The organism is Paracoccus halophilus, from assembly GCF_000763905.1.
Taxonomy (GTDB): Bacteria; Pseudomonadota; Alphaproteobacteria; order Rhodobacterales; family Rhodobacteraceae; genus Paracoccus; species Paracoccus halophilus.
This window is the reverse complement of record NZ_JRKN01000015.1, coordinates 1-56867: the sequence shown is the minus strand read 5'-3', so window position 1 is coordinate 56867 and position 56867 is coordinate 1. Positions and strand designations below refer to the sequence as shown.

Annotated in this window: 52 protein-coding genes and 1 pseudogene (1 of these 53 running past the window's edge); 23 read left to right on the top strand and 30 right to left on the bottom strand. The window is 66.0% G+C overall.

What is annotated here, in order from left to right; genetic code table 11:
* Positions 1-591, bottom strand: the 5' portion of a protein-coding gene (locus IT41_RS11680; protein ID WP_036741484.1) for a LysR family transcriptional regulator. The gene continues 306 nt to the left of window position 1, outside the view; only the first 591 of its 897 coding nucleotides appear in the window; it begins with the start codon at positions 589-591; its stop codon lies off the left edge, out of view.
* Between the two features lie 116 nt (positions 592-707).
* On the opposite strand from IT41_RS11680, the gene xdhA reads away from it, so the two are divergent.
* The 4 genes from xdhA to guaD are packed head-to-tail and all read left to right on the top strand — an operon-like array spanning position 708 to position 6467.
* Entirely contained in the window at positions 708-2153 is a 1446-nt protein-coding gene (xdhA, locus tag IT41_RS11675) for a xanthine dehydrogenase small subunit (RefSeq protein ID WP_036741482.1), read from the top strand.
* Entirely contained in the window at positions 2150-4459 is a 2310-nt protein-coding gene (gene xdhB, locus IT41_RS11670; RefSeq protein WP_036741480.1) for a xanthine dehydrogenase molybdopterin binding subunit, read from the top strand. The genes xdhA and xdhB overlap by 4 nt, the downstream gene beginning before the upstream one ends.
* The gene (gene xdhC, locus IT41_RS11665) at positions 4459-5202 is read left to right on the top strand and encodes a xanthine dehydrogenase accessory protein XdhC (RefSeq protein WP_036741478.1); all 744 of its coding nucleotides are present in this window, start codon (positions 4459-4461) and stop codon (positions 5200-5202) included. The genes xdhB and xdhC overlap by 1 nt, the downstream gene beginning before the upstream one ends.
* Positions 5190-6467 (top strand): guanine deaminase, encoded by a 1278-nt coding sequence (gene guaD / locus IT41_RS11660; RefSeq protein ID WP_036741476.1) that lies wholly within the window; start codon positions 5190-5192, stop codon positions 6465-6467. Before xdhC ends, guaD begins: the two co-directional genes overlap by 13 nt.
* A gap of 92 nt (positions 6468-6559) precedes the next feature.
* Here the strand turns inward: guaD and putA are convergent, their stop codons facing one another.
* Positions 6560-9961 carry a bifunctional proline dehydrogenase/L-glutamate gamma-semialdehyde dehydrogenase PutA gene (gene putA / locus IT41_RS11655; RefSeq protein ID WP_036741474.1) on the bottom strand — a complete coding sequence of 1134 codons (3402 nt, stop codon included), beginning with the start codon at positions 9959-9961 and terminating at the stop codon, positions 6560-6562.
* 111 nt (positions 9962-10072) lie between these two features.
* On the opposite strand from putA, the gene IT41_RS11650 reads away from it, so the two are divergent.
* The 4 genes from IT41_RS11650 to aspA all read left to right on the top strand — a co-directional run bounded on the left by IT41_RS11650 (position 10073) and on the right by aspA (position 15079).
* A complete protein-coding gene (locus IT41_RS11650) occupies positions 10073-10537 on the top strand; it encodes an Lrp/AsnC family transcriptional regulator (RefSeq protein WP_036741472.1) in 465 nt (154 codons plus the stop codon).
* A 180-nt stretch (positions 10538-10717) separates the two neighbouring features.
* Entirely contained in the window at positions 10718-12553 is a 1836-nt protein-coding gene (locus tag IT41_RS19470; protein WP_139221614.1) for an FG-GAP-like repeat-containing protein, read from the top strand.
* A gap of 61 nt (positions 12554-12614) precedes the next feature.
* Positions 12615-13511 (top strand): LysR family transcriptional regulator, encoded by an 897-nt coding sequence (locus tag IT41_RS11640; RefSeq protein WP_036741471.1) that lies wholly within the window; start codon positions 12615-12617, stop codon positions 13509-13511.
* A gap of 161 nt (positions 13512-13672) precedes the next feature.
* Positions 13673-15079, top strand: a complete 1407-nt coding sequence (gene aspA / locus IT41_RS11635; protein WP_139221615.1) for an aspartate ammonia-lyase — start codon at positions 13673-13675, stop codon at positions 15077-15079.
* 138 nt (positions 15080-15217) lie between these two features.
* Here the strand turns inward: aspA and IT41_RS11630 are convergent, their stop codons facing one another.
* On the bottom strand, positions 15218-16420 hold the full coding sequence (locus tag IT41_RS11630; RefSeq protein ID WP_036741467.1) for a pyridoxal phosphate-dependent aminotransferase: 1203 nt from the start codon (positions 16418-16420) through the stop codon (positions 15218-15220).
* Between the two features lie 108 nt (positions 16421-16528).
* On the opposite strand from IT41_RS11630, the gene IT41_RS11625 reads away from it, so the two are divergent.
* Together IT41_RS11625 and IT41_RS11620 are read left to right on the top strand one after the other, a co-directional pair.
* Positions 16529-16771, top strand: coding sequence for a succinate dehydrogenase assembly factor 2 (locus IT41_RS11625; protein WP_052081460.1), 243 nt, complete (start codon positions 16529-16531; stop codon positions 16769-16771).
* 91 nt (positions 16772-16862) lie between these two features.
* Positions 16863-17378, top strand: coding sequence for a MarR family winged helix-turn-helix transcriptional regulator (locus tag IT41_RS11620; protein ID WP_036741465.1), 516 nt, complete (start codon positions 16863-16865; stop codon positions 17376-17378).
* 165 nt (positions 17379-17543) lie between these two features.
* On the opposite strand, the gene IT41_RS11615 is transcribed toward IT41_RS11620, so the two are convergent.
* The 3 genes from IT41_RS11615 to IT41_RS11605 all read right to left on the bottom strand — a co-directional run bounded on the left by IT41_RS11615 (position 17544) and on the right by IT41_RS11605 (position 19181).
* Positions 17544-17972 (bottom strand): VOC family protein, encoded by a 429-nt coding sequence (locus IT41_RS11615; RefSeq protein ID WP_036741464.1) that lies wholly within the window; start codon positions 17970-17972, stop codon positions 17544-17546.
* Between the two features lie 311 nt (positions 17973-18283).
* Positions 18284-18730 carry an Hsp20 family protein gene (locus IT41_RS11610; RefSeq protein WP_036741550.1) on the bottom strand — a complete coding sequence of 149 codons (447 nt, stop codon included), beginning with the start codon at positions 18728-18730 and terminating at the stop codon, positions 18284-18286.
* A 214-nt stretch (positions 18731-18944) separates the two neighbouring features.
* The gene (locus IT41_RS11605) at positions 18945-19181 is read right to left on the bottom strand and encodes a YdcH family protein (protein ID WP_036741462.1); all 237 of its coding nucleotides are present in this window, start codon (positions 19179-19181) and stop codon (positions 18945-18947) included.
* A 96-nt stretch (positions 19182-19277) separates the two neighbouring features.
* Between IT41_RS11605 and IT41_RS11600 the strand changes: the two genes are divergently transcribed.
* A complete protein-coding gene (locus tag IT41_RS11600) occupies positions 19278-20030 on the top strand; it encodes a DUF599 domain-containing protein (RefSeq protein ID WP_036741460.1) in 753 nt (250 codons plus the stop codon).
* Here the strand turns inward: IT41_RS11600 and IT41_RS11595 are convergent.
* The 7 genes from IT41_RS11595 to IT41_RS11565 all read right to left on the bottom strand — a co-directional run bounded on the left by IT41_RS11595 (position 19941) and on the right by IT41_RS11565 (position 27654).
* The gene (locus IT41_RS11595; RefSeq protein ID WP_036741458.1) at positions 19941-21137 is read right to left on the bottom strand and encodes an MFS transporter; all 1197 of its coding nucleotides are present in this window, start codon (positions 21135-21137) and stop codon (positions 19941-19943) included. The genes IT41_RS11600 and IT41_RS11595 overlap by 90 nt on opposite strands.
* 122 nt (positions 21138-21259) lie before the next feature.
* Positions 21260-22042, bottom strand: coding sequence for a crotonase/enoyl-CoA hydratase family protein (locus tag IT41_RS11590; RefSeq protein ID WP_036741455.1), 783 nt, complete (start codon positions 22040-22042; stop codon positions 21260-21262).
* Positions 22039-22896 (bottom strand): hydroxymethylglutaryl-CoA lyase, encoded by an 858-nt coding sequence (locus tag IT41_RS11585; RefSeq protein WP_036741548.1) that lies wholly within the window; start codon positions 22894-22896, stop codon positions 22039-22041. Before IT41_RS11585 ends, IT41_RS11590 begins: the two co-directional genes overlap by 4 nt.
* Before the next feature lie 10 nt (positions 22897-22906).
* Positions 22907-24832, bottom strand: coding sequence for an ATP-binding protein (locus tag IT41_RS11580; protein ID WP_036741452.1), 1926 nt, complete (start codon positions 24830-24832; stop codon positions 22907-22909).
* A 79-nt stretch (positions 24833-24911) separates the two neighbouring features.
* Positions 24912-25397: an O-acetyl-ADP-ribose deacetylase gene (locus IT41_RS11575; RefSeq protein ID WP_036741450.1), complete on the bottom strand. Its 486-nt coding sequence runs from the start codon at positions 25395-25397 to the stop codon at positions 24912-24914.
* A complete protein-coding gene (locus IT41_RS11570) occupies positions 25394-26038 on the bottom strand; it encodes an ankyrin repeat domain-containing protein (RefSeq protein ID WP_036741546.1) in 645 nt (214 codons plus the stop codon). The genes IT41_RS11575 and IT41_RS11570 overlap by 4 nt, the downstream gene beginning before the upstream one ends.
* Positions 26039-26049: 11 nt before the next feature.
* Positions 26050-27654 carry a carboxyl transferase domain-containing protein gene (locus tag IT41_RS11565; protein WP_036741447.1) on the bottom strand — a complete coding sequence of 535 codons (1605 nt, stop codon included), beginning with the start codon at positions 27652-27654 and terminating at the stop codon, positions 26050-26052.
* Between the two features lie 170 nt (positions 27655-27824).
* On the opposite strand from IT41_RS11565, the gene IT41_RS11560 reads away from it, so the two are divergent.
* On the top strand, positions 27825-28448 hold the full coding sequence (locus IT41_RS11560) for an OmpW/AlkL family protein (protein ID WP_036741445.1): 624 nt from the start codon (positions 27825-27827) through the stop codon (positions 28446-28448).
* 155 nt (positions 28449-28603) lie between these two features.
* Here the strand turns inward: IT41_RS11560 and IT41_RS11555 are convergent, their stop codons facing one another.
* Positions 28604-29764, bottom strand: coding sequence for an isovaleryl-CoA dehydrogenase (locus IT41_RS11555; RefSeq protein WP_036741544.1), 1161 nt, complete (start codon positions 29762-29764; stop codon positions 28604-28606).
* A gap of 192 nt (positions 29765-29956) precedes the next feature.
* On the opposite strand from IT41_RS11555, the gene IT41_RS11550 reads away from it, so the two are divergent.
* The gene (locus tag IT41_RS11550; RefSeq protein WP_036741444.1) at positions 29957-30499 is read left to right on the top strand and encodes a histidine phosphatase family protein; all 543 of its coding nucleotides are present in this window, start codon (positions 29957-29959) and stop codon (positions 30497-30499) included.
* Entirely contained in the window at positions 30496-31431 is a 936-nt protein-coding gene (gene cbiB / locus IT41_RS11545) for an adenosylcobinamide-phosphate synthase CbiB (RefSeq protein ID WP_036741442.1), read from the top strand. The genes IT41_RS11550 and cbiB overlap by 4 nt, the downstream gene beginning before the upstream one ends.
* Here cbiB and IT41_RS21300 read toward each other — a convergent pair.
* The 3 genes from IT41_RS21300 to IT41_RS11535 are packed head-to-tail and all read right to left on the bottom strand — an operon-like array spanning position 31357 to position 32955.
* Entirely contained in the window at positions 31357-32037 is a 681-nt protein-coding gene (locus IT41_RS21300; protein WP_175496382.1) for a hypothetical protein, read from the bottom strand. The genes cbiB and IT41_RS21300 overlap by 75 nt on opposite strands.
* Positions 32030-32503 (bottom strand): Lrp/AsnC family transcriptional regulator, encoded by a 474-nt coding sequence (locus IT41_RS11540; RefSeq protein WP_036741440.1) that lies wholly within the window; start codon positions 32501-32503, stop codon positions 32030-32032. Before IT41_RS11540 ends, IT41_RS21300 begins: the two co-directional genes overlap by 8 nt.
* Complete coding sequence (locus IT41_RS11535) at positions 32500-32955, bottom strand: Lrp/AsnC family transcriptional regulator (protein ID WP_036741437.1); 456 nt, start codon at positions 32953-32955, stop codon at positions 32500-32502. Before IT41_RS11535 ends, IT41_RS11540 begins: the two co-directional genes overlap by 4 nt.
* A gap of 126 nt (positions 32956-33081) precedes the next feature.
* On the opposite strand from IT41_RS11535, the gene ilvC reads away from it, so the two are divergent.
* A complete protein-coding gene (gene ilvC, locus IT41_RS11530) occupies positions 33082-34104 on the top strand; it encodes a ketol-acid reductoisomerase (protein ID WP_036741435.1) in 1023 nt (340 codons plus the stop codon).
* 224 nt (positions 34105-34328) lie between these two features.
* The gene (locus IT41_RS11525) at positions 34329-35051 is read left to right on the top strand and encodes a sulfotransferase family 2 domain-containing protein (RefSeq protein WP_175496383.1); all 723 of its coding nucleotides are present in this window, start codon (positions 34329-34331) and stop codon (positions 35049-35051) included.
* A 42-nt stretch (positions 35052-35093) separates the two neighbouring features.
* Here IT41_RS11525 and IT41_RS11520 read toward each other — a convergent pair whose 3' ends face one another.
* The 8 genes from IT41_RS11520 to rsmI all read right to left on the bottom strand — a co-directional run bounded on the left by IT41_RS11520 (position 35094) and on the right by rsmI (position 44889).
* Positions 35094-36260 carry a hypothetical protein gene (locus IT41_RS11520; RefSeq protein ID WP_036741433.1) on the bottom strand — a complete coding sequence of 389 codons (1167 nt, stop codon included), beginning with the start codon at positions 36258-36260 and terminating at the stop codon, positions 35094-35096.
* 73 nt (positions 36261-36333) lie between these two features.
* Positions 36334-39807 (bottom strand): DNA polymerase III subunit alpha, encoded by a 3474-nt coding sequence (gene dnaE, locus IT41_RS11515; protein ID WP_036741430.1) that lies wholly within the window; start codon positions 39805-39807, stop codon positions 36334-36336.
* 144 nt (positions 39808-39951) lie between these two features.
* Entirely contained in the window at positions 39952-40185 is a 234-nt protein-coding gene (locus IT41_RS11510) for an acyl carrier protein (protein ID WP_036741427.1), read from the bottom strand.
* Between the two features lie 136 nt (positions 40186-40321).
* Positions 40322-41059, bottom strand: coding sequence for a 3-oxoacyl-ACP reductase FabG (gene fabG / locus IT41_RS11505; protein ID WP_036741425.1), 738 nt, complete (start codon positions 41057-41059; stop codon positions 40322-40324).
* A gap of 68 nt (positions 41060-41127) precedes the next feature.
* The gene (fabD, locus tag IT41_RS11500) at positions 41128-42054 is read right to left on the bottom strand and encodes an ACP S-malonyltransferase (RefSeq protein ID WP_036741423.1); all 927 of its coding nucleotides are present in this window, start codon (positions 42052-42054) and stop codon (positions 41128-41130) included.
* 498 nt (positions 42055-42552) lie between these two features.
* Positions 42553-43503: a glutathione synthase gene (gene gshB, locus IT41_RS11495; RefSeq protein ID WP_036741421.1), complete on the bottom strand. Its 951-nt coding sequence runs from the start codon at positions 43501-43503 to the stop codon at positions 42553-42555.
* A 67-nt stretch (positions 43504-43570) separates the two neighbouring features.
* Positions 43571-43984 carry a YraN family protein gene (locus IT41_RS11490; RefSeq protein ID WP_081967539.1) on the bottom strand — a complete coding sequence of 138 codons (414 nt, stop codon included), beginning with the start codon at positions 43982-43984 and terminating at the stop codon, positions 43571-43573.
* A complete protein-coding gene (gene rsmI, locus IT41_RS11485) occupies positions 43981-44889 on the bottom strand; it encodes a 16S rRNA (cytidine(1402)-2'-O)-methyltransferase (protein WP_036741417.1) in 909 nt (302 codons plus the stop codon). The genes IT41_RS11490 and rsmI overlap by 4 nt, the downstream gene beginning before the upstream one ends.
* A 113-nt stretch (positions 44890-45002) precedes the next feature.
* On the opposite strand from rsmI, the gene IT41_RS11480 reads away from it, so the two are divergent.
* From IT41_RS11480 to murJ, 3 genes are all read left to right on the top strand, one after another.
* Entirely contained in the window at positions 45003-46205 is a 1203-nt protein-coding gene (locus tag IT41_RS11480; protein WP_036741414.1) for a penicillin-binding protein activator, read from the top strand.
* Positions 46206-46267: 62 nt separating this feature from the next.
* The gene (locus IT41_RS11475; protein WP_139221620.1) at positions 46268-49000 is read left to right on the top strand and encodes a [protein-PII] uridylyltransferase; all 2733 of its coding nucleotides are present in this window, start codon (positions 46268-46270) and stop codon (positions 48998-49000) included.
* Positions 49001-49034: 34 nt separating this feature from the next.
* The gene (gene murJ / locus IT41_RS11470; RefSeq protein ID WP_036741410.1) at positions 49035-50579 is read left to right on the top strand and encodes a murein biosynthesis integral membrane protein MurJ; all 1545 of its coding nucleotides are present in this window, start codon (positions 49035-49037) and stop codon (positions 50577-50579) included.
* Here the strand turns inward: murJ and IT41_RS11465 are convergent.
* On the bottom strand, positions 50570-51283 hold the full coding sequence (locus IT41_RS11465) for a rhomboid family intramembrane serine protease (RefSeq protein WP_036741408.1): 714 nt from the start codon (positions 51281-51283) through the stop codon (positions 50570-50572). The genes murJ and IT41_RS11465 overlap by 10 nt on opposite strands.
* An 85-nt stretch (positions 51284-51368) precedes the next feature.
* Between IT41_RS11465 and trpS the strand changes: the two genes are divergently transcribed.
* Both trpS and bmt read left to right on the top strand, forming a co-directional pair.
* Positions 51369-52388, top strand: a complete 1020-nt coding sequence (gene trpS, locus IT41_RS11460; RefSeq protein ID WP_036741406.1) for a tryptophan--tRNA ligase — start codon at positions 51369-51371, stop codon at positions 52386-52388.
* Between the two features lie 71 nt (positions 52389-52459).
* Entirely contained in the window at positions 52460-53431 is a 972-nt protein-coding gene (gene bmt, locus IT41_RS11455; protein WP_036741539.1) for a betaine--homocysteine S-methyltransferase, read from the top strand.
* A 16-nt stretch (positions 53432-53447) separates the two neighbouring features.
* Here the strand turns inward: bmt and IT41_RS11450 are convergent, their stop codons facing one another.
* Entirely contained in the window at positions 53448-54530 is a 1083-nt protein-coding gene (locus tag IT41_RS11450; RefSeq protein ID WP_036741404.1) for a PA0069 family radical SAM protein, read from the bottom strand.
* A gap of 164 nt (positions 54531-54694) precedes the next feature.
* Between IT41_RS11450 and IT41_RS21295 the strand changes: the two genes are divergently transcribed.
* On the top strand, positions 54695-54862 hold the full coding sequence (locus tag IT41_RS21295; RefSeq protein WP_175496384.1) for a hypothetical protein: 168 nt from the start codon (positions 54695-54697) through the stop codon (positions 54860-54862).
* 23 nt (positions 54863-54885) lie between these two features.
* On the opposite strand, the gene IT41_RS11445 is transcribed toward IT41_RS21295, so the two are convergent.
* Entirely contained in the window at positions 54886-55479 is a 594-nt protein-coding gene (locus IT41_RS11445) for an HNH endonuclease (protein WP_036741401.1), read from the bottom strand.
* Between the two features lie 140 nt (positions 55480-55619).
* A complete protein-coding gene (locus tag IT41_RS11440; RefSeq protein WP_036741398.1) occupies positions 55620-55940 on the bottom strand; it encodes a DMT family transporter in 321 nt (106 codons plus the stop codon).
* A gap of 100 nt (positions 55941-56040) precedes the next feature.
* Here IT41_RS11440 and IT41_RS11435 point away from each other — a divergent pair, with 100 nt between their 5' ends.
* Complete coding sequence (locus IT41_RS11435) at positions 56041-56460, top strand: VOC family protein (protein WP_036741536.1); 420 nt, start codon at positions 56041-56043, stop codon at positions 56458-56460.
* A gap of 183 nt (positions 56461-56643) precedes the next feature.
* Here IT41_RS11435 and IT41_RS22040 read toward each other — a convergent pair.
* Positions 56644-56867: pseudogene (locus IT41_RS22040) on the bottom strand (hypothetical protein); the annotation flags it as partial.

Genomic DNA, 56867 nt, shown 5'->3' with positions numbered 1-56867 from the left:
GCTGCGCGGATAGCGCAGCAGCAGGCAGTTATGCTCGGACAGATCCTCCAGACGCTTGGGATGGCCGTGTTCGGCCAGATAGCCGGGCGTCGCGACGAGCGCGCGGCGGCATTCCGCGATCCGCCGCCATTTCAACGCCGAGTCCTGCGGCTCGCCCAGAAACAGTGCCAGGTCGATCCCGTCGGCGATGATGTCGACATTGCGATCCGACAGCCGCAGCCGCAGTTCGACCCCCGGATATTCGTCGCAGAATTTCGGCACCAGCGGCGCGATCAGCCGCCGCCCCAGACCCAGCGGTGCGGTAATCCGCAAGGCACCGTGCGGGCTGCCGGAAAAACCCGAAACGACGGCCTCGGCCTCGTTCAGCGTCTCGATCACGCGGCGCGCATTCTCGTAAAAGGCCCGCCCCACCTCGGTCGGGACCAGCTTGCGGGTGGTCCGGTTCAGCAGCCGCACGCCAAAGCGCGTCTCAAGCTCCTTGATCCGGTTCGAGGCGACGGCCGGAGACATGCGCAGGTCGCGCCCGCCCGAGGTGATCGAGCCCAGTTCGACCACGCGCACGAAGACCCGCAGACTTTCAAGATATGGCACAAAGCCCCCCGGTATTTTTCAACGTATCCTGAAAAGTCTTATGCCCATTCGATGATTTCGCAAAATAATTTTCGGGTTTAGGTTATTCTGTACCCAGCCATGCGAGCGAGGAGCGAATGGCCCAAGAACTAAGCTTTCTGCTGAATGAGACCGAGATTCACCTGACCGAGGTGGGTTCGCGCGACACTCTTCTGGATTTCCTGCGACTGAACCGCCGCCTGACCGGCACCAAGGAAGGTTGCGCCGAAGGCGATTGCGGCGCCTGCACGGTGCTGATCGGCCGGCTGCTTGACGGTCGCCTGCATTATGAACCGATCAACGCCTGCATCCGCTTCCTGGCCTCGTGCCATGGCTGCCATGTGGTCACGGTCGAGCACCTGCGTGGCGCCGATGGCGGCCTGCATCCGGTGCAGGCCGCAATGGTCGAACATCACGGCAGCCAGTGCGGTTTCTGCACGCCCGGCTTCGTCATGGCGCTGTACGGGTTGTGGATGCAGAACCCGCGCCCCGATATCGGCGCGATCGAAACCGCGCTGCAGGGCAATCTGTGCCGCTGCACCGGTTATGAGCCGATCGTTAAGGCCGCCTTTGCCGCCAGCGAGGCGGGCGGACAGAACATGGATGCGCTGAATGTCGAGCGCGAGCGGGTGACCGCCTGGCTGGCCGCCATCCCCAAGACCCGGGTCGATGTCGCGCGCGGCGACGACCGTGCCATCCTGCCCGCCGATGCCGCCGATCTGGCGCAGGTGCTGGCCGAACACCCAAAGGCGACCATCGTCGCCGGCGCCACCGATGTCGGGCTGTGGGTGACGAAATTCCTGCGCAACATATCGCCGGCCGTATTCATCGGCCATCTGGGCGACCTCAAGAAGATCGAGCTCGACCGGGACCAGATCACCATCGGCGCCGGCGTCACCTATAGCGAGTTCGAGCCCTTCGTGCTGCAGCATTTCCCCGAGGCGCTGGATTACTGGCAGCGCATCGGCGGCTGGCAGGTCCGCAACGCGGGCACCATCGGCGGCAATGTCGCCAATGGCTCGCCAATCGGCGAGACGCCGCCCCTGCTGATCGCGCTTGGCGCCACGATGACCCTGCGCAGCACCGGCGGCACCCGCGAACTGCCGGTCGAGGATTACTTTATCGCCTATGGCAAGCAGGACCGCCGCCCCGATGAATTCGTCGAAAGCATCACCGTGCCGCTGAAGGGCCAGGCGCGGATCGCCGCCTACAAGGTCAGCAAGCGCCACCACGCCGATATCACCGCCTCGGCCGCCGCCTTCCGGGTGGAAACCGACGGCACCACGATCATCGACGCGCGCGTGGCCTTTGGCGGCATGGCCGCGACCCCGAAACGCGCCGCCAATGCCGAGGCGGCGCTGAATGGCCAGCCCTTCGCCGCCGAAACCTTCGAGGCCGCAGCCCGCGCCGTGGCGAACGACTTTCAGCCGCTCAGCGACTGGCGCGCTTCGGCCGAATATCGTCAGCAACTCGCCGCGAATTTCTTCCGCCGCTTCTGGCTCGAGCAATCCGGCGGCGACCACCGCCTGAGGAGGGTAGAATGAAACAGGACGTCACCATCAAGGGCGCCGCGCATACGCCGATCATTCACGATTCCGCAATCAAGCATGTCACCGGCCAGGCCGATTACACCGATGATATCGTCGAACCGACCGGAACCCTGCATGCCTATCTGGGCCTGTCCACGGTCGCCCATGGTCGAATCAGATCCATCGATCTGGAGGCCGTGCGCAAGGCCCCCGGCGTGCATCTGGTGCTGACCGCCGAGGATATTCCGGGCGTCAACGACATCTGCCCCAACGGCCTGAACGACGAGCCGCTGCTGGCAAGCTCCGAGGTCCAGTTCCACGGCCAGCCGATCTTTGCCGTCATCGCCGAGACCCGCGATCTGGCCCGCCGCGCCTGCCAATTGGCCCGGATCGAATACGAGGAACTGCCCCACGTCCTCGACGCCATTTCGGCCCGCGATGCCGGCATGCCCTATGTCGTCACGCCGCTGAAGCTCGCCCGTGGCGACATGTCCGAGCTCGAGCGCGCCCCGCGCCGCATCGAGGGGCGGCTGACCGTCGGCGGACAGGAGCATTTCTACCTGGAAAGCCAGGTCGCCTTTGCCATTCCCGGCGAGGATGACGAGGTCACGATCAATGTCTCGACCCAGCACCCTTCCGAGGTCCAGCACATGGTGGCCCATGTGCTTGGCGTGCCCTCGAACGCGGTGGTGGTGAACGTGCGGCGCATGGGCGGCGGTTTCGGCGGCAAGGAATCGCAGATGAACCCGTTTGCCTGCGTCGCGGCGGTTGCCGCCAAGCGCCTGCGCCGCGCGGTCAAGCTGCGTCCCGATCGCGACGACGATTTCGCCATTACCGGCAAGCGCCACGACTTCGTCATCGACTATCGGTTCGGCTATGACGATGACGGCCGGATCCTTGCGGTCGATGCCGATTTCTACGCCCGCTGCGGCTTTTCCTCGGACCTGTCGGGGCCGGTGACGGACCGGGCGCTGTTCCATGCCGACAATGCCTATTACTACCCGGCGGTCGAATTGCGCAGCCATCCGCTGAAGACCAACACCTGCTCGAACACCGCGTTTCGCGGCTTTGGCGGCCCGCAGGGTGTGGTGATGGCCGAACGCGTGGTCGAGGATATCGCCTATGCGCTTGGCCGCGATCCGCTGGAGATCCGCAAGCTGAACCTGTACCGGAACGGCCAGCTGACCCCCTATCACCAGGAGGTCGAGGACCAGATCCTGCCGCGCATCTTCGAGGAACTGGAAGCCAGCAGCGACTACCACGCCCGCCGTCAGGCCGTGCTGGATCACAATGCCCGCGCCCGGGAACGGGGCGACGCGATCCGCAAGGGCATCGCGCTGACGCCGGTCAAGTTCGGCATCAGCTTCACCAAGACCTCGTATAACCAGGCCGGTTCGCTGATCCATATCTATGCCGATGGCTCGATTCACCTGAACCATGGCGGCACCGAGATGGGCCAGGGGCTGAACACCAAGGTGGCGCAGGTCGCGGCCGAGGCGCTTGGCGTCCATATCGACCGCATCAAGATCACCAAGACGACCACGGAAAAGGTCCCGAACACCTCGGCCACGGCGGCCTCGTCGGGATCGGACCTGAACGGCATGGCGGCGCTGGACGGCTGCCGGCAACTGGTGAAACGCCTGACCGCCTATGCCGCCCAGGCCCATGGCGTGCCGCCCGAAACCGTCAGCATCGGTGAAACGGTGCGCATCGGCACCAAGGCCATGCCCTTCGAGGAATTCATCCAGGCCGCCTATCTGGCGCGGGTGCAGCTGTCCGCCGCCGGCTTCTACAAGACGCCCAAGATCCACTGGAACCGGGATACCGGACAGGGCCGGCCGTTCTATTACTTTGCCTATGGCGCGGCCTGTTCCGAGGTCTCGGTGGATACGCTGACCGGCGAATATGTGATCGAGCGCTCCGATGTGCTGCACGATGTCGGCCGGTCGCTGAACCCGGCGATCGACAAGGGCCAGGTTGAGGGCGCCTTTGTCCAGGGCACCGGCTGGCTGACCTCCGAGGAACTCTGGTGGGACGACAAGGGCCGGCTGCGCACCCACGCGCCGTCGACCTACAAGATCCCGCTGGCCTCGGACCGGCCCAGGATCTTCAACGTCAAGCTGGCCGACTGGTCGGTGAACCGCGAGAACACGATCAAGCGGTCCAAGGCCGTGGGCGAGCCGCCCTTCATGCTGGGCATCTCGGTGTATCAGGCGCTGAACATGGCCGTGGCCTCGTTCAACGACTATCGCGAGAATCCGCGAATCGACGCGCCTGCAACCCCGGAACGCGTGCTCATGGCCATTGAAAAGCTGCGGTGATGATCCGTGTCACCATCACCCGAACGCGCGGCTCGTCGCCGCGCGAGACCGGCGCCACGATGTTCGTCACGGCCGATGAACTCAGCGGCACGATCGGCGGCGGGCAGCTGGAATACATGGCCATCGACCGCGCCCGCCAGATGCTGCGACTGGGCGAGGACGCGGCCGATATGGACATCCCGCTGGGGCCCGAGATCGGCCAGTGCTGCGGCGGCCGGGTCGAGCTTGCCTTGACCCGGGTCGAGCAGACCCCGGTGCCGCCCGAGCATCCGCAGGTGCTGATCTTCGGGGCCGGCCATGTCGGGCGGGCGCTGGCCCGCGCGCTGGCCCTGTTGCCGCTGCGCCCGGTGCTGATCGACCAGCGCAGCGACGAGTTGGCCCGCGCCAGCGGCGAGACCCGCCTGACGCCCCTGCCCGAGGCGGAGATTCGCAACGCCCCCTATGGCAGTTCCTATGTCGTGCTGACCCATGACCATGCGCTGGATTTCCTGCTGGTGGCCGAGGCGCTTCGCCGGCTGGACGCCCCCTATATCGGCATGATCGGCAGCCATACGAAACTGGTCCAGTTCCGCCGCTTCGCCCGCGCGCAGGGACTGGACACGGATCGCCTGACCTGCCCGATCGGCGCCGCCTATTCGCGTGACAAGCGCCCCGAGGTCATCGCCGCCTTCACCGCCGCCGAACTGATCGGCCGGCTTACCCAGACCACATCCTGCAAGAAACGGCACCCATGCGACAGTTGATCCGGGGGCGCACGCTCTCATTCCACGCCGATCCCAACGACACTGACGACGCCTACAGCTATCACGAGGACGGCGCGATCATCCTCGACGGCGGCAAGATCGCGGCCATCGGCGACTATGCCGCGCTGCGCGCGCCGGATTTGCCGGAAACCGACCACCGCCCGCATCTGATCATGCCCGGCTTCATCGACACGCATCTGCATTTCCCGCAGGTGCAGGTGATCGCCAGCTGGGGCGCGCAGCTTCTGGACTGGCTCAACACCTATACCTTCCCCGAAGAAGCCAGATTCGCCGATCAGGGTCATGCCCCCGCCATGGCGGAAAAATTCCTCGACCTGCTGCTGGCGCATGGCACGACCACCGCGGTCGCCTTCTGCTCGGTGCATCCGCAATCGGCCGAGGCGCTGTTTTCCGCCGCCCATGCCCGCAACATGGCGATGGTCGCCGGCAAGGTGATGATGGACCGCAACGCGCCCGAAGCGGTGCTCGACACACCGCAGCGGGGCTATGACGACAGCAAGCGGCTGATCGAGACATGGCACGGCAAGGGCCGTCAGAATTACGCGATCACGCCGCGCTTCGCGATCACCTCGACGCCCGAGCAGATGGAGATGACCGGCCAGCTAGTCCGGGAATATCCCGATTGCCATATCCAGACCCATCTGAGCGAAAATCGCGACGAGATCGCCTTTACCCTAAGCCTCTATCCGCAGGCGCGCGACTATCTGGACATCTACGAGAGCTATGGCCTTCTGTCCGATAAGCTGCTGCTGGGCCATTCCATCCACCTCGAAGAGCGCGAGATCGCCCGCATGGCCGAAACCGGCAGCCGGGCGGTGTTCTGCCCCACCTCGAACCTGTTCCTGGGATCGGGCCTGTTCGACGAGGCCGGGCTGCGCGCCGCCGGCGTCACCTGCGGCATCGCCACCGATATCGGCGGCGGCACCAGCTATTCCATGCTGCAGACCCTGAACGAGGGCTACAAGATCCTGCAGCTTCGCGGCCAGAAACTGCACCCCTACGCGGCCTTTCACTGGGTCACGCGCGGCAATGCCATTGCCCTGGGGATGCAGGACCGGATCGGCACGCTCGATGTCGGCACCGATGCCGATCTGGTGGTGCTCGACAGCCGCGCCACGCCCGCCATGGCGCTGCGGATGGCGCGCGCCGAGACGCTTGCCGAGGAACTGTTCATCCTGCAGATCATGGGCGACGACCGCGCCATTGCCCAGACCTATGTCGCCGGTCAGGCGATGCTCGACTGACCCGGACCTCCCTCCGTGGCAGCGCACCCGCCTGTACGCGCAGGCGGGTGTTCGCGTCCGGGCATATGCCGGCTTTCGCGGCAGGGCGGCGATCAGCCGGCCAGCAGCGCGGCATTGCCACCGGCGGCGGTGGTATCGACGCAAAGATGGCGCTCATGCGCGACATGCGCCTGATCGGGTGCGGCACAGATCAGCGGCAGGATCGGCCCCTGACGTGCGGCCAACGCCCTTGCATAGGCGCGGCCGAGATCCGCTCCGCCCCACCAGATCACGCCCGAGATGCCGGTGATTTCGGTCAGGGCATCCGGGGCCAGACGGCCGTCCGCGACAAGCGCCCGACCGCCAAGCGCCCGCACCGCTTCGGCCTGCGCCGCGGCGGCCTTGGGACCCGGGCCAAGACATAGCAGCGGCGGGCGGCTGATCACGACCAGCCGGTTCAGCTCGCCCGTCGGTCCGGGCATCATCCGTTCGGCGATCGGTGCCCGTGCCTCTGCCGGGCGTCGGGCCAGCGCGCCCATATCCGCGTCGCGTTCCCATTCCGTGCCGGCCGGCACCGGCGCGGGTGCGAAAAAGCGCGGCAGGTAGAAGGGCCCGCCGGCCTTGGGTCCGGTTCCCGAAAGCCCCTCGCCGCCAAAGGGCTGGCTGCCGACCACCGCGCCGATCTGGTTGCGGTTGACGTAAAGATTGCCGGCATGGATCGCCTCGGTCACCTCCTGCACGCGGGAATCGATCCGCGTATGCAGGCCGAAGGTCAGCCCGTAGCCGCGGGCATTGATATCGGCGATCACCTGCTCCAGCCGGTCGGCGCGGAAGGTCGCGACATGCAGGACCGGGCCGAATATCTCGCGCTCCATCTCCTCGATGCCGTTGACCTTCATCAGCACGGGGGCGATGAAATGGCCCTTGCGGGGCGCCCAGACACGATGCAGGACGCGGGCGGCGTTTGCCTCGGTATAGCTGTCGATGCCGTCACGGGCCTCGGCGTCGATCACCGGGCCGACATCGGTCGAAAGATGCCAGGGGTCGCCCACGCGAAGCTCATCCATCGCGCCCTTGATCATCGCGATCAGATGCGGCGCGATATCCTCCTGAACGTAAAGGCAGCGCAGCGCCGAACAGCGCTGCCCGGCCGAGCGGAAGCTGGAGGCGACGATGTCGCGCACCGCCTGTTCCGGCAGCGCGGTGGAATCGACGATCATCGCGTTCAGCCCGCCGGTTTCTGCGATCAGCGGCGTGCCCGGCGCCATATGCGCGGCCATGGCGCCGGCGATGATCTGCGCGGTCTCGGTCGAGCCGGTAAAGACCACGCCATTGATACGCGCATCCGAGGTCAGCGCCGCGCCGACCGTGCCCCCCTGCCCCGGCAGCAGTTGCAGCGCATGGGCCGGCACCCCGGCCTGATGCAAGAGACGCACGGCAATGGCGGCGACCAGCGGCGTCTGCTCGGCCGGTTTGGCCAGCACCGCATTGCCGGCCATCAGCGCCGCCGCGATCTGGCCGGTAAAGATCGCCAGAGGAAAGTTCCACGGGCTGATCGCGGTAATGATCCCGCGCGGCGCGGCCGTGGCCTCTTCGCCCTCGGCGGCGTAATAGCGCAGGAAATCCACGGCTTCGCGCACTTCGCCCACGCAATCGGGCAGGATCTTCCCGGCCTCGCGCGCCAGCGTGGCAAAGATCGGGCCGTAATTCTCCTCGTAGAGATCGGCGGCGCGGCGCAGCACCTCGGCACGCTCGGCGGCCGGAGCGTCCCAGATACGTGCGTCCTCGATGGCGCGGGAAACGGTTTCGCTGTCGGCTTCGAGCACATGGGCGACCTCGTCGCCGCTTGCCGGGTTCAGCACCGGAACGCGGGTGCCGGTGGCCGGACGGACGGTCAGCGGCTCCGCGTCGGGAATATCGCAGGCGCGGGCGGCCTCGATCCGGGCCAGCGTGGCCTCGTCGGAGAGGTCATGGCCCTGCGAATTGCGCCGCCCTTCGCCAAAGATCGCATCGGGCGCGACCAGACCGGCGGGGGCCTGCGCATCGGCCAGCGCCTCGAACGGGTCGCGGGCGACCTCTTCGGGGCTGACCGATTCATCGACGATCTGATGCACAAAGGACGAGTTCGCGCCATTTTCCAGCAAGCGCCGCACCAGATAGGCCAGCAGGTCGCGATGCGCGCCGACCGGGGCATAGATCCGGCAGCGGCCGTTATGATCCTTGATGACGATATCGTGCAGCCGCTCGCCCATGCCATGCAGGCGCTGGAACTCAAAGGAGATATCCCCGGTCATTTCCAGAATCGCGGCCACCGTCTGGGCGTTGTGCGTGGCGAATTGCGGATAGATGCGGTCTGCGTAACCGATCAGCTTGCGGGCATTGGCGATATAGCTGACATCGGTCGCGACCTTGCTGGTGAACAGCGCAAAGCCCGGCAGCCCCTCGACCTGGGCGCGCTTGATCTCGGTGTCCCAATAGGCGCCCTTGACCAGCCGCACCATGATCCTGCGGTCCAGCCGCGTGGCCAGATCGTAAAGCCAGTCGAGCGTCTGGCCCGCGCGCTTGCCGTAAGCCTGCACGACCACGCCGAACCCGTCCCAGCCGGCCAGCGAGGGATCGGACAGCACCGCCTCGATCACCTTGAGCGAGATGACCAGCCGGTCCTGTTCCTCGGCGTCGATATTCATGCCCATGCCGGCCGCCTTGGCCTGCCGCGCCAGCGCCAGCACCACCGGCACCAGCTCGGCCATGACGCGCTTTTCCTGCGCCACCTCATAGCGGGGATGCAGCGCCGACAGCTTGATCGAGATGCCCGGATTCATCTCGACCGAGCCCTTGTCGCAGGCTTTCGCGATGGCGGCGATGGCGTCGGAATAATCGCGGGCATAGCGCGCGGCGTCCGCGCCGGTCATCGCCGCCTCGCCCAGCATGTCATAGCTGTAGGTAAAGCCCCGAGCCTCTTCCGTTTTCGCGCGGTCGAGCGCCTTCTGAATGGTCTCGCCCAGCACGAACTGACGGCCCATTTCCTTCATGACGCGGCCGACGGCGGTGCGGATCACCGGCTCGCCCAGCCGCCGGATCGCGCCGCGTAGCGTGCCGGCGATGCCGCCCTGATCGTCGTCCAGCACCTTGCCGGTCAGCATCAATGCCCAGGTCGAGGCATTGACCAGCGACGAGGACGCCTCGCCCAGGTGCCTGCCCCAGTCCGAGGGCGCGATCTTGTCCTCGATCAGCGCGTCGATGGTGCCCCGGTCGGGCACGCGCAGCATCGCCTCGGCCAGGCACATCAGGGCGACGCCCTCGCGTGTGGACAGCCCGTATTCGGACAGGAAATGCTCCATCAGCGTGGGCTTCGCCTCGCTGCGGATGCGGCGCACCAGATCGGCGGCGCGGGCAGTGATGGCGGCACGCGCCCCGGCGTCCAGCGCGGCCTCGGCCACCAGACGGTCGAGCAGCGCGGCCTCGGACTGGAATTTCGCATCGGGGCCGAGGGCGGCAAGGGTGCTGTCGGGCATGGGAATCTCCTCCGGTCTGGCATCCGTCATAGCCGGAACGCCGTGGACCATGTGACCATAATATGCCAAAATCCTAGACCAACATAACAAAAATTGCGGGAATACCGAACCATGGAAGATATCCTGGACAGCACCAACCGGAAAATCCTGCATGAGCTTGCCACCAATGCCCGGATTCCGATCACCGAACTGGCGCGCAAGGTCGGCCTGTCCAAGACGCCCGTCGCCCTGCGCATCAAGCAGATGGAGCAGATCGGCCTGATCACCGGCTATCGCGCCATCCTGTCGCCGCTGAAGCTGGGCCTGACCCATGTCACCTATATCGAGGTGCGGCTTTCCGACACGCGGCAGAAGGCGCTGGAGGAATTCAACGCCGCCGTCCGCGCCATCCCCGATATCGAGGAATGCTACATGATCGCCGGCGGCTTCGACTATCTGCTCAAGGTGCGCTCTCGCGACATGACGGATTTCCGCCGTATCATGGCCGAAAGCATCTCGGCGCTGCCCTATATCCATGCGACCAGCAGCTATGTCTCGATGGAGGCGGTGGTCGAACAGCACTGGACCGCGTCCTGAGCGATCGGCCAGCGAAATATCGCCGAACATAACGGTTCAGAGAAAACCCGCCTTCCCGGCAGGCGCGGGCAGTCGTGACCTGTACTTTCAGCAGTATGGGCAACGCGTTATTGCTTTTCCGTCGGGTAATATTACAGTTTTATAGAGGTTAATTTTATTCAACTTTAACGAGTCGTTATCGTGCCAGAACCGTCCCGGCCCGAGGGCGTGACCGCCGCAAACATGATCTTCGTCTCGCATGAGGACGATGACATCCTGTTCATGAACCAGCAGATCGGGGCCGCCCTGTCGCGGGGCGAGCCGCTGACCACGGTCTTTGTCACCGCCGGCGATGCCGGGCGCGACGCGGCCTACTGGCTGGGCCGCGAGGATGGCGCGCGCGCCGCCTATTCGGTCTATACCGGCCGCTCGGACTGGGTGACCGAAACGGTCGAAATCGATATCGGCGACAGCAATTTCAGCATCGCCAGCAGCTATCTGGCCAGCCAGCCGGACGTGCGGCTGTATTTCCTGCGCGCGCCGGACGGGTTTCGCTTCGGGGCCGGGTCCGAGCGCTATGGCAATGACAGCCTGGAGCGGCTCTGGACCGGCGCCATCGACGAGATGCAGACCGTCGACGGCGCCAACAGCTATTCCCGCGCCGAACTGGTCGCGGTGATGCAGCAGCTGATGCAGATCCACCAGCCCAGCGATATTCTGGTCCAGGATCATGTGAGCCTGCTGTCGGGCATCGAGCACAGCGATCATCGCCATGCCTCGCTGTTCGCCAGCCTTGCCGGGCAGGGCTATGACGGCGAGCACAGCCTTGCGGCCTATGTCGGCTATGGCACGCGGCTGCTGGCGGCCAACCTGCCCGATGACGGGCTGATGGATCTGTATTTCCGCGCCTTCGAGGCTTACGGCGTGCATGACCCCGCAGTCTGGACCGGCACGGCCGCGGATGGCAGCCCGATCTTCGGGCCCAGCTATTACGACTGGATGCAGCGTGAATATCGGGTCTCGGATATCGCGGAACTGTGGAGCCTCGACTTCGACAGTTCCAGCGGCTGGCGCGCCAGCCGGCATGTGCGCGACCTGGCCGATACCGATGGCGACGGTCGCGCGGATGTGGTTGGTTTCGGCGCGCGCAGCGTTCTGGTGGCCACGGCGGGCACAGCCTATTTCGGCAATGCCGCGATATGGGCCGAGGATTACAACTGGAGCACCGGCTGGCGCGTCGCGCATCACGATCGCGAAATGGGTGATGTCAATGGCGACGGGCGCGCCGATATCGTTGCTTTCGGCGACCCGGGCGCCCTTGTCGCGCTGTCCGACGGCAGCGGCTTTCAGGATGGCGGGCTGTGGATCGGAAATTTCGGCTACCGTGCCGGCGGATGGCGGGTCAACCGCCATGAACGCGAACTGGCCGATGTCAATGGCGACGGCATGGACGATGTGGTCGGCTTTGGCCAGAACGGCATCTGGGTCAGCCTGTCCAGCGGCACCGCTCTGGGCCGGCTGGCGGAATGGTCGGATGATTTCGGGTTTCGGGACGGCTGGCGCGTCGCGCGCCATGTCCGCCTCGCGGGTGATGTCGATGGCGACGGACGCGCCGATATCTTGGCCTTCGGCGACAACGCGGTCTTCGTTGCGCTGTCCGAGGGCGACGGCTTTGCCACGGGCGCGCGCTGGAGCGGCGATTTCGGCGCATTGTCCGGCGGCTGGCGCAATGACCGCCATATCCGCACGCTGGCCGATGTCAATGGCGACGGGCGCGACGATCTGGTCGGCTTTGGCGAGGGGGGCGTCCATGTCGCGCTGTCCGATGGCACGGGCTTCCTACCCTCCGAACAGTGGTCGGGGGATTTCGGATATCTCGACGGCTGGCTGGTCGGCAGCCACGAACGCCGGCTCGCCGATGTCAATGGCGACGGGCTGGCCGATATCGTGGCCTTCGGGGACGATGCGACCGTCGTCGCGCTGTCGACCGGCAGCGGCTTCGTGGCCCCCGCCTATCCCGACGAATTCCTGTTCTGACGCGCATCTTTCCATGGCGTCGCCCATGCCGCCCGGATAAAGCGGCAACAGGAGGACGCGGATGGATTTCAAATGGCTCGAGGATTTCCTGACCCTGGCCGAGACGCACAGCTTCTCGCGATCGGCCGAGCTGCGCGGCGTCACGCAAAGCGCCTTCAGCCGCCGCATCCGCGCGCTTGAGGAATGGCTGGGCACCGATCTTCTGTCCCGCGAAAGCTATCCCGTCACCCTGACCCCCGAGGGCGTGCTGTTTCGCGAAACCGCCGAGGAAACCGTGCGCATGATCCATGCCCGGCGGGCCGAGTTTCGTGACCATGCGCGCAACCATGGCGGCGAGATTTCCTTTCTGTCGCTGCACAGCCTGACGGTGACCTTCCTGCCCGGCTGGCTGATGCGGCTGAAATCGGTCGCCGGCCAGATGACCAGCCGCGTGAAACCGGAAAATTTCGACCGCTGCATCGCCTCGCTGACCGAAGGCGGCTATGACTTCTTTCTGACCTATGCCCATCCGCAGGTGAATATCCCGCTGGACCCGGCGGGCTATCCGCATCTGACCGTCGGCCAGGACAGCCTCGTCGCTGTCGCCCGCCCCGGCTGGCCCGAGGAATGGAAGACCGAGGGCATGCCGATGCTGAAATATTCCCGCGGCTCGTTCCTGAACGCCATGGCCCGGATCGCGCTGGCCCGGCCCGGCGCGCCGAAAACCTATGTCGCCCATACCGACGAATCCTCGATGGCCGAGGCGATGAAAAGCATGGCGGTGGCCGGGCATGGCGTGGTCTGGCTGCCGCGACGCCTGGTCGAGGCGGAACTGGCCGCCCGCCAGCTGGAGGTCGTCGCCCCGGAACTGCCGATGGAGATCCGGCTTTACCGCAACGCCGCGCGCGGACGCGGCATCACCGGACGGGTCTGGCAGGCAGCGGCCGAACTGGGCAAAGGTTATGCGAAATCCGAATAACCCAGCATGACTTGGCATTGGCGCCGTCACAAAAACGCGCCTAGATTGTCATGACAGGGATCAGACATCCCGCGACATCGAAACAGCTTCAGGATAATCCCGCATGCCACCCGGGCCCCGCCAAAGGCGGGCTCTGCGGTCATGCGGTCAGGACAATGATAATGAAAAAAACCCGCCTCGAACATGACTTGCTTGGTGACCGCGAAGTGCCCGAAGATGCCTATTGGGGCGTCCATTCGCTGCGCGCGGTCGAGAATTTCCCGATCTCGGGCCAGCCGATCGGCGATGTCCCCGAACTGGTCCGCGCCCTTGCCGCGATCAAGCAGGCCGCCGCCATGGCCAATGCCGATCTGGGCCTGCTGTCGCGCGAACGCGCCGATGCGATCATCGCTGCCTGCCAGGAGATCCGCGCCAATCACCTGCACGACCAGTTCGTCGTCGACCAGATCCAGGGCGGCGCCGGCACCTCGACCAATATGAACGCCAACGAGGTCATCGCCAACCGCGCGCTGGAAATCATGGGCCATGCCAAGGGGGAATATAAACTCCTGCACCCCAACGAGCATGTGAACATGAGCCAGTCGACCAATGACGTCTATCCGACGGCGCTGCGCATCGCGACCTGGCGCGGCCTGCAGAACCTGATCGCGGCGCTGGCCTCGTTGCGGGGGGCATTCGCCGAAAAGGCCGAGGAATTCGCCGATATCCTGAAAATGGGCCGCACCCAGCTGCAGGAGGCGGTGCCGATGACGCTGGGCCAGGAATTCAACGCCTATGCCATCACCATCGCCGAGGACGAGCAGCGCCTGGCCGAAGCCGCGCAGCTGATGTGCGAGATCAATCTGGGCGCCACCGCCATCGGCACCGGCATCACCGCCCATCCCGAATATGCCGAAAGGGTGCGCGCGCGGCTGGACGAGATCACGCTGATCCCGGTCATTACCGCAGCCGATCTGGTCGAGGCGACGCAGGATACCGGCGCCTTCGTGCAGGTCTCGGGCGTGCTCAAGCGCGTCGCGGTCAAGCTGTCCAAGATCTGCAACGATCTGCGGCTGCTGTCCTCGGGGCCGCGGGCGGGCCTGAACGAGATCAACCTGCCCGCCAAACAGGCCGGCTCCTCGATCATGCCGGGCAAGGTGAACCCGGTGATCCCCGAAGTGGTCAATCAGGTCGCCTTCGAGGTGATCGGCAATGACATGACCATCGCCATGGCGGCCGAGGGCGGGCAGCTGCAGCTGAACGCCTTTGAGCCGGTGATCGCCTATAGCGCCTTTCGCTCGCTGAGCCATCTGATCGCCGCCTGCGAAACGCTGGAGGTGAACTGCGTGCGCGGCATCACCGCCAATCGCGAGGTGCTGCGCGAGACGGTGCGCAACTCGATCGGCATCGTCACCGCGCTGAACCCCTATATCGGCTATGCCGCCGCCACCGAGGTCGCAACCGAGGCGCATCTGACCGGGCGCGGCGTCTATGATCTGGTGCTGGAAAAGAACCTGCTGCCCAAGGAGCGGCTGGACGCGATCCTGCGTCCCGAAAACCTGACCCGGCCGCAGCATTTCATATCCTGACCCCCCAGTCGGGATAGCCTGCGGCCCCGCCTGACCGGGGTCGCAGGCGATTTCGTCCGGCAAAAAGGCGCGCAGCTTGCGGATCGCCGGCCGGTTGCGCCGCTATCTGTGGCAGCGACCCCGCGGATCAGAGCGCCGCTAGCGCATCCCTTCGCAAAATCTGCGGATCCTGGCGCAGGCATCGGCCAGCACCTCATCCGAGGCGGCGTAAGAGAACCGGAAATGCGGGCTGAGGCCGAAGGCCGCGCCAAAGACGACCGCCACGCCGGTCTCGTTCAGCAGCGCGGTGGCGAATGCCTCGTCATCCGCGATCACCGTGCCGCCGGCCGAGGTCCTGCCGATCAGTTCGCGGATCGAGGGATAGACATAGAACGCCCCCTGCGGCACCGGGCAGGAAATCCCGGGACAGGCATTCAGCGCCGCGACCACCAGATCGCGGCGGCGCTGGAACGCGGCGCGGCTGGTCGCGATATAGTCCTGCGACCCGGTCAGTGCCGCCAGCGCGGCATATTGGCTGATCGAGCAGGGATTCGAGGTCGATTGCGATTGCAGCTTGGCCATCGCCCGGATCAGCTCGACCGGGCCCGCGCCATAGCCGATGCGCCAGCCGGTCATGGCATAGGCCTTGCTGACCCCGTTCATGGTCAGCGTGCGGCCCTTCAGCCCCGGCTCGATCTGCGCCGGCGTCACGAAGCGGAAATCATCAAAGACCAGATGTTCATAGATGTCGTCGGTCAGCACCCAGACTTGGGGATGACGCATCAGCACCTCGGTCAGCGCGCGCATGTGGTCGGCGCCGTAGCCTGCCCCCGAAGGGTTCGAGGGCGAATTCAGGATCACCCATTTGGTGCGGGGCGTGATCGCGGCCTCCAGCTGATCGGGCGCGATGCGATAGCCGTCCTGCATGCTGGCGGCCACGATCACCGGCGTGCCGCCGGCAAGCAGCACCATATCGGGATAGCTGACCCAGTAGGGCGCGGGAATGATCACCTCGTCGCCGGGGTTCAGCGTGGCCATCAGCGCATTGTAAAGGATCTGCTTGCCGCCCGTGCCGATGCTGACCTGCGCGGGTTCATAGTCCAGCCCGTTCTCGCGCGCGAATTTCTCGCACACCGCGCGCTTGAGTTCGGGAATGCCGTCGACGGCGGTATAGCGCGTGCGCCCGGCGTCGATCGCGGCCTTCGCGGCCTCGCGGATATGTTCGGGCGTGTCGAAATCCGGCTCGCCGGCGGACAGGGTGATGACATCGCGGCCCTCGGCCGTCAGTTCCTGGGCGCGGCCGGTGATCGCGATCGTGGGCGAGGGTTTGACGCGGGCAAGCGTCTGGGACAAAAAGCGCATCAACTTCATCCTGCGACTGGTGTGCCCGGACCATAGGCACAGCTGCCGCAGACAGACAAGCCGGGGACAGGCGTGACAGATAACGAAACAAGGCTGAAACGGTTGCGGATGCGCAGCTGGCGGCGCGGCACGAAAGAGATGGACCTGATTCTGGGCCCTTTCTCGGACAGCGAACTTGAGCGGCTGACCCCGGCCGAACTGGATCTTTACGAGGCATTGCTGACCGAGAACGATCAGGATCTTTACCCCTGGATCACCGCGCGGCTGGGCGATGCCCGTCCCGGCCCCGAGCCGCTGTTGCCCCTGCTGGACCGGATCGCCGACTTCGCCCGCGAGCGTCTGGCGAAATAGCGGCAATTTTAGCGAAATACGCGCGGGTTAACCGAAGCTTGGGGATTTTGCGGCATGCTGGCTGAAACGATCCCTCAGACGGAAACCGCATATGCCTCAGAGCAGCCCTGCCCGATCGGTGCCCGCCCTGCGCCCCGTGCCGCATGACAACAGAACCGGGGCCTATCTTGAAAGCCTGCAGATCCTGGAAAGGCTGCACCGGCTGCTGCTGGATCTGGTCAAGGACGAGTTCGAGCGGCTGGGCCAGTCGGACCTGACGCCGGTTCAGGCGCTGCTGATCTACAATCTCGGCACGGCCGAGGTGACGGCGGGCGAGCTGCGCTCGCGCGGCATGTATCAGGGATCGAACGTCTCCTATAACCTCAGGAAGCTGGTCGATCTGGGCTATGTCCACCATGAGCGTTGCGATATGGATCGCCGCTCGGTCAAGGTGCGCCTGACCCCGAGCGGGCAGGAGATGCGCGACCGCGTGGCCGAGCTTTTCGCCCGCCACGCCGAGGGGCTGGATCTCTCGGGCGTTCTGGACGACCCGCCCATCGAAACGGTCAACCTGCAATGGCGGCGGATCGAACGTTTCTGGGCGGAACAGATCCGTTACATCTATTGAGCCCCGGCCGGTCTGCAATTTGCGTGACAAGACCTATCCCGAACCATGCCGGCCACCTGTTCCGATACCGCCGCGAAGGGATCGCTGGAAAAACGCACGGCATTGCCGAGCCAATCGCCTGCGCTTAACGCCCGGCGACGCGGCCCGACAATGCGGCGCGGCCAATTACCAGTGGCCGGTGTTTTCCATGCTGGCCCAGGGCTCCTGCGGCGGCAGGTGTTCGCCCTCCTGCAGGAGTTCGATCGAGATATTGTCCGGGCTGCGCACGAAAGCCATATGCCCGTCGCGCGGCGGGCGATTGATCGTCACGCCCGCATCGGCCAGCTTCTGGCACATCTCGTAAATATTCTCGACCCGATAGGCCAGATGTCCGAAATGCCGGCTGTCCGAGGGCAGGCCGTCATCCCCATCCCAGTTATAGGTCAGTTCGACCGGGCATTCATGCTGACCGGGCGGCGCCAGGAAGACCAGCGTGAACCGGCCCTTGTCATTGTCGATGCGCCGCGTCTCCTCAAGCCCCAGCAACCGGAAGAACTCGATTGTCTTTTCCAGATCCTTCACGCGGATCATGGTGTGCAGATAACGAACTTTCATCTTCGCCCCTTTCCGTAATTTGCCGCAGCTTGGCATCCCGCGCCGGTGGCGGCAACCGAAACACAAGGGCAACGCGGCCGGCGCCCTTGCGCCCGTATCATTTCCATGGCGGCGGGCGCCGCTGCGCGGCTTGCCGCCGACTTGCCGATCCGGTCATCCCCGGAAAGGCCGCCTGCCGCGGCATCGACCCGAATCGCCGGGCGCAAGGGCGCCGGCTCATATGAAATGGGGCACGGAAAACCCCGCGCCCCTGCTTTCCTGTCCGGAAATTCCGCAATCCGGGGCAGCGCCCGGATGCGTTCGATCCGGGATCAGGCGTCCAGTTTCTCGACCGATTTCACCGATCTGGCGATTTCGATCCTGCGCGGCTTGAGCGCCTCGGGCACTTCGCGCACAAGGTCGATATTCAGCATGCCGTCCTCGTGGCTGGCGCCGGCGACGCGGACATGATCGGCCAGCGTAAAGCGGCGCTCGAACGCGCGGGTGGCGATGCCGCGGTGCAGATAGCTGCGGCTGTCATCCTCGGGCGCCTTACGGCCCGAAACGATCACCGCACCTTCCTTGACCTCGACATTCAGGTCATCGACGCCGAAACCGGCGACGGCGATGGAAATGCGATAGGCATTCTCGCCGGTCTTTTCTATATTGTAGGGGGGGTAGCTCGCGATATCGGCCGACAGCGTCCGGTCCAGAACATCCGCCATCCGGTCGAAACCGACCGAGGCACGATAAAGCGGGGTCAAATCAAAATTGCGCATCATTCGCATCCTTTCCCAAGCGATACAAAAGGTTGCCCCCCGGTTGTCGGGCGGGCAGATCCGCCGGCGCCTGCTGGCCATCCGGCAGCGATTCACTTGGGATTGTCCGCACGCCTTTTCAAGCCCCCGGGCATTACGAAACATGTGACCGCATATGCGAAAGCCGCGCCCGTGACGGGGCGCGGCCTCCGGTGACTGCGGATGATGCCGCGGCTCAGGCGGCCGAGAGCATCCGGGCGATTTCATCCTTGAGCGCGGCGCGCTTCTTGCGCAACGCCACCTCGGCCTCTTCCGACATCGGGACGTGCCGGCTTTCGGCGCCAAAGACCTGATCGTTTATCTCGTCATATTCCTGCAGGAGGCGGGCAAAATGCGCATCCGATACCTTCAGCTCGTGGATGCGTTGGGCCTGGTTCGGAAATTCCTCGTGAATTGCGTGCGGCGCTGCCATGATCACCCTCGGGTTTATGTGTTGCGTTCGTCGCCGTCACCTAGGCACGGCATCGGGACTTGGCAATATCGCCCGGGCGTGACTATTAGTCGCGGCATGGACATCGCGTTTTCCCTTCCCGGTCCCTTCAGCCTGGCCGATATCGGCGCGCTGATCTGGCTGTTCGCGGCCTGGCTGGGCATTGGCTGGATCACCGAGCATCCGCCGAAGAACCGGCCCTCGGTCTCGGTGCTGATGAAGGATTATCGCCGCGAATGGATGCGCCATTTCATCACCCGCGATCCGCGCATATTCGACGCCAATATCCTGACCAGCCTGCGCGAGGGCACGGCCTTCTTTGCCTCGGCCTGCATGATCGCGGTGGGCGGCGGCCTGGCGCTGATCGGCAATACCGACCAGATCGCCGGCGTCGCGCGGCAGTTCGACCTTGAGCAGGTGCCGGCGCTGAAATGGGAAATCAAGATCGTCGTGGTGCTGTTTTTCGTGGCCAATGCGCTGCTGCGCTTTGTCTGGTCGCACCGGCTGTTCGGCTATTGCGCGGTGATGATGGCCTCGGTCCCCAATGACGAAAGCGATCCGCGCGCCCTGCCCGCGGCGCTGCAGGCGGCCGAAATCAACATCACCGCAGCGCGCAGCTTCAATTCCGGGCTGCGCTGCGTCTATTTCGCGCTGGCCGCATTAGGATGGCTGGCCGGACCGCTGGGGCTGTTCCTGACCGTCGGCTATGTGCTGTTCATTTCGTGGCGGCGGGAATTCGCGTCAAATTCGCGCCGGGTGATCCTGCATTCCGTCCCCGAAAGCCCGGGCATGATAGCAGGCCAGAGCAAAGGCCATGAGCCCCGCGACTGACAGCGCCACGGCGACCATCCCCGAGGATCGCCAGCCCCAGCCCGCGGCCAGCGCCAGCCCGGCCAGCCAGGGCCCCAGGGCATTGGCGGCGTTGAAGGCCGCGTGGTTCATCGCGGCTGCCATGGATTGCGCCTCGCCCGCGACATCCATCAGCCGGGTCTGCAAGGGCACCACCATGCCCGAGCCCAGCCCCAGCAGCAACGAGGACAGCACCATCAGCCACCAGTTGCCCACCGCATAGGAGGCGAATCCCTGCGTCATCGCCATGAAGGCCATCAGCCGGAAACCCGCGCCCCAGGTGCCATGGCGCATGGTCAGCCGCGCCGCCAGAATGCTGCCCAGCGTACCGCCGATGCCGAATGCCGACAGCATGGCGGGAACCGCCCAGCCGGGCGGCTGCGCGGTGGCGAGCATGGCCGCCGACAGATAGGAATAAACCGCGAAAAGACCACCAAAGCCGATGGCACCGACCAGCAGGATCAGGATGACCGAGGGGTTGCGCAACGCCTTCAGCTCGTCCATCGGCCGCGCGGTCCTGTTCACGCCCACGCTCGGCGCCAGCCGCAGGATCAGCCAGCCGGCGATCAGCGCCAGAACACCGGGCAGCGCGAATCCCCAACGCCAGCCCAGCCCCTGCCCCAGCATGCCGGCCAGCGGCACACCGGCGATATTTGCGATGGTCAGGCCCAGCAGGACCTGGGTGATGCCCCTCGCGCGCTGTTCGCGCGGCATGGCATCGGCGGCAAACAGCATCGCCACGCCCAGATAGCCGCCATGTGGCAGCCCGGCCAGAAAGCGCATCCCCACCAGCGTGCCATAGCCCGGCAGCACCGCCGCCAGCAGGTTCACCGCCCCGTATAGCGCGATCAGCGCCGCCAGATAGCGCCGCCGCGGCAGCTTGGCCCCCAGGATCGAGGTGATCGGCGCGCCCACCACCACGCCAAGCGCATAGGCGCTGACGACATGCCCCGCCTGCGGCTCGGTGACCGCAAGGTCGGCGGCGTACCAGGGCAAGAGTCCCATCGCCGCGAATTCCGAGGTGCCGATGGCAAAGGCGCCAAGGCCCAGGGCAAGGATCGCAAGTTTCAGGTTCGGCTGCGGCTGCATGGCGGCACCTTCGATGTTCAGGCTTGAGGCTGTCGGGGTCGCCGTTTGCGATAACAGGAAACCCCGCCGCCGTCACCATGCCTTGATGGCAGGGCATCCATGCGCTGCGCGCAAATGTCGCGTCACGCCTGCCAGCGCGGCTTGCGCCTGTCAAAAAAGGCCGCGATGCCCTCGGGGGCCTCGTCGCCCTCCCAGACCTCGACCAGGGCCTCGATGCTGGCCTCGATCTCGGCCTCGCCGATCGCCGGGCCAAGGCGGCGGGCCAGCCGCTTGGCCGCCGCCACCGCGCCCGGCGCGCAGTCCAGATAGGGCAGGATCTCGGCCTCGACCGCCGCATCCAGCGCCTCGGGAGCGGCCATGGCCGCGATCAGGTTCAGGCGCAGCGCCTCTTCGGCGTCGAACAGGCGGCCCGACATGAAGACGCGCCTTGCCCTGTCCTCGCCCATGCGGGCCAGGACATAGGGGCCGATGGTGGCGGGGATCAGGCCCAGCCGGGTTTCGGTCAGCCCGAAACGCGCCCCGGGCGTGCAAATGGCGACATCGCAGACCGAGATCATGCCGATTCCGCCGCCGAAGGCATTGCCATGCACCCGCGCGATCAGAGGTTTCGGCAGCAGGTTCAGCAGGTTCAGCATCTGCGCGAGTTCACGCGCGCCCGCGCGGCGGGTCTGGCGATCCGCGCGCATCTGGTCCTGCATCCAGCCCAGATCACCGCCGGCGCAGAAGCTTCGGCCCTCGGCCGCCAGCACGACGACGCGTATCGCGGAGTCGTCCGCCAGTTGCCGCGCGGCCTGCGCCAGTTCGCGGATCATCCGCGCTGACAGGGCGTTGTGCTTGTCCGCGCGGGCCAGCCACAGATGGGCCACGCCGCGGTCGTCGCGCTCGATCCGGATGGTTTCCATCATTCACCTCCTGCCCGCATGGCCTGCGCCATGATTGCCGCTCTGTCGATCACATCGAGATCCAGCCCGGTCCGATAGCCCCGCGCGGCCAGATGCCGGGCGACCTTTTCGCTGGCGACATTGCCGCGCGCGCCGGGCGCATAGGGGCAGCCGCCCAGGCCCCCGGCGGCAGCGTCGAAGACCCGCAAGCCGCGCGCAAGGCTGGCGTCGATATTGTCCAGCGCCCGGCCGGTCGTGTCGTGGAAATGCCCGGCCAGCCTGTCGGGCGGCAATTCCGCGAGAACGGCCTTCAGCATGGCATCAACGGTCTCGGGCCGGCCCTGCCCGATCGTATCGCCAAGGCTGATCTCGTAGCAGCCCATATCGCGCAGCGCGGCGGCGACGCGGGCGACATTGCCGGGCGGAACCGGGCCGTCAAAGGGGCAATCCGTCACCATCGAGACATAGCCGCGCACCGGCAGCCCGTCTGTTGCGGCGGCCCCCGCGACAGGCGCGAAACGCTCGAGGCTTTCAGCGACGGACGCGTTCAGATTGGCGCGGGAAAACCCCTCCGAGGCGGATGCGAAAATCGCGATCTCATCGGCGCGCGCGGCGCGGGCGCCCTCATAGCCGCGCAGATTCGGGGTGAGCACCGCGTAGCGGATACCCGGCAGGCGCGCGATCCCGGCCATGACCTCGGCCGCGTCCGCCAGCTGCGGCACCCATTTCGGGCTGACGAAGCTGGTCACCTCGATGCGCCGGAACCCGGCGCGTGACAGCAGATCGACCAGCGCGATCTTGTCCGCCGCCGGGATCAGGCGCTTTTCGTTCTGCAACCCGTCGCGCGGCCCGACCTCGAAGATTTCGGCCTGCGGCATCGGCATCGGCTCAGTCATCCTCTTCCTCCAGCCGGATCAGCGGCGCGCCGGCCTCGACCTGATCGCCGGGTCCGGCCAGAACCTCGGCCACGCGCCCGTCGCGGGCGGCGGTCAGGGTATGTTCCATCTTCATCGCCTCAAGCACGGCCAGCCGGTCGCCGGCGGTAACCTCCTGCCCCGGCACGACGAAGACCGCCTTGACCAGGCCGGGCATGGGCGAAAGCGTCAGCCCGCCGCCCGCCTCGGCACCGCCGCGCGCCAATGGGTCCAGCGGGGTCAGCGTCAGCGAGCGCCCGCCAAAGACGCTGGTGCCGGCCGCATGGTTGACGATGCGCCAGTTGCGCGGCCGGTCATCGACCCACCAGCGCCCGCCCTCATGCGCGATCTCATGCGTGGCGTCGCCCAGCGTGACGCGCGCCCGGCCCGGGCCAAAGACCTCGATCACGGCCTCGCCGCCCTGCCATGCGATGGTGCGGCGCAGCGGCTGCCACAGCGTGATGCCGCCGCGTACGGTCGGGTCCTGCAAGCCGGCAAGGCCCAGCACCGCCAGCGCCCGGCAGGCCGGATCGGGTTCGGCGGCGAGGGACAGCGCATCGAGATCGCGGCCGATCAGCCCGGTATCGACCTCGCCCCGGGCAAAGCCCGCATGCCGGGTCAGGGCGATCAGGAAATCGAGATTGGTGACCGCGCCCGCAACCTCGGTATCGGCCAGCGCGGTTTCCAGCGCGCGCAGGGCAATGGCGCGGGTGGCGCCATGCGTCACCACCTTGGCGATCATCGGATCGTACCAGGGGCTGATCGTATCGCCGGGCCGCACCCCGGTTTCGATCCGGGCGTGATCGGGAAAGCGCAGATGCGCAAGGGTTCCCGTGGCGGGCAGGAAACCGGCGGCGACATCCTCGGCGTAGAGCCGCGCCTCGAAGGCATGGCCGCTGATCGAAAGCTGGTCTTGGGTGGCGGGCAGCCCCTCGCCCGAGGCGACGCGCAGCTGCCATTCGACCAGATCGATGCCGGTGATCAGTTCGGTCACCGGATGTTCGACCTGCAGGCGGGTGTTCATCTCCATGAACCAGAAGCCGTCGGGGCGCAGCCCGTCCGCGCCATCGACGATGAATTCCACGGTGCCGGCGCCGGCGTAGCCGATCGCCTCGGCGGCGCGGGTGGCGGCGGCGCCCATGGCGGCGCGCATCTCATCGGTCATGCCGGGGGCCGGGGCTTCCTCGATCACCTTCTGGTGGCGGCGCTGGAGCGAGCAGTCGCGTTCGAACAGATGCACCGCGCGGGTGCCGTCGCCGAAGACCTGCACCTCGATATGGCGGGGCTGCTGGATATATTTCTCGATCAGCACGGCCGGGTTGCCGAAGGCGGTCGCGGCCTCGCCCTGCGCGGAGTCGAGTGCCGGGGCGAAATCGGCCGGCCGCTCGACCAGCCGCATGCCCTTGCCGCCGCCGCCGGCCACGGCCTTGATCAGCACCGGATAGCCGATGGTGTCCGCCTGCGCGGCCAGATGCGCGGGGTCCTGGTTTTCGCCGTGATAGCCGGGCACGACCGGAACGCCCGCCTTTTCCATCAGCGCCTTGGCCGCGTCCTTGAGGCCCATCCTGCGGATCGCCATGGCCGAAGGGCCGATGAAGGTCAGCCCGGCTTCGGTCACGGCGTCCACGAAATCCGGGTTCTCGCTGAGGAAACCATAGCCCGGGTGAATGGCCTGGGCGCCGGTTTCCCGGGCGGCGCGGATGATGGCATCGCCGCGCAGATAGCTGTCCCTGGGCGCCGGGCCGCCGATATGGACCGCCTCATCGGCCATGGCGACATGGCGCGCGGCGCGGTCGGCATCGGACCAGACCGCGACCGTGCGGATGCCCAGCCTGCGGGCCGTGTCGATGACGCGGCAGGCGATTTCACCGCGATTGGCGATCAGAATCTTATGGAACATAACGGTTCCCTTCGCTGGCGGCAGCCGGGGGCTTCGCGCCCCCGGACCCCCGCGGGATATTTGCATGAAGAAGAAAGGCTCATATCAGGGCCTTTTCGAGGGTGGCGGCGCTGGTCGCGTCGAAGGCGACAAGGGTGACGGCAAGGGTCCCGGCATGGGCGCGGATCGTGCGGATGGCGATGCGGGCGGCGCGCTCGGGTGGAAAGCCGTATATGCCGGTCGAGATGGCCGGAAAGGCGATCGTCTGCAGCCGGTATTCATGCGCGAGGGCGAGGCTGTTGCGATAGGCGGCGGCGAGCAGCGCGTCCTCGTCCCGGGCGCCGCCATGCCAGACCGGGCCGACGGTGTGGATGACATGGCGCGCGGGCAGGTCATGGCCGGTGGTGATGCGTGCCTCGCCGGTGGGGCAGCCGCCGAGCTTGCGGCATTCCGCCAGCAGGCCGGGGCCGGCCGCACGGTGGATCGCGCCATCGACGCCGCCGCCGCCCAGAAGCGAGGGGTTCGCAGCGTTGACGATGGCATCGACGGCCAGCGTGGTGATATTGCCCAGCCAGATATCGATCACCTGCCGCCCCCCTTTGCGATCAGTTCAGCCATGGCCCGAAACCCCATCCTGCGCGCATGCTGCAGCGGCGTCACGCCGTCGAAATCGGGAATGTCGGGATCGGCGCCGCCGTCCAGCAAGGCCGCCACGACCTGCTGCTGGCGCGCGCCGCCATCGCCAAGGACGACCGCCTCCATCAGCGCGGTCCAGCCCAGATTGTTGACATGATCGGGATCGACCCCGGCCCGGAGCAATATGCGGACGGTTTCGACATGGCCGCGCTCGGCCGCCGGGATGAGCGCGGTGCCGCCGAAGCGGTTAAGGTCCGCGAGATCCGCGCCGCGTTCCAGCGTCATCAGCAGGATCTCCTGATGGCCGCGCGCGCCGGCATAGAGATAGGGCGTGTCCTCGATCGCGTCCCTGGCGTTCACATCGGCACCTGCCTCGATCAGCGCCCGCGCTGCCTCGACATGGTTTGCGCGGGTGGCGAGCATCAGCGCCGTCTCACCCTTGTCGTTGCGTGCCTCGATCAGGCTGCCCGCCGCGATTTCGCTCCGGACCGCCGCGGCGTCGCCGCGTGCGGCGGCCCGCAGCAAGGCCGTTTCATCGGCCTGCGCGGCGCAGGCGGTCAGCAGAAGCGGCAGCAGCAGTTTTCCGGCCATCGCCATTTTCCTTACATCCGGAATATGCCGAAACGCGTCGGCGCGATGGGCGCGTTCAGGCTGGCGCGCAGGGACAGGGCCAGCACCTCGCGCGTCATGCGCGGATCGACGATGCCATCGTCCCAGAGCCGGGCCGAGGCGTAAAGCGGGTGGCTCTGGCGTTCGAACATCTCGATGGTGGGGCGCTTGAATTCGGCCTCTTCCTCGGCGGACCATGTGCCGCCGGCGCGCTCGATCCCGTCGCGCCGCACGGTGGCAAGGACGCCCGCCGCCTGTTCGCCGCCCATGACCGAGATGCGCGAATTGGGCCAGGTCCAGAGGAAACGCGGGCCATAGGCGCGCCCCGCCATGCCGTAATTGCCGGCGCCGAAGCTGCCCCCGACCAGCATGGTGATTTTCGGTACATTGGTGGTCGCCACCGCCGTCACCATCTTGGCGCCATGGCGCGCGATGCCTTCGTTTTCGTATTTGCGCCCGACCATGAAGCCGGTGACATTCTGCAGGAACACGAGCGGGATGTTCCGCATCGAGCAAAGCTCGATGAAATGCGCGCCCTTTTGCGCCGCCTCGGAGAAGATCACGCCGTTATTGGCGATGATGCCGACCGGGCAGCCCTGGACATGGGCGAAGCCGGTCACCAGGGTTTCGCCGAAGCGCGCCTTGAACTCGTCGAAGCGCGAGCCGTCCACGACGCGCGCGATCACCTCGCGGATGTCATAGGGGGTGCGCAGATCGGCGGGGACGGCGCCCAGGATTTCCTCGGGGTCATAGGCGGGGTCTTCGGGTGCCTGCCAGGCGATTGCCGGCGCGTTTGCGCGGTTGAGGTTGCCGATGGCGCGGCGGGCCATGGCCAGCGCATGGGCGTCATCCTCGGCCAGGTAATCGGCCACGCCGGACAGGCGGGTATGGACGTCGCCGCCGCCCAGATCCTCGGCGCTGACCACCTCGCCGGTGGCGGCCCTGACCAAGGGCGGGCCGGCGAGGAAGATCGTGCCCTGATCGCGCACGATGATGGTGACATCGGACATGGCCGGAACGTAAGCCCCGCCCGCCGTGCAGGAACCCATGACCACGGCGATCTGGGCGATGCCCTGCGCCGACATCTGCGCCTGATTGTAGAAGATCCGGCCGAAATGGTCGCGGTCGGGAAAGACCTCGTCCTGATTGGGCAGGTTCGCGCCGCCGGAATCGACCAGATAGATGCAGGGCAGACGGCATTCCTGCGCGATTTCCTGCGCGCGCAGGTGCTTTTTCACCGTCATCGGGTAATAGGTGCCGCCCTTGACCGTGGCGTCATTGGCGACGACCATCACGTCCTGGCCGTGGACGCGGCCGATCCCGGCGATCAGCCCCGCGCCGGGAGCCGCGCCGTCATACATGCCATGCGCCGCCACGGTCCCGATTTCCAGAAAGGGCGAGCCGGGGTCGAGCAGATTCGCCACCCTTTCGCGCGGCGGCATCTTGCCGCGGCCGGTGTGGCGCGCCATGGCCTTGTCGCCGCCGCCGGCCGCCGCCGCCAGCGCCGCCGCGCGCGCGGTGTCCAGCATCTCCAGATGCGCCTGGCGATTGGCGCGGAAGGCGTCGGATGTGGGGATGACCGAGGATTGCAGCTTCATTCCATGTCCTCGCGTTTTTCGGGGTCCTGGCGGGTTGTCCGGCGGCATGGGCAGGCCCTGCGCCAGGTTGTCGCAACGGGCGCCCATCCGGTCCCGGGTTGATACAGATCAAAGCTGCGCGACACGAAAACCTGTTCTGTGCTGCCGGACATCAAGACGAGAGGACAGACATGACACGCCATCTGCTGACAGCCGCGACAGTGCTCGCCTCGGGGTTTGCCTGGGCCACGCCCGCGCTTGCGCAATCGCAGGGCGAATGGACGCTGGGCCTGGGTATCGCCAATGTGAATCCCAAATCCGACAATGGCGATCTGGTCGGCGGTACGGTGCCGACCGATATCGACGACAACACCCGGCCGACCATCACCTTTGAATATTTCATCCGCGACAATATCGGCATCGAGGTCCTGGGCGCCCTGCCCTTCAGACATTCGATCGAGTCGAACGGAACCGAGATCGGCACGGTCAAGCAATTGCCGCCGGTGGTCTCGTTGCAGTATCACTTTGACGTCACGCCGCAGTTCAAGCCGTTCCTCGGTGTCGGTGTCAACTTCACCGGCTTTTTCGATGCCGATGCCCGTGGCCCGCTGGAAGGCAGCGACCTGCGGGTCAAGAACAGCTGGGGTCTGGCCGCGCATGTGGGCGCCGATTACTGGATCTCGGAGCGGGGCGCGCTTCGTGCCGATCTGCGCTGGATCGATATCGACGCCGATGTCGAGCTGAACGGCGCCGATATCGGTGAGGTCGATGTCGATCCCGTGGTCGTCGGCATCAGCTATGTGATGAAGTTCTGAGCCCGCCCTGCGGGTCGGAGAGGGGTATCCTGCGGGGTACCCCTTGCCGCCCGCGCGGCCCATCCGCAGCGCGGCATGGCGGTAACGCGCGCCCGAAATGCGCGTGACCGGCGCCGGGCAACGGTCGGGCAGAACCGGCACGCGCGCCATAGGCCTCATGCCAGCGCCATCAGTTCACGGCCGATCAGCATGCGGCGGATTTCCGATGTGCCGGCGCCGATCTCCATCAGCTTGGCGTCGCGGAACAGGCGGCTGACCACGCTGTCGTTCAGAAAGCCCGCGCCGCCCAGGGCCTGCACCGCCTGATGGGCCTGCACCATGGCCTGTTCGCTGGCGTAAAGCACGGCACCCGCCGCATCCTGGCGTGTGACCTTGCCCGCGTCGCAGGCCCGCGCCACCTCGTAGATATAGGCGCGCGCGGTGTTCAGCGCGACATACATGTCGGCGATCTTGCCCTGCATCAGTTGGAAGGAACCGATCGGCTGGCCGAACTGCTTGCGGTCGCGGATATAGGGCATCACCTCGTCCAGACAGGCCGCGATGATGCCGGTGCCGATGCCCGACAGGACCAGCCGTTCGTAATCCAGCCCCGACATCAGCACGCGCACGCCGCGGCCTTCCTCGCCCAGGACATTCTCGAACGGGACCTCGCAATTCTCGAAGATCAGCTCGCCCGTGTTCGAGCCGCGCATGCCCAGCTTGTCGAAATGCGGGCCGGTCGAAAAGCCCGCCATGCCGCGCTCGACGACAAAGGCGGTGATGCCCTTGCTGCCCGCCTCGGGGTCGGTCTTGGCATAGACCACCAGCGTCTGCGCGTCGGGCGCGTTGGTGATCCAGTACTTGTTGCCGTTCAGCACATAGCGGTCGTTCTTTTTCTCGGCCCGCAGCTTCATGCCGACGACATCGCTGCCGGCGCCCTCCTCGGACATGGCCAGCGCGCCGACGGCGCGGCCCGAGCACAGATCGGGCAGGTATTTCGCGCGCTGCGCCGCGCTGCCGTTCAGCTTGATCTGGTTCACGCACAGATTCGAATGCGCGCCATAGGACAGGCTGATGCTGGCGCTGGCCCGCGCGATTTCCTCGGTCGCGACGACATGGGCCAGATAGCCCATGCCCGAGCCGCCGAATTCCTCCGCGACGGTGATGCCCAGCAGGCCAAGCTCGCCCATTTCGGTCCACAGCTCATTGGGGAACGCATTCTTGCGGTCCACCTCGGCCGCCAGCGGCTTGACCCGTTCCTGCGCCCAGCGATGCACCGTATCGCGCAGCGCATTCACATCCTCGCCCAGATCGAATTCCATACCCCGCGTGAACATCGTGACGCCCTCCATTTATTGAACGATCGTTCATTTAATCCGGAAAATGCCTGTCGCCCCTCCCCGAGTCAAGCTTTCTTTGGCCGCCCAAGACAAATCCTGCGCCACCGGACCCGAGTCGGGCAAGCGCCCTGCCCGCGTTGACAAGCGCCAGAGCGCGGGCGATCCATGCCGATGAAAGATTGAGGCCCGATGAGCGACGCGATCCGCCTGATGATTCTGCGCCATGCGCCGCTGGCCCGGCCCGGGCTGGCCGGGCGGCGCGATGTCGCGGCCGATTGCAGCGATGGCGCCGCGATGGATTGGGCGGCAAGGGCGCTGAACGGCGCGGATGCCTGCTGGGCCAGCCCGGCGCTGCGCTGCCGCCAGACCTGCGCGGCATTGGGGCTTGTGCCCGAATATCACGCCGATCTGTGGGAACAGGATTTCGGCGCGTGGGAGGAACCGGGCGCCTCCCCGCCCGACCTGGGTCTGCTGCCGGTCCGGGATCTGGCCGCCCATCGCCCGCCCGGCGGCGAGAGCTTTCTGGACATGGCCGCGCGCGTGCAGCCGGTGCTGAACCGCGCCCGGGGCAACACCGCGATCATCGCCCATGCCGGCACCGCGCGGGCGGCGCTGGCGCTGGCGGTCGGGCCGGCGGCGCTGTCCTTTTCCGTCGCGCCGCTGTCGCTGACGGTGATGACACGTGCCGGCGACATCTGGGCGATCGAGGCTGTGAACCGGATCTCGCCATGATCCTGTCCGACCAGACCCTGACCGTGGCGCTGGTGGCACTGGCGCTGGATGCAGCCCTCGGCTGGCCCGCGGCGCTGTTTCGCCGCATATCGCATCCCGTGGTCTGGCTGGGCGCGCTGATCTCGGCGCTGGACCGGCGGCTGAACCATGGCCGCCACCGCATGCTGCGCGGGGCTGTGGCGACCGGCATCGCACTGGCCGCCGCCCTTGGCCCGGCCCTTCTGCTGACATGGCTGCTGCTGCCCCTGCCCGCCGGACCGCTGCTCCTGGGGATACTGGCCTGGCCGCTGGTCGCCGCGCGGTCACTACACGATCACGTCGCGGCGGTGGCCCGGCCGCTGGCGTCGGGCGATACCGCCGGGGCCAGATCCGCCGTCGCGATGATCGTCGGCCGCGACCTGGACGACCGCCCCGCCCCCATCGCCCGCGCCGCGCTGGAAAGCCTGGCCGAGAACACGTCGGACGGGGTGACGGCGCCGCTGTTCTGGGCGGCCATTGCCGGGCTGCCGGGCATCGCGGCCTATAAGGCGATCAACACGCTGGATTCGATGATCGGCCATATGAGCCCGCGCCACGCGCTGTTCGGGCGCGTGGCCGCAAGGCTGGACGATCTGGTGAACCTGCCCGCCTCGCGCCTGACCGGAGGGCTGTTCGCGCTGGCCGCATGGTCGCGCGACGCCTGGAGGGTCATGCGCCGCGACGCCCGTCGCCACCGCTCGCCCAATGCCGGCTGGCCCGAGGCCGCCATGGCCGGCGCGCTTGGCGTCAGGCTATCCGGGCCGCGCAGCTATGGCGGCATCCCGTCACCCGAGCCATGGCTGAACGAAACCGCCCGCGACCCGGACCCGGGCGATCTGTCACGCGGGCTGGCGCTCTATCGCCGCGCGGTTCTGCTGATCGGGCTGGGGCTGGCGCTGCTGCTGGCGCTTTAAGTTCTGCGGGGAGTTGGGGTTTGCCTCGGTCAGCAGATGTGAATCACATTTTGGATGGAAGGTTTTGTGCTCACGGACGCCCAATGTGCGAAGAAGGAGCCGCATAGTCTGGTCAAGACTACAGCCCCCGGGCGGAGCAGAGGGAACAATCGGCTGTTCTTGGAGGCGGTGCTGTGGATCGTCCAGACAGGCAGTCATGGCGCGATCTTCCAGCCCGGTCCGGCAACTGGAACAGTGCGTACAGGCGGTTTCGCGATTGACGAAAAATATTGTTTCAAAACGGATTTTTTGCGCCATGCCGGATAAGCCAGACATCGAATACACCATGGTTGACGTCAGCATCGTCAAAGTGCGCCGGCACGGCCAGCGCGCAAAATATGGCCTCAGAACCACGCCATTGGCCGCTCGGAAGGCGGTATGAGCACCAGGATTCTGGCGCTGACCGACGCCCCGGGCAACCTTGTGCGCTTTCGCGCGATGCCTGACCACCGCTTTCGCAGCGTCGGTGCAGCGCCGCTCATCGATGGCGTTGCGTTCGGCGCTTTCATCGCCGACAGGAACACCATCGCGGTGATCCCCAGCAACCCGTCGCGGGCGCTCAAACACCTAGCGGGCCGGGCCGGCGTTCCTCGGACAGCATCACGTTGGCTTCGACCTGGCCCACGCCGGGCAGGGTCATGATGCGGCGGCGCAGGATGCGTTCGAAATCGGCGATGTCGCGGGCATGGATGCGCAGCCGGTAATCGAACTGGCCCAGCACATGCTGGACGGTCTGAACCTCGGGGATGGCGGTCACGGCGCGCTCGAAATCCTCAAGGCTGGTGCGGCCCCTGGCGGCCAGCCGGATGCCCAGAAACACGGTCACGCCAAAGCCAAGCGCGGCCATATCGACGGAGATCCGCCTCCCGGCGATCACGCCCGCCTCGGTCAGGCGCCGGATGCGCCGCCATGTGGCGGGCTGCGTCATGCCGAGTTCGCGCCCGATCTCGGCCGCGCTCAGCGTCGCGTCGCCGGCCAGCAGGCGCAGGATCGCCAGATCGGTCGCATCGGGGACAAAGGCGGCATCGCTCACAGCGGCAGCTCCTGCACATCCTTGATGGTGCTGACCAGCATCAGCGCGTCGGAATCGGTGACATGCGGCAGGGTCAGGATGCTCTCGCGATAGATCTGCTGCCAATGCGCCATGTCGCGGGCAATCACCGACAACCGCAGATCGACCGAGCCGAGAAAGGTCTGGATCTCGGTCACTTCCGGCACGCGGCGGGCAGCGGCGATGAAGTCGTCAAAGGCGCGCGGATCGGTCTTGTCCAGCGTGAAGCGCAGGCTGACCTCGACCTCATATCCCAGCCGGCGCCAGTCGATGCGGCTCTCGGTCGCGCGGATGGTGCCGGTTTCGCGCATCCGTTCCAGCCGGCGCCACAGGCTGGCGGGCGTGACCCCTGCCCGTTCGGCGAGTTCGGCATTGGCGATGCCGGGATCCGCCAGAAGCTGGCGCAGGATGCGGCGATCGGTGGCGTCGGGCATGAATTTTTCACCTTTTTGCCAAATCTGGCATGACTATCATCAAATATCCAGACAATCCGCGAAAAATGCACAGAACTGGCCGCGCGGCCCTGCTAGTAATCCCTTCGTCAACTATGGAGGGACGCCATGCGCGTTTACTATGATCGCGACTGCGATGTGAACCTGATCAAGGACAAGAAGATCGCCATGCTGGGCTATGGCAGCCAGGGCCATGCCCATGCGCTGAACCTGCGCGACAGCGGCGCCAAGAATGTCGTCGTGGCGCTGCGCGACGGCTCACCCTCGGCCAAGAAGGCCGAAGCCGAAGGCCTCAAGGTCATGGGCATCGCCGAAGCCGCCGCCTGGGCCGATCTGGTCATGTTCACCATGCCCGACGAATTGCAGGCCGAAACCTATCGCAAGTACGTCCATGACAACCTGAAGGAAGGCGCCGCGATCGCCTTTGCCCACGGTCTGAACGTGCATTTCGGCCTGATCGAGCCGAAACCCGGCGTCGATGTCATCATGATGGCCCCCAAGGGCCCCGGCCACACGGTGCGCGGCGAATATGTCAAGGGCGGCGGCGTGCCCTGCCTGGTCGCGGTGCATCAGGACGCCACCGGCAAGGCGATGGATCTGGGCCTCAGCTATTGCTCGGCCATCGGCGGCGGGCGTTCCGGCATCATCGAGACCAATTTCCGCCAGGAATGCGAAACCGACCTGTTCGGCGAACAGGCCGTGCTGTGCGGCGGTCTGGTCGAACTGATCCGCATGGGCTTCGAAACCCTGGTCGAGGCCGGTTACGAGCCGGAAATGGCCTATTTCGAATGCCTGCACGAGGTGAAGCTGATCGTCGATCTGATCTATGAAGGCGGCATCGCCAACATGAACTACTCGATCAGCAACACTGCCGAATATGGCGAATATGTCAGCGGCCCGCGCATCCTGCCCTATGAGGAGACCAAGGCCCGCATGAAAGCCGTGCTGAACGACATCCAGACCGGCAAGTTCGTGCGCGACTTCATGCAGGAAAATGCCGTCGGCCAGCCCTTCTTCAAGGCCACCCGCCGAATCAATGACGAGCACGAGATCGAGAAGGTCGGCGAGAAGCTGCGCGCCATGATGCCCTGGATCTCCAAGGGCAAGATGGTCGACAAGGACCGCAACTAAGGCGCGAACGCGCAGGTTGGCGGGCGCGGCAGGAATGCCGCGCCCCGATCTTTCCCGCGCCCCGGCCGCAAGCCGGCCTTGTGATCCATGCGATGAGCCGGTAGTGCGTGACCCTGTGGAAAGCACCTAATAAGAGCGCGGCGACCTCCGGGACTGCTGCTGGAACGGCAACGGATATGAAACTCAAGCTCTTGGCCTCCAACTTTAGACCAATGACCGCCGTCATGAATCCTTCGCTGGCCGAAATGGAGGCCGAGAAAAGGGCGGGAATCGTCTTTGTCCATGTCGGCAAATGCGCCGGCGGCAGCGTCATGAAGGCCCTCAGGCGCGGTCTGACCCGCAACCACGCGATGTTCGAGCTGCACACCCGCAACGCCAACCAGTTGCTGCGTGAAACCCTGTTCGGCACGCAGAAGGAATTCACCTATCTGATCGCGCTGCGCGACCCGATCAGCCGCTTCGTTTCGGCCTTCAACTGGGACAAGCACAGGTTCTTTCTCAACGAGAAGACCCGGGCGCCCTATGTCAAGCCATTCTTCGAGGAGTTCCGCACCGCCGACATGCTGGCCTGCGCCTTATCCTCGGATGACAGCGACAAGGCCGCGCGCGCATTGGAGTTTTCGCGCTTTGGCCATATGGGCATGGGCCAGGGCTGGTACGTGCCGGCGGATGTCGTGACTGCCCTGCCAAAGGCGCGGACATGGCTGTGCGAAACCGAACGCCTGGCCGAGGATCTGCAGAATTTTGCCGCGGCAATGGACGAGCGCTATGCCAAAAGGCGCCTGGAGGTCGGCCATGACAAGGCCGAATTCACCGCCGGCTATGACAACCGGGACGAGCTTTTCAGCAAGAAGCTCTCGGTGGAAGGCCGGCGCAACCTGCGCATTCTGCTGAACGACGATTACCGCTCCCAGAGATTGCTCAAGCAACGCTTCGGCCGGCGCTGAACGCGCGGCAAGGGGCCGGGACCCGTGCCGCGCAATGCGCGGTCAGGACAGCGGCTGGATTGCCCGCAGACGCTCGATCGCGCGGCGCTCGCTTCCCGCCAGATAGCCCGCGCCCAGCAAGCGGATCAGTTGCGCGACAAGAGCCCCGCCATCGCTGTCGCGCAGCGCGACCAGTTCCCTGTCCGAAAGCAGGCCGACATATTCCAGCGCCACATCGTCGCTGTCGCTCCAATGCGATTTTTCCAGCCGGTCGAAGATCCTTTTCAGGCGCTCGGTATTGTTGCCCAGCGAGACCAGAAATCTGGCAAGCCCCTTTTCGTCCATGTTGACGGTCATGCCCCAGCCGCCGGTGCGGAAACGGTTGATCACGAATTCCGGGTCGGCCTCGGCGTAATACCTGAACGCATGGGTCAGCGGGTTCAGCCCGTGCGAAAAGCGATAGCCCACCTTGGAACTGCTCCAGTCCATGGTCAGGTCCAGCAATCCGACACCGTCAAAAGTCAGGGCATTGTTGACCCGCCGCAGCCCGTCGGGCCAGCCCTGAACCGGCGAGCCATAGCTGAACACCTCAAGCCCCCGGATCGCGCCGGCGCCGCGCGCCAGAGCCACCCCGGTCAGCGCGTTCGAGACGATCAGATTGCCCTGGCTATGGGCATGGATCGGCGTGCCCAGCATGCCGCCCGGCGCGGCCAGAAGCAGCGCGTAAAGCGCCCGCGTCGCCGCGTTGTCGCCCAGCAGGCCATGAACATAATCGTCCTTGGAAAGGCCGGGGGCCGCAGCCTTTTCCAGCTGATACAGCGCCTCGGTGATCGCGTGCCAGCTGCCGAAATCCGAACGCGGCGGCAGGGCCAGGGCGGCCGGCCCCAGATATTTGCTCAGCAGCAGATTCGCGGGCGAGCCATGCGCCAGAACCTTTTGGTCCGGCTTCTGCAGGCTGGCGAATTTCAGCTTGTCGGTCAGGCACTGGACCAGATCGACCAGCCCGCCCTGCGACTTGTTGAACACGCCATAGACGCTGGCGCCCAGCATGGCCGACAGGCGGGTGGCGTTCTCGGCATGTCCGGCGCCGTCATTCAACATCCCGTTGACGAAGATCACCGGCTTGTTGGGATTGTACCAGGGCCGGCCGGTCAGCTCATCGGCCAGATAACGGGTCACGGCCCCGTCCTGCGTCGGTATGCCGCCATTGCGAATTACGGGTGCTTTCATCGAAACCTCTCCTGAATCGTCAACTTTTCGGCATCCGGGGGCATCAGGCCCGCCGCCCAACCGGATGCCAAACCTATTCCTCCAGCACGTCCAGAACCCCCGGCACCACCCGCAAGGCCTGCCGCGCGGGCGTGGTCAGCGGCGCCTCGGCGGTGATTTCGATATCGACCAGATCCTCGCCATCCTTGAGCCGCAGCGAGATCGGGCCGCAGGCGCGCGCGGGGGCGCGGATCTGGGCCTGGATGCGCGCCAGCGCCGCGGCGATGCCGGGCACGGCGTCCGGCCCGATGATCTCGACCGCCAGCCGGTTGGCGCCGGCATCGGCGACATACTGGTCCAGCGGCGTGACGCCGCGCGCCAGCAGCTTGACCTGATCGCCCGAGGGCTCGACCTGCACCTGCAGCACGACATTCTCGCCCGGTTCCAGATGCTGGCGATGCGCGTCCAGCGTGTCGGAAAACACGGTGACCTCGTAAAGCCCGGTCGGATCGGACAGGCCGACAAAGGCGTAGCGCGTGCCGCGCGCGGATTTCTTTTCCTGCCGGTTGGCGACCGTCCCGGCCATCGACGCGACCAGCGCCCCGTCCTGCGCCGCAGCCGTCACCTCGGCCAGGGTCTGCACGCCCTTGCGGCGCAGCGCGGGCTGGTAATCGTCCAGCGGATGGCCCGACAGGTAAAAGCCGATGGCCGCATGTTCCTCGCCCAGCTTTTCGGCCGGCATCCAGATCGGCGCCGGCACCGGGCGCGGCGGCGGCAGATCCTCGCCGCCACCGAAAAGCGAGGACTGGCTGGATTGCGCAGCCTCTTGCACGGCAGCCGACCATGCCACCAGCCCGTCCAGCGATTTCAGCACCCTGGCGCGGCTTTCCTCCAGCATGTCGAAGGCACCGGCACGGGCCAGCATCTCCAGCGGGCGCTTGCCGACGCGGCGCATGTCCACGCGGCGGGCAAAATCATGCATGTCCTTGAAAGCCCGGTCGCCGCGCGCCTGCACGATCATCCGCATCGCCTCGACGCCGACGCCCTTGAGCGCGCCAAGCGCGTAAAGGATGCGGCCCTCCCTGACGGTGAACGTCGCATCTGAGCGGTTGACGCAGGGCGGCACGGTCTCGATCCCCATCCGGTCGGCCTCGCGCTTATAGACCGCCAGCTTGTCAGTCAGATGAATGTCGCAATTCATCACCGCCGCCATGAATTCGACCGGGTGATTGGCCTTGAGCCAGGCGGTCTGGTAGCTGACCACGGCATAGGCCGCCGCATGCGATTTGTTGAAACCGTAATTGGCGAATTTCTCCAACAGGTCAAATACTTCCCCGGCCTTCTTTGAATCGACCCCGTTCGCAACCGAGCCGTCGACGAATTTCGGCCGCTCCTTGGCCATTTCCTCGGCGATCTTCTTGCCCATGGCGCGGCGCAGCAGGTCGGCGCCGCCCAGGCTGTAGCCGGCCATGACCTGCGCGATCTGCATCACCTGTTCCTGATAGACGATGATGCCCTGGGTTTCGGCCAGGATATGGTCGATGCTGGGATGGATCGATTCCAGATCGCGGACGCCGTTCTTGACCTCGCAATAGGTCGGGATGTTCTCCATCGGGCCGGGACGGTACAGCGCCACCAGCGCCACGATATCCTCGATGCAGGTCGGCTTCATCCGCCGCAGCGCATCCATCATGCCCGAGCTTTCGACCTGGAACACGGCCACCGTGCGGGCGCTGGCGAACAGATCGTAACTCGGTTTGTCGTCCAGGGGGATGGCGTTGATCTGGTTTTCCGCGCCCTCGGCCGGCTGATAAAGCTGGCGCCCGTCGGCCGCTACATGCAGCGGCCGGCCGCCGCCATTGATCAGGTCGACCGCGTTCTGGATCACGGTCAGGGTCTTGAGGCCCAGAAAGTCGAATTTGACCAGCCCGGCCTGCTCGACCCATTTCATGTTGAACTGCGTGGCCGGCATGTCCGAGGCCGGATCGCGGTAAAGCGGCACCAGATGGTGCAGCGGCCGGTCGCCGATCACCACGCCGGCGGCATGGGTCGAGGCGTTCCTGAGCAGCCCCTCGATCTTGGCGGCATAGTCCAGCAGGCGGGCGACGACCTCTTCCTTGGCGGCCTCGCGCAGGCGCGGCTCATCGGCCAGGGCCTTGGTGACGCTGACCGGCTTGACGCCCTCGACCGGGATCATCTTGGAGAGGCGATCGACCTGGCCGAAGGGCAGTTGCAGCACGCGCCCGACATCGCGCACCGCCGCCTTGGAGAGCAGCGCGCCGAAGGTGATGATCTGGCCGACCTTCTCGCGGCCGTATTTCTCCTGAACGTAGCGGATCACCTCTTCGCGGCGGTCCATGCAGAAATCGATGTCGAAATCGGGCATGCTGACCCGCTCAGGATTTAGAAACCGCTCGAACAGCAGGCTGTAACGCAATGGATCCAAATCGGTAATCGTCAACGCATAGGCGACAAGACTGCCCGCGCCCGAACCCCGGCCCGGCCCGACCGGAATGCCCTGATCCTTGGCCCATTTGATGAAATCGGCAACGATCAGGAAATACCCGGGAAAGCCCATCTGCTCGATGATGCCCAGCTCGAATTTCAGGCGCGCCTCATATTCCTCGACGCTGACGGCATGGGGGATGATCGCCAGCCGCGCGCGCAGCCCGTCCCAGGCCTGACGGCGCAGTTCCTCGACCTCGTCATCGGCGAATTTCGGCAGGATCGGCTCGTGCCGGGAAACGGCAAAGGCGCAGCGGCGGGCGATCTCCACCGTGTTCTCGATGGCCTCGGGCAGATCGGCAAAGAGCGCCGCCATCTCGGCCGGGGACTTGAAGTAATGCTGCGGCGTCAGGCGGCGGCGGGGTGCGGTCTGATCGACATAGGCGCGTTCGGAAATGCAGATCAGCGCGTCATGCGCATCATAAAGGTCCGCCTTGGGGAAATAGACATCATTGGTGGCGACCAGTGGCAGATCCAGCGCATAGGCGATGTCGATCATGCCGCCTTCGGCCGCCTGTTCCTCAGGCATCGGGCGGCCTTCGGCATCGTGGTGGCGCTGCAATTCGACGTAAAGCCGGGTCGGAAAGGCCGCCGCCAGACGCTGGGCCAGGGCGCGTGCCTCGGGCAGATGTCCCTGCGCGACCATCTGGCCCAAAGGGCCCTGCGCGCCGCCGGTCAGGCAGATCAGACCCGCCGAACGCGCCTCAAGTTCCTCCAGCGTGACATGCGGCAGCGAACCGTCGCCGCGCAGGTAAAGGCAGGTCGAGATATCCATCAGGTTCAGCCAGCCCGCCTGATCCTGCGCCAGCAGCACGACCGGGCCGGTCACCGCGCCGGTCTCGAGCGTGACCTGACAGCCGATGATCGGCTGCACGCCGGCATCCTGCGCCTTGACGGAAAACTCCAGCGCCGCGAAGAGCGCATTGGTATCGGTCAGCGCGACGGCGGGCATGCCGTTCTGCGCCGCCAGCTCGGCCAGTTTCTTGACCGGAACCGCGCCCTCCAGCAGCGAATGTTCGGAATGCGTACGCAGGTGGATGAATCGGGGGGCGTTGTCAGGCATGGCGCCAATCTAGGCGCGAACGCCCCGGCTGCGCAATCGCCCCCGGCTGAAATCCGCGATGCGCGAGCGAACCCCTTCAGCCCAAAGAAAAAGGGCGGCGCTTCCGTCAGGAAAGCACCGCCCCGCAAATCCGTCAGCGCTGGTTCAGACCGCGCCCTGGATGAACTTCACCGCATCGCCAAAGGTCTGGATGGTTTCGGCGGCGTCGTCGGGGATCTCGATACCGAACTCCTCTTCGAACGCCATCACCAGTTCAACAGTATCCAGCGAGTCGGCGCCCAGATCGTCGATGAACGAGGCGCTCTCGGTCACCTTTTCTTCATCGACGCCCAGATGCTCGACGACAATTTTCTTCACGCGATCAGCGATATCGCTCATGTCTTTTCCTCGTTTTCGCGGGCATCCGCCCAGAATGTTCCAGCAATCGCCGGCCGTAGCCCGGGGCGGTCCCCCTGCAGCCTTGTCAGCGGGATATAGCACGCGAACGTGATCTTGCAACCCGCATAAACCATTATCAGATCATCGCCATGCCGCCATTCACATGCAGCGTGGCGCCGGTAATATAGCCCGCCTCGGGGCTGGTCAGGAACAGCACGGCGGCGGCGATCTCGCTGGCGGAACCCATCCGCCCGGCGGGGATCTGGGCCAGGATCCGGCCCTTCTGTTCCTCATTCAGTTTTTCGGTCATCGCGGTCTCGATAAAGCCCGGCGAGACGCAGTTCACCGTGATCCCGCGCGAGGCGACCTCATAGGCCAGGCTCTTGGACATGCCGACCAGCCCCGCCTTGGCGGCGGCATAATTGCCCTGACCGGGATTGCCGGTCGCCCCCACGACCGAGCCGATATTGACGATCCGGCCCCAGCGGGCCTTCATCATGCCGCGCAGAACGGCGCGGCACAGCCGGAAGCTCGAGGTCAGGTTGACCTCCAGGACCTGCGCCCATTCCTCATCCGACATCCGCATGAACAGATTGTCGCGCGTGATCCCGGCATTGTTGACCAGGATATCGACGCCGCCCGCTGCCTCGGCCGCCGCCTTGGGCAGGGCCTCGACCGCCTCGGCATTGCCCAGATCGGCGGTCACGACATGAACGCGCTCGCCCAGCGTCGCGGCCAGTTCCCGCAGCGGCGCCTCGCGCGTTCCCGAGAGCACCAGCGTGGCGCCGGCGGCGTGCAGCGCTTGCGCCACCGCACCTCCGATCCCGCCCGACGCGCCGGTCACCAGCGCCTTCTTTCCGCTCAGATCGAACATTCCATGCCTCATTCTTTGATGTCATATGTCCCCGAGGATACCCGCGGGGATCGGGGCAGCGCCCGCTTTCAGCCCTTTAGCGCCGCGATATCGGCCGGAACGCCGACATTCCTGACCACGGCCTCTTTGGCAATGCGCCGGATCATCCCCGACAGCGCCTTTCCGGCGCCGATCTCCCAAAATTCCGTGACACCGGCCCCGGTCAGAAATTCGATGGACTCGCGCCAGCGCACGGCGCCGGTCACCTGCTCGACCAGCAGGCGGCGGATGGCGCCGGGCTCGGTCACCGGCTCGGCGCGCACATTGGCGATCACCGGCACTTCCGGCGCGCTGATCTCGATCGCCGCAAGGGCCTCGGCCATTGCCGCGGCCGCCGGCTGCATCAGCGCCGAATGGAAGGGCGCCGAGACGGGCAGCATCAGCGCACGCTTGGCGCCGCGTTCCCTGGCCAGCGCGGCCGCGCGCTCGACGGCCTCCCTGTGCCCCGAGATCACCACCTGTGCCGGGTCATTGTCATTGGCGGCCTGACAGACCTCGCCCTCGGCGGCGTCGCGGGCGATCTGATCGACGGCGGCGTAATCCAGCCCCAGGATCGCTGCCATCGCGCCCTGCCCGACCGGCACCGCCTCCTGCATGGCCGCGCCACGCAGGCGCAGCAACCGCGCGGTATCGGCCAGGGTCAGCGCGCCGGCCGCGCAAAGCGCCGAATATTCACCCAGGGAGTGACCGGCCACGAAATCCGCGTCACCGATACCGAAACCCTCGGCCTCAAGCGCCCGGAACGCCGCCATCGAGGTCGCCATCAGCGCCGGCTGGGCGTTCTGGGTCAGGGTCAGCGTTTCGATATCGCCGGTCCAGATCAGCTCCGAGAGCGGCTCGCCCAAAGCCTCATCCACCTCGGCAAAGACCGCCCGCGCGGCCGGATAGGCCTCGGCCAGTTCGCGTCCCATGCCGATGACCTGAGCGCCCTGCCCCGGAAATACGAATGCCCGCATTGCGGTATTCCTTCTTTCTTATGTCGTTGTGACAGGATTAGCCTGCGCCGGGCCGTCCCGCAACCGCGCCGGCACCCAGGATCGGATGTTCGGCCCGCGGCTGTCTTGTCCGACAGCGGGCGACAGGCTCCGGCTCTCGTGATGAAGGGATTCGGGAATCGAGGCCCATGAACAGACTGATCGTCTCTGACGAACTGACGCCTCCAAGGGTTGACGCAACTTCGTCGGGGTGACGCTCTGCCCCGGTCTCCGAACGATCATCACCGCATGTCCCCGGATGCCATGGTCCAGCGCAGCGGCGTGCATTTAGGCGTTACAGCCTGTGATCCTCGCGCGCATGACCGGACCTGCAACCGAACCCCAGCAGGCAGCGTCAGCCCGGAATTTGAAACCGGCCCGTCCCTTTGCGCACCGTTCTTGACGGCAGAACCGATGCCGTGTCTCCGGCTCGACAGAAGCCCCACAATGCGCCTGCCGCCAACAAGGCCACGGAACGCCTCAGGCTCTTTCCGCCAACTTCCTCTCGATCGCATCCCAGATCAGCCCCGCCGCATTCACGCCATCGAAACGCTCGAGTTCCTGAATGCCGGTTGGCGAGGTCACATTGATCTCGGTCAGCCAGCCGTCAATCACGTCGATCCCGGTGAAAAGCAGCCCCTTCTCGCGCAAGACAGGCGCAATCGTCGCGCAGATTTCACGCTCGCGCTCGGTCAATCCGATCTTTTCGGCACGCCCGCCCACATGCATGTTCGAGCGCGCCTCGCCCGCGACCGGTATGCGGTTGATCGCACCGACCGGCTCGCCATCGACGAGGATGATCCGCTTGTCGCCCATGGCCACCGCAGGCAGAAATTTCTGGACGATGACCGGCTCACGGCTATTCGCCGAGAAGGTTTCGATCAAGGAGGAAAGATTGGGGTCGTTCGGCCGCAAGTGGAAGATCCCCGCCCCGCCATTGCCATATAGCGGCTTGATTATCATGTCTCCGTGCCGCGCGCGAAAATCGCGGATCTGGGACAGATCACGAGTGATCAGGGTCGGCGGCGTCAGATCGGGAAAATCCAGCACCAGAAGCTTTTCCGGGCTGTTGCGGACCCAGAACGGGTCGTTGACGACAAACGTCTTCGGATGCACGCGGTCCAGAAGATGGGTATTGGTAATATAGGCCATATCGAAAGGTGGGTCCTGGCGCAGCCAGATCACGTCGAACTCGGCCAGATCGACCTCGGCCCAGTCACCGAACGTGACATGATCGCTGGCCCGACGCCGCAATGTCACCGGACGGCCGCGAGCGATCACCCGCCCCTCGCAATAGCTCAGCCGATCGACGGTATACTGAAACAGCCGATGACCGCGCGCCTCGGCCTCGAGCCCCAAACGAAATGTACTGTCCCCATCAATCGAGACATGCTCGATCGGATCCATCTGCAGGGCCACGTAAAGACTCATGTTATCAGCTCCAGCCTGCCATGGGCGGAGTTCTGACCCGCGGCTGCCCGCTTTGCAAGATCACAAGTCAGTTTGCACCAAATGCGTTTTCGACGATTTCGATCCGGCCGAACCGATCCACCAGCGCCGCGTCAAAGCGCATCGCGGTCAGCAATCCAGCCGGCATCCGGCCACAGAATTCCAGCGCGGCGCTGCAAATTCGCATGATTTGCCGGCGGGTGATTCTTTCGGCGGCACGGTCATGGCTGCTGGATTTCTTGACCTCGACAAAGACATATTCCTCGCCCTGGCGCAGGATCAGGTCGATCTCTCCGCCCTGACCACGCCAGCGCTCGGCAATCACTTCGCATCCCCGATCCATATAGGCCCGCGCCACCGATTCCTCGGCCAGCCGCCCGGCCGACTGCGACACGCGGCCGCGCTGTACCCGCGCCTGGTCGGGCGACACCGGGGCGCCCCGGAAAGATCTCTCATGTCTCATTCGCGTTCCTTTTTCATGGCCAAAGCCAGCGCATAGACATCGCGGCGCGGCACGCCGCAGCGGCTCGCGACCTGGGCCGCGGCCTCCCTGACGGAAAACCGCCCCAGCAAGCCCGACAGGGCCTCACGCAGCGCCTGCTCATCGGCTGGCTCGGCCTCCGGGCGGCCGAACAGGACGACAATTTCGCCCCGCAGCCCCTGTTCGGGAATTTGTTCCAGCAATTCCGCCGCCGTGCCCCGCATCACCTCTTCGAATTTCTTGGTCAGTTCCCGGCAGATCACCGTAGCTCGATTCGCCTCAGCCTCGCAGATATCTTCCAATAATTGTTTAACGCGCCGGGGGCTTTCAAAGACGATCACCGTCGCCTCGACATCACGCCAGCCGGCGATCCATTTGCGTCGCGCGCCCGCGGCCGCAGGCGGAAAGCCGACGAAAAGAAAGCGATCGCTGGGCAAGCCCGAAACCGACAGGGCGACCAGCGCGGCCGAGGGGCCGGGCAAGGCCCGGACCGAAAAGCCCGCCTCGGCCGCGTCCCGCGCCAGACGGTAGCCGGGATCGGCCACCAGCGGGGTTCCCGCATCCGACGCGTAGCCGACCGATTTGCCATCGGCCAGCGCGGCCAGGATCGCCGGACGCTGCCGCTCGGCATTGTGGTCGTGATACGCGATGATCCGCCGACCGCGCAGGTGAATGCCATGAATATCCATCAGGTGGCGCAGCCGGCGCGTGTCCTCGGCGGCCAGGACATCGGCGGTGTTGAGCAGGTCCAGCGCCCGCAATGTGATGTCCCGCGCGCTGCCGATCGGGGTTGCCACCAGATAAAGCCCCGGCTCGGGCGCGGTCACATCGACGCTCAGCGACAGCGGTCGCGCGCCCGTCCCGGTTGTGCTGGCGCTGTCTTCCATGTCGTCTCCTTGTTGCTGCGACCGCCGGCGCGCGGGCAAGTTGCCATGTCCCGCTTATGCCAATAACCTGCCCTCGACGACACCCCAGCCTCGAGACCACAGGGAATCACGCCATGACCGTCCTTACAACGATCCGCGGCGCTTTCGAACTGCGCCGACCGCTTGCCCGCGTCGGAGCCGTCCTATCGGCGTTGACACTGGCCGCCTGCGCCCCTCTGGGAGAGGGCGCGACCGGCCCCCAGACCGGCCAGATGATCGATCCCTCGCAGCCCGTCCGGGTGGCGATGCTGGTCCCTTCGGGAACCGGTGATGCCGATCTGGACTGGCTCGCCCGCTCGCTGAGCAATTCCGCCAAGATGGCCATGGCCGACGCCCAGGGCGCGACCATCGACCTGCGCGTCTATTCCGTCGGCTCGGACCCGGCGGCGGCTGCGGCCACGGCCAATCAGGCGGTGGACGAGGGCGCCGGGATCATCCTTGGTCCGCTATTCGCCGACAGCGCCAATGCCGTGGGCAACGCAATGGCGCCCCGGGGCGTGAACGTGCTGTCATTCTCCAACAATACCGATATCGCGGGCGGCAATGTCTTCGTGCTGGGCAATACCTTCGACAATGTCGCGAACCGATTGGTGAAATACGGTGTCCGCAACGGCAAGCGGCGCATCCTGCTGGTGGCCGAGGATGACACCGCCGGTCAAGTCGGCGCCCGCGCCATCGAGCGGGCCATCCAGAGCAACGGCGCGACGCTGGCGGGCACGGCGATCCACCCGCTGTCGAAACAGGGGATCGACGGGATCATCCCGAATGTCAGCCAGGCCGCGCTCTCGGGCAATGTCGATGCGGTTTTCCTGACCGCTAATCAGGGCGCCGTGCTGCCCTATCTGACCGACAGCCTGGCCGATGCCGGCGTGACCTCGGCCACAGTGCAGATGATGGGGCTGACCCGCTGGGACCAGCCCTCGGCCAGGCTGCAACTGCGCGGCGTGCAGGGCGGCTGGTTCGCCATTCCCGACACCACCATGGCGGCGCAGTTCGAGCAGCGCTACCGCTCGCTCTACGGCGAGGCGCCGCATGGGCTGGGCTCGCTCGGTTATGACGGGGTGGCGGCCATCGCGGCGCTGGTCCGCGCCGGCAAGCGCAATGCGCTGACCACCTCGGGGCTGACGCAGAATGCCGGTTTCGCCGGCATCTCGGGCGCGTTCCGCCTGCGCCGCGACGGCAGCAACGAGCGGGCATTGGCGGTGGCCACCATCCGCAACGGCCAGGCGGTCATTCTGGATCCCGCGCCGCGCAGCTTCAGCGGGTTCGGGTTCTGATCTTGGGCGCGGTCAGTACCGACCAGCCGCAGCAAAGCGCCCCGGCCCTGCCCGGGGCGCATATGCTGTTCGCAGCCGAAACCTTTCTGCCATACCTGACCGAGGCGCTCGGCGATATTACCGAGCCGCGCGCCATCCGGGCGAAAACCGTCGAGATCGTCGGCAAGGCGCGCGCCGATGCCATTGACGATATCGCCGCGGGCTTCATGTCGCATCCCCGCGCCGCGCGCGAAACGGTGCGCGCCATCGCCAGCCTGACCGACGCCACGGTGACCGCGATTCACCATGTCGCGACCACGATCCTGCACCCGCTTCCCAGCCCCACCGATGCCGAGCGGCTGGCCGTTCTGGCCATCGGCGGCTATGGCCGCGCCGAAATGGCCCCGCAATCGGATGTGGACCTGCTGTTCCTGACGCCGTGGAAAATCCGCGGCTGGACCGAAAGCGTCGTGGAATCGATGCTCTACATGCTGTGGGACCTGAAGATGAAGATCGGGCAGGCCACCCGCACGGTCGATGACTGCATCCGGCTGGGCGCCGAGGACATGACCATCCGCACTAGCCTGCTCGAGCACCGTCTGGTCTGCGGTCATGCCCATACCGCCGAGACATTGCGCGACCGCCTGTGGTCCGAACTGTTCGACAACTCGATCCCCGAATTCATCGAGGCCAAGCTGGCCGAGCGCGCCGAGCGCCATCGCCGCCAGGGCGGTCAGCGCTATGTGCTCGAACCCAACGTGAAAGAGGGCAAGGGCGGGCTGCGCGACCTGCAGACGCTCTACTGGATCGCGAAATACATCCATCGCGTGGATCGCGCCGTGGAACTGGTCGATCTGGGATTCTTTACCCGCGAGGAACACCTGACCTTCTGGCAGGCCGAGGATTTCCTCTGGGCGGTGCGCTGCCATCTGCACCTGATCGCCGGGCGCAGCGCCGATCAGCTGACGTTCGATATGCAGGTCGCGGTGGCCGGGCGCATGGGCTATCGCGATCGCGGCGGGCGGCGGGCCGTCGAGATCTTCATGCAGGATTACTTCCTGCACGCGACCCGGGTGGGCGAACTGACCCGCGTCTTTCTGGTCGCGCTCGAGGCGCGCCACCTCTACCGGGCGCCGATCATCAACCGGCTGTTCCAGCGCCGCCGACGCCTGCGGCCCGGCTTTCGCATGGATCGCGGCCGGCTCAGCTTCACCGACGAACGGGAATTCCTGTCCGATCCGCTGAACGTGCTGCGCCTGTTCGAAGAGGGGCTGCGCACCGGCATCCTGATCCACCCCGAGGCCATGCGCGCCGTGACCTCGAATCTGGACATGATCGACGATGGCATGCGCTCGAACCCCGAGGGGGTACGGATCTTTCTCGACCTGCTGCTGAAACACGGCAATCCGGAACGCGCGCTGCGGCGGATGAACGAACTGGGCGTGCTGGCGGCCTTTATCCCCGAATTCGCGCCGGTCGTGGCGATGATGCAGTTCAACGTCTATCACCATTACACCGTGGACGAGCACCTGATCCAATGCGTCGTCGCGCTGGCGGATATCGAGCGCGGCGCCGAGGGCGAGGACCTGCCCGTGGTCACCGGAATCATGGCCGGCAAGGTCAACCGCAGGGTCATCTACCTGGCGGTGCTTCTGCACGATATCGGCAAGGGCCGGAGCGAGGATCACTCGATCCTCGGCGCCAGGATCGCGCGGCGCATCTGCACCCGCTTCGGCCTGCCCGCCGACGAGATCGAGACCATCGAATGGCTGATCCGCAACCATCTGCTGATGTCCGACGTGGCGCAGAAACGCGACATCGCCGACCCCCGGGTGCTGCGCGATTTCGCCAAGGCGGTAAAGACCAAGAAACGGCTCGACCTGCTGCTGGTGCTGACCGTCTGCGACATTCGCGGCGTCGGCCCCGGCACCTGGAACAACTGGAAGGCCATGCTGCTGCGCAGATTGCACAGCGAGGCCACGGCGGCGCTGGAAAACGGGCTGGAGGAAATCAACCGCGAGCAGCGCACCGGCGAGGGCAAGCGCTCGCTGCGCCATCTGCTGAGCGCGCGGGGATGGGAGCCAAGGGCGATCAAGGCGGAACTGTCGCGGCATTATGACAGCTACTGGACGGGCCTGCCGACCGATACGCAATTCGTCTTTGCCGAGATGCTGGCCGGGCTGGACGGCGACGATTTCCGCATCGACCTGCATCCCGACCACGATCGCGACGCGACGCGGGCAGCCTTTGTGCTGGCCGACCATCCGGGCCTGTTCTCGCGGCTGGCGGGGGCGCTGGCGCTGGTCGGCGCCAATATCGTCGATGCGCGCACCTATACCACCCGGGACGGCTTCGCGACCGCCGTGTTCTGGCTGCAGGACAGCGACGGCCACCCCTATTCCGCCGACCGGCTGCCGCGGCTGCGCAAGATGATCCAGCGCACCCTGCGCGGCGAGATCGTCGCCCGCGACGAACTGGCCGGCCGCGACAAGCCCCGAAAACGCGAGCGCGCATTCCGCTTTCCGACCCATATCATCTTCGATAACGAAGGCAGCGACGTCTATACCGTGATCGAGGTCGATACGCGCGACCGCCCCGGCCTGCTTTACGATCTGACCCGGACCCTGGCCGACAACCATATCCAGATCGCCAGCGCGGTCATCGCCACCTTCGGCGCGCAGGTCGTCGACACGTTCTACGTCAAGGACATGTTCGGGCTGAAACTGCATCAGGCGCAAAAGCGCGAATCGCTGGAGAAGAAACTGCGCCAGGCGATCAAGGACGGGGCCGAGCGCGCCGAACGCGCCGGGGGCTGAGGCGAGCGCCTTCAGGGGACACGAAAAGACCAGCATGAAACCGATCAGACTTATCCGCGGCTTTCTTTCCGTCGGGGCCTGGACATTGGCCAGCCGCGTGGTGGGCTTTGTCCGCGACGTGATGATCGCCGCCTATCTGGGCACCGGCCCGGTGGCGCAGGCCTATATCGTGGCCTTCACCCTGCCCAACATGTTCCGTCGATTCTTTGCCGAAGGCGCCTTCAACACCGCCTTCGTGCCGATGTTCGCCAAGCGGCTGGAGGCGGGCGAGGATCCGCGCGGTTTCGCCGAACAGGCATTCTCGGGGCTCGCCTTCGTGGTGCTGCTCGTCTCGGTCATCGCGAATTTCGCCATGCCGTGGCTGGTCTTTCTTCAGGCCGCCGGCTTTCGGGGCGACGCGCGTTTCGATCTGGCTGTCACCTATGGCCGCATCTGTTTTCCCTATATCCTGTTCATCTCGCTGACCGCGCTCCTGTCGGGGCTGCTGAACGCGGGCGGGCGCTTCATCGCCGCCGCCGCCGCGCCGGTGCTGATGAACTTCATCCTGATCGCGGCCATGCTGCTGGCCGATCGCTTCGGCTGGGACATGGGGCTGGCCATGGCCTGGTCCACGCCGGTCTCGGGCATCGCGCAGCTCGTCTGCGTCTGGTGGGCGGCCAAGCGCATGGGCTTCCCGCTGCGCCTGCACCGGCCGCGCCTGTCGCCCGAGATGAGGCGCCTGCTGGCGGTGGCCGCGCCCGCCGTGCTGGCCGGCGGCGTGGTGCAGATCAACCTTCTGGTCGGGCGGCAGGTGGGGTCGTTCTTTGACGGCGCCATTGCCTGGCTGACCAATGCCGACAGGCTTTACCAGCTGCCGCTGGGCGTGGTCGGCATCGCCATCGGCATCGTGCTGCTGCCCGATATCTCGCGCCGGCTCAAGGCGGGCGATACCGATGGCGGCCGCAATGCCTATAACCGGGCTACCGAATTCGCGCTGTTCCTGACCGTGCCCGCCGCCGTGGCGCTGGTCATGGCCAGCTATCCGCTGATCTCGGTGCTGTTCATGCGCGGCGCCTTTCTGGAAAGCGATGTCGGCCCGACCGCGCTGGCGCTGGCGATCTATGGCGCGGGCCTGCCGGCATTCGTGCTGCAAAAGGTGCTGCAACCGCTCTATTTCGCGCGCGAGGACACGCGCAGCCCGTTCCGCTTTGCCCTGGGTGCGATGCTGGTGAATGCGCTGGTCGCCCTGGGGCTGGCGCCGCTGATCGGCTTTTCCGCCGCCGCCCTTGGCACCACCGTCGCGGGCTGGACCATGGCCGCGCAGCTCTGGCTGGGCAGCCGCCGCTTTGGCGAGGCGGCGCGGCCGGACAGCCGGCTCAGGCGGCGCCTGCCCCGCATCCTTGTCGCCTCGCTGGTCATGGGCGCGGCGATCTGGCTCATCAAGCTGGGGCTGGGCGACATGCTTTACACGCCGCGCATGCGCTATGCGGCGCTGGCCGCGCTGGTCCTTGGCGGCATGGCCTGTTACGGCATGGCGGCCATCGCGCTTGGCGCGATCCGTGCCTCGGACCTGCGCGCCGGGCTGCGGCGTCAGCGCTGACGGATCTGGCGCATCACCCGCGCGATGCCGCCCGGCACCAGCACGAAGGACAACAGGAATCCGCAGCCGAAGCCCGCGATCTCGGCGATCCAGGTCAGGCTGCCATCCTGAAAGATGATGCCAAAGACCAGCTGGAACAGCAGCAGCATGCCGATCAGCGTGAAGGCCCGCATCCGGTTGGCGTTCTGCTGCCCGAGTCGCGTCCAGAGCAGAAAGGTAAAGGCGCCGACAAAGCCGTAGACCGCCGGATAACCGCCGATCAGCGGCTGGAACCGGACCTGCGGCAAGACCCCCGCGGCCAGCGTGTAGATCAGCGCGCCGCCGATGGCCGAGCCGAAAAACAGCGCCAGAACCGCCCAGGGCCGGAACTGGCTTGCGATCAGGTTGCCAAGCGCCAGGATGAAGACGATGACGAACAGCGCATGGGTGATCGACAGATGGACAAAGGCATAGGTCAGGATGCGCCAGCCCTGATCCAGCGTGACTATCCCCAGTTGCCACAACCGCAGCACGAATTCGGGAACATAGGCCGCGCGCTCGGCCACGATCTGGCGCAGCGCGAGCCCGGCGCCGGGCTGGCCGCCGCCCAGAAAACCGATCTGGCCCAGCCCGAAATAGGCCTCGCAGGCGATCATCGGCAGGACCAGCGCCCAGATCACGGGCGGCACGGGGTTCAGGGGCGATTCATCGTAACCGGGGCGCATCTTGCTTCCTCGTCTGGTTGGGCTGTTGCGCCCGGACGGGGCAAGGGGTAAGCCAGCGGCCGGGATTTTCCAAGCAGGTAGTACCATGACGACGAGCTTCGCCCCCCGCATTTTCTCCGGCATCCAGCCCTCAGGGGGGTTGACGCTGGGCAATTACCTGGGCGCGCTCAAGCGTTTCGCCGAATATCAGGGCAAGGGCGCCGAGACCATCTATTGCGTCGTCGACCTGCATGCGATCACCGTCTGGCAGGAGCCGGAAAAGCTGCGCCACAACACGCGCGAGGTGGCGGCGGCTTTCATGGCCTCGGGGGTGGATCCGGCGCAATCGGTGCTGTTCAACCAGAGCCAGGTCACCCAGCATGCGGAACTGGCCTGGCTGTTCAACACGGTGGCGCGGGTCGGCTGGATGTACCGGATGACCCAGTTCAAGGACAAGGCCGGCAAGAACAGCGAGAACTCGAGCCTTGGCCTCCTGGCCTATCCCTCGCTGATGGCGGCCGATATCCTGGCCTATCACGCCACCGCCGTCCCGGTGGGCGAGGATCAGAAGCAGCATCTGGAACTGACCCGCGACATCGCCGCCAAGTTCAACCACGATTACGGCGTCGAGTTCTTCCCGATCACCGAGCCGCTGATCGAGGGCACGGCGACCCGCGTCATGTCGCTGCGCGACGGCAGCAAGAAGATGTCGAAATCCGACCCTTCGGATGCGGCGCGGATCAACCTGACCGACGATGCCGATGCCATCGCCCAGAAGATCCGCAAGGCGCGCACCGATGCCGAACCCCTGCCCGGCAGCATGGAGGGGCTGAAGGACCGCCCCGAGGCCCGCAATCTGGTGAACATCTATGCCGCCCTGTCCGGCGAGACGGGCGACATGATCCTGTCGCGTTTCGAGGGTCAGGGCTTCGGCGCCTTCAAGCCTGCCCTGGCCGAGGTCGCGGTCGAGGTGCTGGCGCCGATCACCGCCAGGATGAGCGAATTCATGGCCGACCCGGCCGAGATCGACCGGATCCTGGGCGAAGGCGCCGTGCGAGCAACAGCCATCGCCCGGCCTGTCGTCGAGCGGACCAAGGAAATCATGGGCATGATCCGGTCGCGCTGAACGGCGCGCCTGCCGATCGAATACCGGCTGCCCTGCACCCGGCGCCGGCCTGCATTGAAAGGATGGCCAGCATGACCAATCAACTGTCCCGGATGCTTGGCGAACGGCCCTGGCTGCTGGCCGATGGCGCGATGGGCACCAATCTTTACAATATGGGGCTGGTCCATGGGCAGGCGCCGGATCTGTGGAACGATTCCCATCCCGACAAGGTGCGCGGCCTGCACCGGCAGATGATCGCCTCGGGCGCCGATATCATCCTGACGAACAGTTTCGGCGGCAATGCCCGCCGGCTGCGCGTGTCGGGCGCCGAGAGCCGGGTGGCCGAGGTGAACCTGGGCGCCGCCCGGCTTGCCCGCGAGGCGGTCGCGGCTTCGGGCCGGGCGGTGATCGTGGCCGGCTCGATGGGGCCGACCGGCGAGATCATGACCCCGGTCGGCCATCTGACCGAGACAGAGGCCACCGAGATATTCACCGAACAGGCGCAGGCGCTGAAGCGCGGCGGCGCGGATATCCTCTGGGTCGAAACCGTCAGCGCCATCGAGGAAATGCGTGCCGCGGCGCGCGCCGCCCAGACCGTGGGCCTGCCGTGGTGCGGCATGATGAGCTTTGAGCCGGGCGGCCGCAGCATGATGGGGGTAAGCCCGGCGCAGCTGGGCGCGCTCATTGATCGCCTGCCTTATCCGCCGCTGGCCTATGGCGCGAATTGCGGCACGGGTCCGGCCGAGCTGCTGCTGGCGCTGTCGGGATTCGCCGCCTCGGGCAACGAGCGGCCGCTGATCGCCAAGCCCAATGCCGGCGTGCCGCGCTATCACGATGACGGGCTGCTTTACGATGCCACGCCCGAAGTCATGGCCGAATTCGCGGTGCTGGCGCGCGACATGGGCGTGCGGATCATCGGCGGCTGCTGCGGCACGACCCCGGCGCATCTGGCGGCGATGCGCGATGCTCTGATCCGCGCCCCGCGCGGCCCGCGTCCCAGCACCGAGACGATCATGGCCCGGATCGCGGCGGCCATGGCGGCAAGCGGCCCCTCGGACGAATGAAACGGCCGCGTCCGAATCAGAACAGCGCCAGCTGATCGCCTGTTCGCGGCGGCGGCGCGAAGCGGCTGCAATCCAGCGCCTCGACCCCGCCGGCCAGCCCCAGCCGTTTGCGCGCCAGCCGAAAGCGCTGCCGCAGCAGATCGGCCTCGATCCCCTCGCCGCGCATGCGGGTGCCGAAACGCGGATCGTTGTCCCGGCCGCCGCGCATCGCCTGAACGCGCGCCATGACATGGGCCGCCTTGCCGGGGTGGTGGCGCTCCAGCCAGTCGCGAAACAGCGGCGCGACCTCAAGCGGCAGGCGCAGCGGGATCATGCTCGCCGCGGTAGCCCCGGCTTCGCGCGCGGCCTGCATGATGCGCTCGAGCTCGGGCTCGGTCAGCACCGGGATGACCGGGGCGACCATGACCCGGACCGGCACCCCCGCCCCGGCCAGCGCCCGGATCATGCGCAGCCGTGTCGCGGGCGCCGGCGCGCGCGGCTCGAGCTGGCGGGCCAGCGCGGCGTCCAGCGTGGTGATCGAGACCCCCGCCGCCACCTGCCCCCGGCCCGCCATCGCGCCCAGCAGATCCAGATCGCGCATCACCGTCGCGCCGCGCGTCACAAGGCTGAGCGGATGGTTCCAGTCATGCAGCACCTGCAGACAGCCGCGCATGATGCCCAGCTGCGATTCGACCGGCTGGTAAGGATCTGTATTGGTGCCGAAGGCGATCGGCGCCACCGCATAACCGGGCCGGCCGATCTGCGCCGCGAGCAGTTCGGCGGCATTGGGCTTGGCGGTGATCTTCGTCTCGAAATCCAGCCCCGGCGACAGCCCAAGATAGGCGTGCGAGGGCCGCGCGAAACAATAGATGCAGCCATGTTCGCAACCCCGATAGGGATTGACCGAACGATCAAAGGGAATGTCGGGTGACCTGTTGCGGCTGATGATCGAGCGCCCGCGCTCATGCGTCACCTCGGTCCGCAGCAGCGATGGCTCGGCCGGGATGTCCCAGCCGTCATGCTCGCGCTCGGTCCGATAGGGCTCGAACCGGGCCGCGGGGCGCGTGTCGGCGCCCCGCGCGCGCAGGATTTCATCCGGGTCGCGGGGTGGCAGGGTCATTCGCCCAGATTAGAACATTTAGCGAACACTGGCTATGGCAATCCCGCCGCTTCCGCTGCGTTACATGGGATTTTTCGCGCTTTCTCGGCGGGTCCGCGCCAAATCGGCCAAAGGGGTCTTTTCGCCCCCGGCAACAAAGGCCATATTGGGCGCAGGAGGACGTCATGCCGCTGCCACATTTCCTGTTGCTGATTCTGGTCGTGATTCTGGCCGCCGGAGTGACGATCTGGATGGCCAATGCGGCGGGGATTCCCCTGTTCGCGCTTGGCCTTGTGGCCTTGCTGGCCGCGGCGCTCGTGCATCTGAGCGCGCGTGACCATCACAAGCATTAGCGTTTCGCCCGCAGCAGCGGCTATCAGCTTTCCAGTTCGGTATCCCAGTAAAGAAAATCCATCCAGCTTTCATGCAGGTGGTTCGGCGGAAAGCGCCGGCCGACCGCGTGCATTTCCTCGGGCATGGGGCGGCGCGGCGGACGGCGCAGCTTCAGCCCGGAATTGCGCAGAGACTTGTTGGCCTTTTTCAGATTGCAGGGCGAACAGGCGGCAACCACGTTTTCCCAGCTGGTGATTCCGCCGCGCGAGCGCGGGATGACATGGTCAAAGGTCAGGTCCCCCTTCGCGCCGCAATACTGGCAGCAGAATTCGTCCCGCAGAAAAAGATTGAAGCGCGTGAATGCCACGCGCTTCTGGGGTTTTACGAAATCTTTCAGTACCACCACCGAGGGGATGCGTATCGAATGCCTCTGGCTTCGCACCACCTCGTCATATTCGGCGATGATCTGGACCCGCTCCAGAAACACCGCCTTGACCGCCTCCTGCCAGGGCCAGAGCGATAGCGGGTAGTAGCTGAGCGGGCGGAAATCCGCGTTGAGCACAAGCGCCGGGTGTTGCCGCAACCCTGCCGGCTCACGCACGAATTGGGTTCTGAAATCACCTTGGTCGTCGAGCATCGACCCTCACTTACCTAGCCCGGAACATGTCGGCAATCATGCGCACAACTATATATGGCGGCTGACGACTGACAAGTCCCCGAATGTATGCCTGTGGATGAAATATCCGTCAGGCGTGACAGGGGCGTGACAACCCGCGACTAATGTGGCGAGGCGAGTTTCATCAGCAGCAGGCCGGTCACGATCAGCGCCGCCGCGATCAGCCGCATGATATCGACGGATTCGCCCAGAATGGTGATGCCCAGCACAAAGGCCCCCACCGCGCCGATCCCGGTCCAGATGACATAGGCCGTGCCCAGGGGCAGCACCTTCATCGACAGCGACAGGAACCAGAAACTGGCCACCGTGCCGACCAGGGTCACGACGGTCGGACCGGGGCGGGTAAACCCCTCGGAGAGTTTCATCGAATAGGCCCAGACAATCTCGAGAATGCCGGCCACGCCCAGATAGACCCACGCCATTACGCGCACTCCTGATGTTGTTCGGCGCCATCTTTCCCGGGGCGCGCGGATGGTCAAGCGGGACTCGCCTTCCGCTCGGCTTGCTGTCAGGATGGTGGCCATGACGCAACCGCCGCCGCTGCTGGGCACGCTGGAATCGGCGCTTTATGCCGAGGATCTGGAGGCTGCCGCCCGTTTCTGGACCGAGATCATCGGCCTGCCCGAGATTGCGCGGGTGCCGGGCCGGCATGTGTTTTTCCGCTGCGGCGCGCAGGTTCTGCTGGTTTTTCGCGCCGAAGCCACGCGGCAGGCGCCGCGCGAGGATGCAAGGCTACCGGTCCCGCCGCATGGCACGACCGGCGCCGGACATTTCTGCATGGCGGCGGCGCCGGAAGCCTTCGACGCCTGGCGCAGCCATCTGGAAAAGGCGGGCATCGAGATCGAGGCGGATTTCACCTGGCCCCAGGGCGGCAGGTCGCTTTATTTTCGCGACCCGGCCGGAAATTCGATCGAGCTTGCGGATCCCGCAATCTGGGCGTGATCAGCGTTTCGCGCGGACGGCGACGCGCTGCGGGCGCATCCGCGCGCCATGCGCGGCCATCAGGGCGACCGGAACCAGGACCAGTGCAGTCAACCAGATCAAGCTCATGCGGTATCTCCTCGGCAGGTTCCCCAGAAAGGTAGGGTCCGGTTTCGCGACCGCAACCCCGCTGGATCGGAAACGTCACGTTTTTTCGGCGAACCGCTCTTTCAGAAAGCTCAGCGCGACCGACAGCCCGTCGGGCGAAATGCCATGCCCCGTGCCCTTCATGACATGGCCATAAAGCGTTTTGCATTTAATCTGAGGCATATCCGGCAGCTTTGAGGAAGTTCCAGCATTCGTCTGGATGGAACATGTCACAGATGTCACCAAGGGCTTCGAACAAGGCATCAAAGGTTCTGGCGCCG

Coding starts and splice junctions, on each gene's coding strand:
- xdhA (WP_036741482.1), top strand. CDS start 708: ATGGCCCAAGAACTAAGCTTTCTGCTGAATGAGACCGAGATTCACCTG.
- xdhB (WP_036741480.1), top strand. CDS start 2,150: ATGAAACAGGACGTCACCATCAAGGGCGCCGCGCATACGCCGATCATT.
- xdhC (WP_036741478.1), top strand. CDS start 4,459: ATGATCCGTGTCACCATCACCCGAACGCGCGGCTCGTCGCCGCGCGAG.
- guaD (WP_036741476.1), top strand. CDS start 5,190: ATGCGACAGTTGATCCGGGGGCGCACGCTCTCATTCCACGCCGATCCC.
- putA (WP_036741474.1), bottom strand. CDS start 9,961: ATGCCCGACAGCACCCTTGCCGCCCTCGGCCCCGATGCGAAATTCCAG.
- IT41_RS11650 (WP_036741472.1), top strand. CDS start 10,073: ATGGAAGATATCCTGGACAGCACCAACCGGAAAATCCTGCATGAGCTT.
- IT41_RS11640 (WP_036741471.1), top strand. CDS start 12,615: ATGGATTTCAAATGGCTCGAGGATTTCCTGACCCTGGCCGAGACGCAC.
- aspA (WP_139221615.1), top strand. CDS start 13,673: ATGAAAAAAACCCGCCTCGAACATGACTTGCTTGGTGACCGCGAAGTG.
- IT41_RS11630 (WP_036741467.1), bottom strand. CDS start 16,420: ATGCGCTTTTTGTCCCAGACGCTTGCCCGCGTCAAACCCTCGCCCACG.
- IT41_RS11625 (WP_052081460.1), top strand. CDS start 16,529: ATGCGCAGCTGGCGGCGCGGCACGAAAGAGATGGACCTGATTCTGGGC.
- IT41_RS11620 (WP_036741465.1), top strand. CDS start 16,863: ATGCCTCAGAGCAGCCCTGCCCGATCGGTGCCCGCCCTGCGCCCCGTG.
- IT41_RS11615 (WP_036741464.1), bottom strand. CDS start 17,972: ATGAAAGTTCGTTATCTGCACACCATGATCCGCGTGAAGGATCTGGAA.
- IT41_RS11610 (WP_036741550.1), bottom strand. CDS start 18,730: ATGCGCAATTTTGATTTGACCCCGCTTTATCGTGCCTCGGTCGGTTTC.
- IT41_RS11605 (WP_036741462.1), bottom strand. CDS start 19,181: ATGGCAGCGCCGCACGCAATTCACGAGGAATTTCCGAACCAGGCCCAA.
- IT41_RS11600 (WP_036741460.1), top strand. CDS start 19,278: ATGGACATCGCGTTTTCCCTTCCCGGTCCCTTCAGCCTGGCCGATATC.
- IT41_RS11595 (WP_036741458.1), bottom strand. CDS start 21,137: ATGCAGCCGCAGCCGAACCTGAAACTTGCGATCCTTGCCCTGGGCCTT.
- IT41_RS11590 (WP_036741455.1), bottom strand. CDS start 22,042: ATGATGGAAACCATCCGGATCGAGCGCGACGACCGCGGCGTGGCCCAT.
- IT41_RS11585 (WP_036741548.1), bottom strand. CDS start 22,896: ATGCCGCAGGCCGAAATCTTCGAGGTCGGGCCGCGCGACGGGTTGCAG.
- IT41_RS11580 (WP_036741452.1), bottom strand. CDS start 24,832: ATGTTCCATAAGATTCTGATCGCCAATCGCGGTGAAATCGCCTGCCGC.
- IT41_RS11570 (WP_036741546.1), bottom strand. CDS start 26,038: ATGGCCGGAAAACTGCTGCTGCCGCTTCTGCTGACCGCCTGCGCCGCG.
- IT41_RS11565 (WP_036741447.1), bottom strand. CDS start 27,654: ATGAAGCTGCAATCCTCGGTCATCCCCACATCCGACGCCTTCCGCGCC.
- IT41_RS11560 (WP_036741445.1), top strand. CDS start 27,825: ATGACACGCCATCTGCTGACAGCCGCGACAGTGCTCGCCTCGGGGTTT.
- IT41_RS11555 (WP_036741544.1), bottom strand. CDS start 29,764: ATGTTCACGCGGGGTATGGAATTCGATCTGGGCGAGGATGTGAATGCG.
- IT41_RS11550 (WP_036741444.1), top strand. CDS start 29,957: ATGAGCGACGCGATCCGCCTGATGATTCTGCGCCATGCGCCGCTGGCC.
- cbiB (WP_036741442.1), top strand. CDS start 30,496: ATGATCCTGTCCGACCAGACCCTGACCGTGGCGCTGGTGGCACTGGCG.
- IT41_RS11535 (WP_036741437.1), bottom strand. CDS start 32,955: ATGCCCGACGCCACCGATCGCCGCATCCTGCGCCAGCTTCTGGCGGAT.
- ilvC (WP_036741435.1), top strand. CDS start 33,082: ATGCGCGTTTACTATGATCGCGACTGCGATGTGAACCTGATCAAGGAC.
- IT41_RS11525 (WP_175496383.1), top strand. CDS start 34,329: ATGAATCCTTCGCTGGCCGAAATGGAGGCCGAGAAAAGGGCGGGAATC.
- IT41_RS11520 (WP_036741433.1), bottom strand. CDS start 36,260: ATGAAAGCACCCGTAATTCGCAATGGCGGCATACCGACGCAGGACGGG.
- dnaE (WP_036741430.1), bottom strand. CDS start 39,807: ATGCCTGACAACGCCCCCCGATTCATCCACCTGCGTACGCATTCCGAA.
- IT41_RS11510 (WP_036741427.1), bottom strand. CDS start 40,185: ATGAGCGATATCGCTGATCGCGTGAAGAAAATTGTCGTCGAGCATCTG.
- fabG (WP_036741425.1), bottom strand. CDS start 41,059: ATGTTCGATCTGAGCGGAAAGAAGGCGCTGGTGACCGGCGCGTCGGGC.
- fabD (WP_036741423.1), bottom strand. CDS start 42,054: ATGCGGGCATTCGTATTTCCGGGGCAGGGCGCTCAGGTCATCGGCATG.
- gshB (WP_036741421.1), bottom strand. CDS start 43,503: ATGAGTCTTTACGTGGCCCTGCAGATGGATCCGATCGAGCATGTCTCG.
- IT41_RS11490 (WP_081967539.1), bottom strand. CDS start 43,984: ATGAGACATGAGAGATCTTTCCGGGGCGCCCCGGTGTCGCCCGACCAG.
- rsmI (WP_036741417.1), bottom strand. CDS start 44,889: ATGGAAGACAGCGCCAGCACAACCGGGACGGGCGCGCGACCGCTGTCG.
- IT41_RS11480 (WP_036741414.1), top strand. CDS start 45,003: ATGACCGTCCTTACAACGATCCGCGGCGCTTTCGAACTGCGCCGACCG.
- IT41_RS11475 (WP_139221620.1), top strand. CDS start 46,268: ATGCTGTTCGCAGCCGAAACCTTTCTGCCATACCTGACCGAGGCGCTC.
- murJ (WP_036741410.1), top strand. CDS start 49,035: ATGAAACCGATCAGACTTATCCGCGGCTTTCTTTCCGTCGGGGCCTGG.
- IT41_RS11465 (WP_036741408.1), bottom strand. CDS start 51,283: ATGCGCCCCGGTTACGATGAATCGCCCCTGAACCCCGTGCCGCCCGTG.
- trpS (WP_036741406.1), top strand. CDS start 51,369: ATGACGACGAGCTTCGCCCCCCGCATTTTCTCCGGCATCCAGCCCTCA.
- bmt (WP_036741539.1), top strand. CDS start 52,460: ATGACCAATCAACTGTCCCGGATGCTTGGCGAACGGCCCTGGCTGCTG.
- IT41_RS11450 (WP_036741404.1), bottom strand. CDS start 54,530: ATGACCCTGCCACCCCGCGACCCGGATGAAATCCTGCGCGCGCGGGGC.
- IT41_RS21295 (WP_175496384.1), top strand. CDS start 54,695: ATGCCGCTGCCACATTTCCTGTTGCTGATTCTGGTCGTGATTCTGGCC.
- IT41_RS11445 (WP_036741401.1), bottom strand. CDS start 55,479: ATGCTCGACGACCAAGGTGATTTCAGAACCCAATTCGTGCGTGAGCCG.
- IT41_RS11440 (WP_036741398.1), bottom strand. CDS start 55,940: ATGGCGTGGGTCTATCTGGGCGTGGCCGGCATTCTCGAGATTGTCTGG.
- IT41_RS11435 (WP_036741536.1), top strand. CDS start 56,041: ATGACGCAACCGCCGCCGCTGCTGGGCACGCTGGAATCGGCGCTTTAT.